The organism is Variovorax sp. YR216, assembly GCF_900107745.1.
Taxonomy (GTDB): domain Bacteria; phylum Pseudomonadota; class Gammaproteobacteria; order Burkholderiales; family Burkholderiaceae_C; genus Variovorax.
On the sequence record NZ_FNRO01000020.1, the window covers coordinates 1 to 57,671 of the forward strand.

Genomic DNA, 57,671 nt, shown 5'->3' on the forward strand with positions numbered 1-57,671 from the left:
GTCGAACTGGGCGCCGCGATGATGGTCGCGTCCACGATGGTGCCCGCGCGCATCAGAAGCCCTTGCTCGGCAAGATGGGCGTTGATCTCCTCGAACAGGGCCTTGGTGAGATCGTTGGCCAGCAGCAGGCGCCTGAACTTCAGCAGCGTAGTGGCGTCGGGCACCGACTCCCGCGACAGGTCGCTGCCCACGAAATCGCGCAGCGCCTGACTGTCGTACAGCGCGTCCTCCAGCGCCTCGTCGGCCAGGCCGTACCACTGCTGGAGGCAGTACATGCGCAGCATCCGGGGAACGCCGATCGGCTGTCGGCCGACGCGCCCGCGAGTGGGGTACAGCGGCTCGATCACGGCAATCAGACGAGACCACGGCACGACGCGCTCCATGTCAGCCAAGAAATTCTCGCGCCGCGTGCGCTTCTTCTTCATCGCGTACTCGGCGCTGGCAAAGCTGCGTTGGTTCATCTCGGTGGTGCTGTGACTTGCGATGTCTTCACGCATGCACGGGCCGTGCCCGCGGCGACCTATTGATCAGCATCTCCCTAGGCCTGCGCCGGGTAGCCCATTCGACTCGCGATCGGACTACTTGCGCGAGTCCATGCTTTCCGAGCTAATTTACGCACTCGTCAAGCACGGCGAAGTCGAAGCGGCACAACGCTTAAATGCCGCGGCAGTCGCGACCCATTTGCGACATCGCCACGGTTTCGCTCCTCTATCAGACCTTGGCGAATCTTGAAGAATGCGCCGCCTTTGAATATGGGCAGCACCCGGCATCCGAGCCGGCGGGAAACCCCGCAAGGCACGCGTCAGGGCAACTTCATGCTCGGCAGACCGGCGGTGATCTCGGTTTGCCATTTTGACTGGACGGCCCCAATGCAGCCATGGTTGGACTCGCCGTCGTACAGCGCCTGGGCCGCGTTCAGAGTGGTCACGATCGTCGCATCGATCGCGGCAAAGTCGCCGCCACGCCACAGCAGCGCGTTCGCCTTCTTTGCGAGCGTGCAGCTGAGGTTGAAATGGAACTGCTCGTGGTTGAGCAACCGCGCAGATTCGGCGACTGCTTGTGCGGTGTTGTCGGCAACAATCGTCGTATCGCACTCGGCCTTCTTGGTCGCCGGCGTGCCTGCCGGCCGCGGGCTGGCCGGGCAGGTCGGATCAACTGCAGTTCTGAGGGCCCAGGTCACCCCGACCTGCCCTTTCGCAGCGGCGGCGTCGAAATCGTTGCGGCACTGGTGGGCCAATGTGTTGCTGCCGTTCTTGGCCGGGTCTGTGGCGTTCTTGTGCTTCGCTTTGACCCAGCTCTTGCCCGGGTCAAACACTCCCTGAAAGATTCGCTTGGGGCCGGTCGGGCGGCCAAGCACCTCGTCGATGCATTGCTGCGACGGCACGTCCTTCTTCTTGATCGTCGAGGAGGTGACCGCGCCGAAGGGGCTCGACGCGACGGGCGTCGCGGTGAAGTCGGCCCAGGTCAGCGGGGCGGTCGGCGAACATTCGTTCGGATCCGGCCCCTTGCCCTTCAGACACTCGCCGATCTTCTCGAGCTTCAGCCCTTCGTCCTTGCCGCTCAGGTCGGCTTTGGGTCCGGCTTCGTCAAGCCCGACGATTGCCGGTACACGTTGCAGCCGCAGCATCGGCTGGTCCTCGTCGGACTGCGCCTGCCTCGTCCCGGGCGGCTTCGGCTCCTCTTCGCCGCGCAGGCTGCCCGTCACCGGCGGGTCGATCGATGCGCGCCGCAACACGGCGCCCTGCTGCTGTACAACGTGGGTCAGTTCGTGCGCAAGCAGCTTGCGGCCGGCAGCATCGGCGGGTGCATATCGGCCGGTGCCGAACACGATGTGTTCGCCGACCGTGTAGGCATGCGCATCCACCGCGCGCGCCGAGTCCGCGGCGGCCGAATCGTGATGCACACGCACACGGGAAAAGTCATGGCCGAAGCGCGGCTCGAAGTAGGCCCGTGTCTCAGCACCTAGAGGCTGGCCGGAACCTGCCAAGACTGAATGGACACTGGCCGGCACCCCACCCGCACGATCTCCCGCGTGGGCGTCGCTACGCTGCACCAGCGGACGGATCGGCCCTACCACCGCGTGCCCGCCAGCAGGTGCGTGCAGCACTGCATCGGCGACACGATCGGCCTCCCGCTCGTAGGCATCGTCGATTGGGCCAACGGTCAGACTCGGCTGCAGCTGCTTGCCGGCGCATTCTTCGCAGGTGCCAGTCAACGTTGATTGGCTTGCGCCACATTTGCACTGGCGTTGCAGGCGCAGGTACTCGCCGCCCGCAGGCGACTTCTTTAACCGGAGCAATGGGGCGTGATTCATTGCGACGCCTGCGGAGAACAAAGAGCGTGCTCCTGTGCGGACACTCCTGCAACTCATCCGTTTGGACGATGGGCGCGCGGTACGGAACGTGCTTGCCGCGACTGAGCGTATCGCGCGGCCGGCACGCATTGCGTTCGTTTCGAGGAGCCACAGTGATGGTGCGGGCGAACAGCACTGATCTGCCTAATGCGTTCAGTCTGCAGGCATTTGGCATTCAGCCCCGACGGAAAGCAGATTGCGCTGGGCCGTAAGGACGGTTTGACTATCGTGCAGGACATCGCCGATGGACGGGCCGCGGCCACGTTCGAACCGCGGGAAGCGGGGGTCGATCCGGAGGTCGATCAAAAGGTTGATCGAAAGGTTGATCGAGATCGTGAGCTCGATCGGGAAGCCGATTCGGAGCCTTGGGAGGTCGCTCGGGAGGTCGATCGGTTGGTGTTCATCGAGGGCGGCGATGCGCTGGTCAGCGGGAGGGCGAAGGGTGGACGCGAAGTGTGGGATCTGCGGAAACGGTGGCAGCTCGCCCGATTGAGCGATCTGGGCGGGCGGGTGAAAAGCGTGGACATCAGCCCGACAGGTCGACGAGTCGCGATCCTGCAGTTCGACGCGTCGGTGTCGATCCGGAGCTGGGACCAGCAGACAATGCTGGAGGACGCTTGTCGCGTCGCTGGACGCAACCTGACCTGTGGCGAACGGAGGCAATTCCTGCGCGATGCCAAGTACCACGCAACCTGCAAGGCATTTTCATCGCCAGAGGATCCCTGCCCTTAGGTTGGGCGCGCAGGGGGCACGAGATAGAGCAGACTTGGCTGGGAGCGGTTCAACTGGTGGGGTGTGCGGTCACAAACCTTCGGATGAGAATCATGATTGCGGATCCGCGGGGCATCTCGGTGGCTGAGAACGAATTCTTGAATGCCCTCGCGATGCAGATCAAAGTCTGCAAGTCAAGTGGGCCGCGCACTTGCCCTATGCGCAGGCGGTGGCGCTGCTGAGTGAGGTCTTGCCCATTGCCGACGTCATCTCCGTCAGTGGGCTGAAGCGCCGCGTTCGCGCCGTCGGCGCGGCATTGGATATCGGGCAGGCTCCATCAGCCATGGTCGACGCGGGGAGCTAGCTCGCTGTGCGAGGTTACGCGGCGCCGACGTCGGTCGCAGTGGATTCGGCATGGCTCAAGCACTGCGATCCGCCACGCCGCCAAGCTCGCCACGTCAATCTCGTGCGGGCCGGGTGTGCTTTGAAGATGGCCGATCCCGCGTCTACGCCTACGTGCATAACCAGGTTCCCTCGGCGGCAGCGCGCCTGGGCCGCTTCCTGTCCTCGAGCGGCATTGGCGCGCACGAACGCGTCACCATCCTCTGCGATGCTGCTGGCGAATTCGAGAAAGCTGTCCAGCGCACGGGGCGGCCGTTGTGCCGCATCGTGGACTGGTTCCATATCGCCATGAAGTTTCGTGCGATCGAGCAGACAGCACTGAAGTACCCGGGTCTACTGGCGCCGAATGGCGAGACCATCATGAAGGAAATCACGTCAGCCAAGTGGCTGGTCTGGCACGGAAAGGCGCCAAAGGCGGTGACGCTCCTCAGGAGTCTTCACGATGCATTCGGAGTGGAGGCCGAGGAACGTTACTCGACACTACAGTGGAACTTGCGCAAGGTCTGGTGGTACCTCAGGTCCAACGACAGCTACCTCGTGAACTACGGCCGACGCTATCGCAAAGGACTGCCGATCAGCAGTGCAACCGCAGAGTCCGCGGTCAATCAGGTTGTCAGCAGTCGCATGGCCAAGCATCGGCAAATGCGCTGGTCCGACGAAGGCGCTCACCTGCTGGCGCAGGTCAGGGTGCACGTAATCAACGACGAACTCAAGCCGCGGGCAATGCCAATTCCGCTCCGCGCGCCGAAGCCTGGTCGAAACTCTCAATGGGACGAAGAACTGTTCAGAAGGGCAGCGTAGCCCCCACTTTGGCCCACTCTCTGCTCGTGCATCGTTGCGAAGTGGTCGCTACCGAGGCCTGACGAGTGCGACGCCCGCCAGAGCGTGGAAAGCAATGTCAGAGGTATCGAGCCCGAGGCAACTATCCACGGGAGCAGAGCAGGCGCGGAACTGGCTGGTCCAATTCATGCCGCTGACGCATCGAATCATTCAGGCCGACGGCCTGACGATCTTCCATATCCGCTATTGGCATCCGATCTTTGCTGCCTGGCGAGTGGACCGAAAGCGAGTGTTGGTCCGCTACCGATCGTGGCGCCCTCCTCGAGCGGCTCGCATCCCCAAGTCGATGGAGCGATAGTGGTCCGCCGACTTGTTCGGACGAAACACGCAACGGACAATGATCAGACCTCTGCGACCCCGACCGAGGACCGATCGATGGAGCCAAGCCAGCGTTCGAAGGCGTTCCTGCCGAAATTCGAACACGACATCTTTCTGAGTTACCGGCATATCCGTAAGCCGGACGAGTGGCTCGAGAAGCTGCACGAGTGCCTGCGCACGGAACTGGTCGCTCGCCTCAATAACGTGGACATCTGGCGTGACAGGCTTGACCTGCGCGCCGGCGACGAATGGCGCGAAGAGATCGAAAAGGCGCTGTCGTCGGCGGCCATCTTCCTGGCCGTGGTCACGGAAACGTACTTTGATTCGCCGGTATGCGCCCATGAGTTCGACCTTTATGTCGGTCGCCGCATGGGTGCCGCCGCCGGGGCGACGCGCGGAGTCGTCATCCCCGTGCTGCGCCACAGGTTCGACGTGCCGCCTGACGATTTCGAACCCTTCCAGGCCGTCAATTTCTGCGACCCCGTGACGGGGCGCGAGTACCACGAAAGCCTGGCTGAAGACCCGCGCGGCGGGTTCTACGCCGCAGTCGGCGAACTGGCACTGATCCTGCGCGAAAGGCTGCGCGACCTGGCAGGCGCCATCAGCGCGCAAATGCCAGCGATCTTCCTGGCCGAAACCGGCTTCCCCGAACACGAACGGCGCCAGATCGTGCGCCGCGAACTGCTGCAGCGTGATGACTTGGTCGTGCTGCCGGCCAGGCCCTACCGCTGGAATCTGCCCAGCCTGGAAGCGAACATCAACACCGACCTCGATCGCGCCGAGCTGTGCGTGCACGTCGTGCCCCCGGGCCTGGACGCCGAGGACGAGCGCAAGGTGCGGCGGCAACTCGAGATGGCCGTGAGCATGATGCAGACCAAGGCGCGGCCGATGCCACTGGTGTGGATCCCGTCTGCTCCGCCGGGACAGCCTGACCCGGACGGTCTGACTGCGTGGGTCACCAATGAACTGCCAAATCTCGGCCTACAGTTCATCCAGGGCGACAGCTACAAGAGGTTCAAGGAAGACCTCGACGAGCTACTGGCCGAATGCGGGCTGGCGTCTGACCTCGCCCGACATGCCAGCGAAAGCAAGCCGTGAATGGTGACGACGGGCTGCGCGCCGCGAACCCCTTCTCCGGGCTGCGCCCTTTCGACATCGGCGAGGGCGACCGCTTCTTCGGCCGCGGCCGTCAGATCGACGAGTTGGCCGCCCGCTTGACGGAGGTCACGCTGCTTGCCGTCACCGGCGAGTCGGGCTGCGGCAAGTCGTCGCTGGTGCGCGCGGGCCTGATCGACCGCCTCAGCCGCATGCGAGACGAGGCGGGCCACCCGCGCTGGTTGAGCGCTGTCCTGCGGCCGGGGGACCGGCCGTTGGCTGCGCTAGCCACCGCGCTGAAGGCTGCACTGTACCCCGAGGCCGTCGAGGGCGACATCGAGGCGCGCATGCTGGGGTGGCTGCAACTGGGTGGCCACGGGCTGATCGAATCCGTGCGAATGGCTAGGCTGATGCCGGGGCAAAGGCTGCTGGTCGTGATCGACCAGTTCGAGGAGGTCTTTCGCTTCGAGCTCGACCCTGACGAGGCCAGCGCTTTCGTCGGCCTGCTGCTCAACGCCGCGCAGGATCGCGAGTCACCGGTCAACGTGGTGATCACGATGCGCACCGACGCACTGGGCTCTTGCCCCATCCACCGCGGACTGCCCGAGGCCATCAGTCGCGGTCAGTATCTGGTGCCGCGCATGACCCGCGCCCAGCGCACCGAGGCCATCGTCGGGCCTGTGGAAACTCTGCGCGGGCGCAAGATCGCCGCCCGGCTGGTGCAGCGCCTGCTCAATGATGTGTCGGACCAGTATGATGAACTGCCCGTGCTGCAACACGTGCTGGCGCGCAGCTGGGATCATTGGGCGACCACGCCCGACCGTGCCGAGGCCATCGATCTCGTCGACTACACCGCCGTGGGTACCGCCGCCAATGCGTTGTCGATCCACGGCGCCGAAGCATGCCGCGAGCTCCCCGGGCTGGAAGCGGTGATCGAAAAGGTCTTTCGCGCGCTGACCGTGCGCATCGTCGATAGCGGCGACCCGACGCGCAGTTCGCGTGGCAGCGAACGCCGGCCGCTACCTTTCGAACGGCTTCGCGCGGTCGTGGGCGCGCCGGTAGCGGACGTGGAAAAGGTGGTCGAACGTTTTCGTCGGCGGGACACCAGCTTCCTGATGACCGGTGCGCCGCTGGCCCTCAACCCGACCATCGACATCGCACACGAGAGCCTGATCCGCTTGTGGGATTGCCTGCAAGGCTGGCTCGGCGCCGAAGCCGACGCTGGCAAGCGCATCAACCACCTGTTCGACATGGCGGTGGAGCACCGTGACAAGGGCGGCGCGCTGCTGCAGGAGCGCAGTCTGGATGAGGCGCTGGAATGGCGCGAGACGCAGCAGCCGACCGCGGCCTGGGCCGGCCTATACGTCGGCGCCGCGCAAGGCGAGGCCGCGTGGCAGGCGGTGCAGGACTATCTGGGTCAAAGCCTGGCCGAACGCGAGCACCAGAAGCAACTGCTCGCGGCGGCCCAGATCCAGCGGCGTCGGCGCGTGCAGGTGCGCATGGCGATGGCTGCGGGCGTGACGGTGGTGTCGCTGCTGATCGGGCTGGCTGGCGTCGACCTGGCGCGACGAGCGAGATCGCGGGAGCTGGCCAGCCAGTCACTGGTCGAGCGTGAGCACTACCCCGTGCGTGCCGCGCATCTGGCGTTGGCTGCATGGCAGCTCGATGGCAACAACGAAAACGCGCATTCGGTGCTGCGCGACACGCTTGCGGGGCTCGACATCGCGCACATCGAGCGCGGGCTGCCCGATACGACACGCATCACCGATGTCATGCTCAGCCCCGACCGCAGCCGGCTGCTGCTGATTGCCGGAATGTCGGTCAGCGTCGTCGACAGCACGACGCTCGCGCCGCTCGCCAAGCCCTTCGAGCGTTCGCATCAAATCCTCGAGGCCCGTTTGACGGGAGACAACAGGACGCTACTGACCTTGACCGACGACTCCCAGGTGCAGGCGCAGGCGGTGGACGGCGGTGCGGTGCAGGTGCAGACCTGCTCCGGTGAGGGCAACTCCGTCTTCAAGCTGGGTGTCTCGCCAGTCGGCGCCCAATGGGCGCTCGGGTGCTACAAGGGCGAGGTGCTGGTCTCCCAGGCCGACTCCACTGGCGTCCATCAGAGCCACGCCTTCAGCCACCGCGGCGGATCCGCGGTCAGCATCACTGCGCTGCGGTTTTCCTGGGACGGCCGCTTTCTGGCCAGTGGGGACGCCGATGGCTTCGTGAACCTATGGCGGCTAGAGGCCGCGGTTGACCCTGGCGGTCGCGCTTGGCTGGGACAAAGCGGCAACGGCAAGCACGATTCTCCGCTGCAGCATCATGCCGGCATCACTGCGCTCGATTTTCATCCCAAAAGCAGCAAGTTGCTGGTGAGCGCCAGCGAAGACGGGACAGCCAGGGTGTGGATGCTCGATACCGAGCCAGCCGACCATCCGCCGCATCGTTTCGAAAAAAATGCTGCTCGCGGCGCCGCCAAGCCCGGTGGCAAGAGGGACGACAAACAGGCGCTTCAAACCTGGTTGCTGCCGGCGCGACGCAGTGTGTCGGCGGCGCGCATTCTTTCGCCGATTGGCGGCAGCCCCTATGTGCTTACCTACGACGGAAAGGAGGCGATGCTGTGGACAAGCGAGACGCCTCGGATCCTGAAGGGCCACGAGGACTTCATCACCGACGCCGATGCCGCCGTTGGCGCGCCGGTGGTTGTCACTGCCAGCAGGGATGGCACGGCGCGCTTGTGGGTCACGCGCACGGGCCTGCCGTTCGCGGTGCTCAGCGGCCAGAGCGATGCCGTGGCGCGCGCGCTGTTCCTCTCGCCCGATGGCAGCCGCGTGCTGACACTGACCAGCGGCGGCCAGGTCTCGATCTGGCGCGTGGCCGTGCCGCGGCTGTTGATGGCAGGCGACGATTGGCTACTGGGGGCCAACTTCTCGCCCGACGGCAGGCAGGTCGTGGTGGTCGGGGAAAAGGGCGCGATGCTCATCCCGGTGCCGCGGGCGTCGACTACCGAGTCCAAGGCCCTGCCACTGGCGCCGCTCGAATGCGGGTCGAACGATTGCATCCGTGACAGCACGAGTTGGAGCCACGATGGGCGCTGGATTGCCGGACGCCTTTCTTCGCAGCGATCGGAGATTCCAATCCGGGCCGTGATCTGGGACGCGAGCAGCGGCAAGACTGTTGCGCCCGCATGGCTCAAGCCGATGACATTCGCGTCGTTCTGCGCCGGTTGCGACGAGTTGCTGGCGGTAGATGAGCACGGCGAGATCACGTTGTGGCCCAGCGCCGCGCTGCGCGACGACGACGCCACGCCGCTGGCCCGTTTTGGTTCGCCCGACCTCCAGCGCATGTTTGCGCAGATCAGCCCGGACGGGCGGTGGGTGGTGGCCATCAACAACGACAGGCTTGAGGTGTGGTCGCGCGCGAAATCCGGTAATAAGCCGCTCCACGTCTGGGCCGGGCCAAATGGCCACAAGGGTCCGATCCGCACAATCGCTTTCAGCAGGGACAGCACCTGGGTGGTCAGCGCCGGCGCCGATCGAACGGCGCGCGTGTGGTCGCTGGCCGCGCCCGAGTCGGATCCGATCGTGCTGGCCGGGTCCACGTCATCGCTGTACTCGGCCGCGTTCGATCCGGGAGGCGAACGCATCGCCACCGGCCGTGGCGATGGTCGCATCGACATCTGGAAATTCGATCCGCGAGGCCGCAGCGCCGAGCGCTGGGTGTCGATGCGACGCCATCAGGAGGGCATCAACTCCGTGGAATTCAGCCCCGACGGTGAGCAACTGCTGAGCGCCAGCGACGACGGCACGGTGCGCCTCGAACGCTGCGCGTTGTGCGAGGGCGGCCCTGCGCAGTGGAGTGACAGGGTCACCAGCCTGGCGCCGATGTCGAAGGAGGAAATGGACGACATTGACAAAGCACGACAAATCGGCTGGCGGGACCTGTGGGGCGGTGCGGCAACTGTCGGACTCTGGCGCGCACGCTGATTTCGGCCGCTGCATAGCGCGCGCGTTGCGCGTCGATCCGTCCTTGACGAATTGCGTAGGCTGGTGCTGTCGCCTCCTCGATGCCTGTCGACGGGGCCCTTGAAGGCTTCAGCCGGCGATTGAGCTTGCTCCTGGGCGAACAACGCGGTGTCTAGAGCAGCGCAATGGGCTTATCGAAAATCCCGACTCCGCCGCTTGACGGCTCGCAGTGATGAAGCAAGGTTGGACCTGCGCCGGGTGTGCCTGAGAGAGCATCGGAGACGGCGACCACCGTCCTCGAAAATGGAATGAGGCCCCCGCGCGCGTCTTTCATCAGGGTACGGGGTCGATTTGATTTCGGTGTCAAAACTGACGGTTCGCATCTCCAGCAACGGCGCGGGGTCGGTTTGCTAAGTCGTTGATTTCGCGAGCATTGCTGTTCACTTCTTTGCGGCGTATCGTCTGCGGCCCCCTGAACAGCGAAGGAGCGCGGCGATGCAAAGCTGGCAGACGTCCTACCTGGGGCTGCGCGACATGCCGGGCGAGCTCAGCGAGTTCGAGCTGCAGACGTTCTTCAGCTTCAGCCGCACAGAGCTCGACTTGATCGGGCGAAGGCGCAGCGACAGCCTCAAGCTGGGCTTGGCGCTGCACATCGGCTTCGCCCGCATGACCGGTCGGCCGCTGAACAGCGTGCGGATCGTGCCCCCTGCACTTCTTCACCACCTTAGCCGGGAGCTGGACATCGCCGCCCCGGATCTGGTGTCTCTGCGCGCGCTGTACGCCCGCGGACGCACCCTGTTCGATCACCAGCACCAAGCCTGCGAATGCCTGGGCTTCAAGTGGATGACCGAGCACCAGCGCCGAGCATTGGTACGGGTCCTGCGGGACGAAGTCGCACATTGCTCGGACCGCGAGCGGCTCCTGGTCCTTGCCAAGCAGTGGCTCCGCGAGCATCGCCTGCTCATCGTGCACGACCGAGTCATCCGCGCCATGGTGGCGGCCGCCCTGGTTGAACTCGAAGCATCGACTGGCCAGTCCATCATGACAACGGTGCTTGCCGAGACTCGCAGGCGCTGGATATCGGCACTGAACACGCCGCGTGCAGACGGCGAGCACTGCCAGAGTTGGCTGTGGAGCGCACCGGCAAGGCACTCGGCGCGCCAGATCACCGAGGTCCTGGAAAGGATCGCGTTCCTGACTGACCTCGGCATCGATCGACATCTCTGGGGGATCTCAACGATGTGCTGGTGCGCCGCTACGCCCGGCGCATGGCCGGGCGGCCCCCATCGGTCAGTGCCAGGATCAAGGAGCCGGCCCGCACGCTGGAGCTCAGCTGCTTCCTGCGCTACTGCCTGCTCACGGCGACCGACCAGATCATCTTCATGTTCCAGCGTCGCGTGGCCGACCTGTGGCGCCACTGTGCCGACGGTGTCGCGTCCGTGGATTGGGCTCGGCAGTACCAGGAGCTGCTGCTGGAGCTCTCCGAGCTCGCAGGCCATGACGCCGTGCCAGATACCGAACTGCGCTCACGCCTTCGCGAAATCGTCGCTGCCAAGTGCGCTCAGCGCCCGCCGAGTCGGGCGTCGGTCATCCGACAACGCCTGATCGATGCCATCGCGCCAGTGCGTTCGCTGCTGGCCGGCGTGAGCCGACTGCCATGGCAGGCCACCGGCGAGCACCCGGCACTCGATGCGCTGAACAAGCTCCGAGCCGGGTACGCCGCTGGCATCAAGCGGCTTCCCAGCGAAGTCACGGCCCCACGACTGGGAGCCGCCTGGCGTGCAGCCATCGCCGACGCCGACCGCGAACGCGCCTTCAGGGCGCTGGAGGTCGCCACCCTGCTCGCTCTGCGCCGGGCGGTGCGCAATGGTTCGGTGTGGATAGCTCACTCACTGAGCTTCCGAGGTCGCGAGCGGCTGTTCCTGCCCGAGGAGCGTTGGCAAGTCGAAGCGCCGAGGCACTACGCCAGGTTGCAGCTGCCGGCTAAAGCCAGCGAGTTCCTCGTACCGCTCCTTGCTCGCATGCTCATTGGCATCGACGCGGTCGCGGCCGCCGCGCGTTCTGGCGATCTGCGCGTCGATGACGAACTGCATCTGGCGTCGTTGCCGGCGGACGAAGATGACCCCCAAGTCACGAGGTTGCGCAGCCAGCTCGACCAGCGCATCGGTGAAGCGCAGTTGCCCGAGGTCATCCTGGCCGTGGACGCCCAGGTGCGATTCAGCTGGATCATGCTCGGGCGCGAGCCGAGAACGGGGCAGGAACTGCTGATGACCTATGCCGGCATCCTCGCGCACGGCACCAGCCTCACGGCGGCCGAGTGCGCGCGCATGATCCCGCAGTTGTCGGCCACCAGCATCCGCCAGGCCATGCGCTGGGCCGGCGACGAGCGTCGACTGGCACGGGCCTGCCAGGCGGTCCTGGAGTTCATGCAGGGCCACCCCATCGCGGCGACCTGGGGCCGAACCGACCTGGCATCCTCGGACATGATGAGCCTGGAGACCAGTCGGCGCGTGTGGCAGGCACGCCAGGATCCGCGGCGCCAGGTGGCTTCCATCGGCGTGTACAGCCACGTGCAGGACCGATGGGGAATCTTCCACGCGCAGCCGATCGTGCTCAATGAGCGGCAGGCGGGCGCCGCCATCGAAGGGGTCATTCGACAGGAACGGATCGAGACGTCTCAGCTCGCTGTCGACACGCACGGCTTCACCGACTTCGCGATGGCTCTGTCCCGACTTCTGGGCTTCGACCTGTGTCCAAGGCTCAGGGAACTCAAGCAACGGCATCTCTTCGTCCCGCGGGGCACGAAGGTTCCGCGCGAGATTGCCGCCGTGTGTCAGGCCAGTGTGGACACCACGCTCATTGAAGCTCATTGGGACAGTCTGGTTCACTTGGCCGCCTCGGTGATGCTGGGCCATGCCAGCGCAGTGACCGCGTTGGCAAGATTCGGCTCGGCAGCGCGAGGAGACCCGATCTATGACGCCGGCGTGCAACTGGGCAAGCTGCTCAGGACGGTGTTTCTGGCCGACTACTTTGTCAACGCCGCCTTCCGGCGCGAGTTGCGTCGGGTGCTCAACCGAGGCGAGTCGGTCAACGCGCTCAAGCGCGCGATCTATGTCGGCCGCGTCACGCCGGCGCAGGCCCGGCGCACTGACGAGATGCAGGCCGTAGCGGACGCGTTGAGCCTGCTGGCCAACATCGCGATGGCGTGGAATACGGCACAGATGCAGGCGGTGGTAGACCGCTGGGCCAACCGGCGCCAGATTGTGCCGCCGGAATTGATGGGGCGCATCGCGCCCACGCGCCTTGAGGGCATCAATCTGAGAGGCGTGTTCAGCTTCCCCGTCGAGCGCTACGCCGCGCAGCTACCACCGTCACAAAGTGCAGGCAAAACAAGGGCCAGTGGCTGAAATCGACCTCAGAATGGCGCCACTCGGTAGTGGCGAGCGAGGGGTAGCAGAAACTCTCGCAATGACAAGCACTTGCGAGCGCCAGCAGCTCGAAACCCGAACCAATGCTCGTCGGTCGAAGCGTCACTTCTTGCACTGAAATCAAATCGACCCCTAATCCTGCCGCGACCAGAGTTCGGCCTCGGCCGCACGACGCGACCCCCAGAGGCCGGCCGTAGGCGTCGACCCGAGGCCCCGTCCCCGCAGAAGCTCGGGCACGATCCCATAGTTCCCGGCGTTGAGTTCGGTCACCATCTGCGGGCTCAGGCCGCGGTTGCCCACGTTGAACAGGTACGACGCGAGGGCATCGCGCTGATTGGGCGTGAGCGGTACGCTGATGCGCGAAGCGATGAAGCGATAGACGCGCTGCAGGTCGGCTGTGAGCAGCACGCGGGCCTGGTCCTCACCGATCGGCTGTGTGAGCTGGATCACGGCATTGCCGACCCGGATCTCGCCCGCCTTCCGCTCCGCGTCCGTCACGTTGTGCGAGTAGCCGATGATCGAAAAGGGGCCGAGTTCGAGCAGGGTCGGGGTGAAGCCTTCGTAGTGCGCGATCAGGTCGAGGCCCTGATCAGTCGGGTTGACGACGGCGAATTCGACTGGCGCGGGCGCCGCGGCGACGACTTCACGCGGCGGGGCGGGCACCGGAGCGGCCGGTGTGGATGCCGGTGATGGTGGCTCGGCACCGAGATCCCCGGCAGGCGGCGCGGGTTCAACGGCGGGCGCGATCATTGCCCGGGTTGGCGCCGGTGCGCCGCCGAGTTCGTTGCGAATCAGGTCGGCTTCGGCGCTGCGGCGCCGCTTGATCGCTTGCTGTATGACGGCGTCATTGAAGCTCGGGATGCGGAAGTTCTCGATCCGGTCCGCGACGCGGCGCCAGTCACGCGCCGCGATGGCTTCGGCCACCGGCTGCCAGCGCGAACCTCCCGGGCCGACGTTGAACGCCAGCGATAGCACCGCCGTGTGCACCGAAGCCGGCGTCGTGGGCTCGTTCAGCGTCGGGTAGCGCTTCAGCAGGGTTTGCCACCACGGCTCGGTGGCTTCGGGCACAAGACGCGCGACTTCGGCCGGCTCGAGGCGGATGCGGTCGAGCACGGCACGCCGCGCCTCGAACGCGCTGCGCGCCTCGTCGCCGCGCTTGCCGGCCAACGAGGCGACCGCGTCCATCTCGGTCGGCGTTAGCAGGAACTCGTAGCGCTGCCGCAGCGTTGCCGCGTCGGTCGTCATCAGGCTCGTCTGCGGGTCAATCGTGACGTCGCCGCCGATCAACTTGACGCCTCCCGTCGACCCTTCCCAGCGCGCGATCCACGCGAGGTCGCCGCGAAAGCCCATCTTCTCGGCAAGCCGCGCTTGAAGGCGCCGCGTCGTGTCCGCCAGGCGCGCCTGCAGCTGCTCGTGCTCGCGCTCGAGCTCGCCGACGTTCGCGCCGCGCGCGCCGGCCTTCGCGATCAGGTCCTCGACTCGCTTCACCATCGCTCTCAGCTCGGCACCCTGGGCGCGCAGCAGCTCGCGCTCGGTGGCTGCCAGCGCGTCTTCGGCGCGCCGGCGCTGTTTGACCGCGATGCCGGTCTGCACTTCCGCCTCGTGCTGCCTCTCCGTCGCGATGCCCCGCTGCTCGTCGGCCTCGGCCTGCGCTTGCAGCGCGTGGTCGCGCTCGACGGTCGCCGCCTGCTCGCCCTCTTCGGCCCGCACGCGCTGCGTCTGTGCGTCGTCGCGTTCGTGCTCGGCGATGGTCCGCTGCTCGCGCGCGACGAACGCCTGCCACGCCGCAATCGCGGCCGCCAGCGTGATCGACGCGACGCCGGACCGCACGTACAAGCGATTGCGCCGCAACTGGCGCAGGTCGGCCCCGTCGAGCTCGTCGCGTCGCATTCCGCGCAGCGGCGCCGCGATGGCCACGAGCGCGTCGCGGAAGGCGGCCTGCTCGGGCCCGAGCGACTCCGCCTGTCGCGCCCACCGCAAGTCGACGAAGAGCGGCTCGTCGGCGAAGCAACCCGTGAGCGCGGGCGCGAGGGCGGTCGTGCGGGCCCAGTCGAAGTCGCCGCGTTCGATGTCCCAGACGATCTCGCCGCCGGTGAGCACGACCAGCAGGCGTTCGGTCGTCCGGTTATCGAGCCACCATTGCACCTCGCGCGTGCACCAGCGCGACGCCGCGGACTCGGGGCAGGCGAATAGCAAGAACCACTCGGACACCGATAGGTGGGCGACGATGCCCGGCCACAGCGCCGGGCTGGCGGTGAGGCTCGTCTGGTCGCGGAAGATGTTGAGCGCGCGCAGGCGCAACAGCGGCTTCGCGAGGCGCTCAATGCCGCGCTGGAATGCCGGTGCCAGCCGCGCGTCGGCTGCGTGGCTGTAGGAGATGAACGCGTGGTGCTGGATCGCCATAGACGGGCGCGAGGCGTCGCTGAGAGATCAGCTTGGACCGTCTTCGGCGGCGTTTCGATAGTTCCCGAGCGATCGGGCGGTCTCGGCTTCCTTGGCCGAATAGCTGCCCGGTTCGAAGTATCGCGGCGACTGGATGCCCCAGACGCAGCGGGCAGAACGGAGCGCGTCCAGCAGGGCGTCATCGAGCGGCGCATCCGGCACTTGCTCCCGGCGCTCAGTTAGGCGCCGAGGCAGGCTCCAATGATCCCAGAACAGGACTCGGCCTTGAGCGAGCAGCTTCGAGACGAATGCGAATGCCAGTTGCGTGCCATCAACTTGCCGGTAGGACACGAAGTCTGCGCCGCTCGCCTCGACTCGGCCGGCCCACGCGTGCAGAGGGCCGCCGTCGACAAGCTTGCGCACCCCTTGGAAGTGCCGCCCAATCGCCTCCCCGGGCTCAGCTGCCAGCTTCGTTGGGCACCCTCGTTTCGGACGGCTGAAGAGCTCAAAGAGAACGACCGTGAAGTCAGCCAGGTGGAGCCAGCAGGAGCCACGGCCCGGTGCGATCACAAGGCCTTCGGCTCCCGGCTGCGGCGGCGCACCGACGATGATCTTGGCATCCACCGAAACGGGCAACCACTGCGTACCGCCCGTCGAGGTCATGGACAGCTGCGAGATCATCCAAACCGTGTCACCTGACGTGATTGTTTCCGAAACCGAATCCTTCGGGATGACATGACGGTCCGGGACGAAGAAACTTTGCCGAGACGGCGTCTCATCGCGAAGGCGTGCGCTCGCGAGATCTGCCCGCCCGGGTAAAAGGACTTTGCGATGCAGATAGTGAACAAAGTCCGTCATATCCTGGTCCCGTGTACTCCGGGTCGAGCGAATTCGCCCTTTCGTCTGCAATGCATCCTCACTATGTGAACTGTCCGGATCCCGTGGACGGTGCACATCCACAAGCGCGAGGATGACTTGACGGTATCGATGCGATATAGACGACATGGAGACGGCCCGGTAAGCCCCGGCCGAGGTGGCCGAAGATCGACTTCGGCGCCGGACCCGGAAGACCGCTCGACGGCTCAACGTCTTGCCGCGCAACCTCTTGCGGCACACCGCTGAGTTGCTGGGCATCTCCGCGCCGTCGATTGCGACGCTGCGCTCGATCTACAAACGCAGCCGGACACTTTTCAAGCATCAGCTTTGGATCAAGACATACCTCGGTCGTCGAGATCTTGAGCGTGGTGATGAAATCCAACTGGTCGATGCGCTTTGCATTCAAGAGCCGCAAGTTCTTCTGCGTCGATGCTTCATCGCGGGCCCCAGTGGCGTTCGAGTCGCTTAGGAGCGCCGCGGCCCATGCCGTCGGCCATCGACGAAATCCCGCGGCTCATCAAGGGGAGGAGTGACATGCAAGCAGCAAAATGCCCTGGCGGATTGGCATTGATCGTCAAGGGTCCGCTGTTGCAACGATCAGAAGTTGACCGGCGCGCCGCTCGAACATCCTTTGGCTCGCCCCCCGTCCGGGGGTTGGTTCGCCGGACCCTGATCGGATGGCGCCGATGAAGATAGAGACGATCCGAAGCATCCTCGCTCGGGGGGGTGCGCTCAAAACCTCATTGCCCGGTCGATGCCCACCGCATCAATGCTTGACGTGCATCCTGTCATGACTGAATATTCCGCCGCGCCATTCAAAGAGGTCTGACGGCGAGCGAGCATATGAACTCACCGGGGTCGCCAATTATAAGAGTGCGCAATCTCGTGGTCTATGCCGATGGTAATAGCAGCACGTCACTACCGACATGAAGAACATAAGTGACTTCCAGCTCTATGGCTTTCTGCGCATGCGCGCAGACCCATGGTCCCCACGAACGTAGCCATCTAGTGTAGTGCGCCACTCAGATATGTACTTATCGTTTGGCCCGTGCGAGTGCTGCCTTTGCTCGCGTGACCTTGGCCAGGATGTCGCTGGCGCGGGCGGTCCAGATGAAGGGTTCGGGATTGGCATTGTGATGCTCGACATAGAGATCGATCGCCAACTCCAGTTCGGGCACGCTGGTGAAGCTGTCGCGCCGGATGCGGTTCTCCGAGATGTCGCGGAAGAAGCGCTCGACCATGTTCAGCCAGGACGCGCTCGTGGGCGTGAAGTGCATGACGAAGCGCGGGTGCTTGGCCAGCCAGGCTTGAACCTCCGGGTGCGTGTGGGTGCCGTAGTTGTCCACGATCAGGTGCAACTGCAGGTGCTTGGGCGTCTTGCGCTGGATCAGGCGCAGGAACTGCAGCCACTCCGCGTGGCGGTGTTGCGGCTGGCACATCGAGATCACGGTGCCGTCCAGGGTGTTCAAGGCGGCAAACAGCGTGGTCGTGCCGTGGCGCTTGTAGTCGTGGGTGACGGTGCCGGCGCGGCCTTGCTTCATCGGCAGGCCCGGCTGGGTGCGGTTGAGCGCCTGGATCTGACTCTTTTCGTCACAGCTCAGAACCAGGGCGCGCTCGGGCGGGTTCAAATACAGCCCCACGACGTCCAGCAGCTTGTCCTCGAAGCGCGGGTCGCGCGAGAGCTTGAACGTCGTCTGCCGGTGCGGCTTCAGGCCATTGCGCTTCCATACGCGGCGAATGGTTGTCGGCCCGACCCCGAGCTGCGCGGCCAGCGTGCGCGTGCTCCAGTGCGTGGCGGCGATGGGCTTTTCGTGAAGCGTCTTGTCCACGATGCTCGATTCAAACTCGGCGGTGGTCACGCTGGGGGTACGCCCGGGGCGGGGCGCATCATGCATCAGGGCCTGCACCCCGCCTTCGATGAAGCGCTGGCGCCACATGGCCACCTGGCGCCGATCCAGATCGACCTCCACGGCGATCTCCTTGTTCTGCCAGCCCTGAGCGGCCAGCAACACGATCTTGGCCCTTTGCTGCACACGGGCCTCGACGCGGCCTCGCCGCGCCAAGGCTGTCAACTCACGGTGAGCAACGGCATCCAGTTCGATCCTTGGGGCAATGCGCATGACGACCTCCGTCGAGGTCGGAGTGTGCCGCATCTATTAAGTTCCACTATTTTGAGCGCACTGCACTAGTCTGCGGCACGTGCAACATGGAATGCAGTCTATACATGTGAGGAACTCGGTTATGTCGCGCGTATACATCTCATCAACGTTCGCTGACCTCGAGAGCTACCGAAGAGAAGTCGGTGAGTCGATCCATCGTCTGGGGCATGAGGATGTGGCGATGGAGTACTACGTCGCCGAGGACACGCGCCCTCTGGAGCGTTGCCTCCAGGACGTTGGCGGCTGTGATGTTTACGTGGGCATATTTGCATTTCGATACGGCTTCATCCCCGAGGAGAACAACGACTCACGTTTGTCCATTACGGAGCTCGAGTACTCCAAAGCATGCGAGGTGGGCGTACCCTGCTTGATTTTCCTGCTGTCTGAGGAGGCACCCTGGCCGAGGAACAAGCAGGACAAAGGCTCGGCGGCCGAATCAATCGAGGCGTTTCGCGAGCGGCTACAGAGGCGCCACACCGTCAACTTCTTCACCACCGAGGACGAACTAACGCGCAAGGTGAATGAAGGCTTAGTGAAGTGGCAGAAAGGCGATGCCGGTGGCTCCCTTCGGTCGCAGGCCGACTGGGAGACCTACCGCCGGACTGTTGCAGATGTCCACCAATGGGTCCGCATGCAGGTGATCGCCGGCATTAGCAAGGACCGCGGTCCGATACGAATTCCGCTGATTGACATCTTCGAACCCCAATTGGTGGCTGCCGGAGCATCCGGCACCGACGTTCCTGATGATGTGCGAAGGTATCAAGAGGCAATCTATGGAGACCGGTCTGAATCGGCCAACGACGCTCCATCCGATCTAGCGATCGAAGCTACTGATGATGTCACTGTCTCGGGCGAGGAAAATGTTCTGCTCGCCTCAAACCCGGAATATATCGTCGATATCGTCGGCCGCGAGCCCGCGCAGGTCATACTCGGCGGCCCCGGCAGTGGAAAGAGTAGCATCCTGCACTATGTCATGCTGCGAGTCTGCCAAGCGGCTGGGGAGTCGAGCCGACTTCCGATGCATCTGAGCGATAACCAGATCCCCTTTCTGATCGACCTGCGCAACTTCACGCTTCAAAAGCAATCGGACTTTCTCACATACATCGCGCACAACCTCGCAACCACATACGATACACCTGTCGACGTCAACGGGGTGAGCGCGATCCTCGAGGAACCGGAACGCAGCCTGGTCTTCTTCGATGGGCTCGACGAGGTTTTCGACCCGATCGATCGCAAGCGAGTGATCACGCAATTCCAAACGTTCGCTCGACGGTATCCTCAGGCTCGTATCGTCGTCACCTCCCGCATTGCTGGCTATGAGCCGACGGCACTCGGGACGGCCGGCTTCCAGCACTACACCTTGCTGCCGCTGACGCTCTCCCAGATCCGCCGCTTCGCAGTCAACTGGTATCGACACTACACCCTGGCTGGTACTGATCGCACCGCGCAGGGGCTCGTTCAGCGCATCGTCGAAAGCCCGCGAATGCTCGACCTCGCGGGGAACCCTCTGTTGCTGACCATGATGGCGGTCGTTTACAAGGATCGCGACTTACCCCACGAGCGCTGGCGGCTATACCAACGGTGCGCTGAAACGATGCTCGAGGATTGGGAGCTCGGCAAGGGAATTGCGATCGAGGATTTCAAGCTCACCGTGCTAATCCGGACCGCACAGAAATCGGAGATCCTCCAGCGCGTGTCAATGTTCATGCTAAAGAACGCACAGCCTGACAAACAGATCAACGCCATCGCCTACACGTCGCTGCTTCAGCTGGTTGCCAGCTATCTTGAGGACAAGTACAAACGCTCGCCGGGTGAGGCCGAAGCCATCGCAGTTGAGATTCTCAAACACCTGATGGAGCACACATACGTGCTCGCTGGAATCGGCGAGCGGGTCTTCGGGTTCGTCCACCGCACGTTTATGGAGTACTTCGCCGCATGCCACTGTCAATCACAGTTCAATGCCCGTAAGTCGGACTTCAAATGGATCACGAAGGAAGTTTTCGGAGCGCACTGGCGCGATAGCAAGTGGGAGGAGGTACTTCTGCTCCTGATCGCGATGCTTCAGGATCAGGGCACACCCATTTATGAAATCATTGATTCAGTTCGGCGAGGAAATTCGGCCGTCCCGTTCAGACTTGCGTTCGCGGCTCGCTGCCTTGGCGAGGTGGGAAGCATTCAAGACTCGGCGTACGCGCAGCAGCTTCTAGGCGACTTGGCCAGCGCCATAGCCGACCATGTGCTGGCATCGAGGAAGACGTTTACGAACATCGGCTTGCTCGGCTTTGCGGCGTTGGCGCCGGCAGTTGGCCCGACTGTGGCGGTCAACGCGGCGATCGAGCGCCTCGCCACCAAGAGCCTGTCAGCGCGAGTAGTTGCGTGGCAGATGGGATTCGCTCTGCGCTCGCGAAAGGAGAGGTACGCGTATGCGCTCAACGCCCTGACCGACAAGACGGACACGGTGCGGCGCGGCGCGATTGCCGCTTTGGAACGCGAATGGCCTGGAAGAGGTGAAATTGGCAAGCACCTTGTCGACGTCGTGCGCTCCGATCGTCAGGCGGAGGTCCGGCACGCGTCGCTCGCCGCACTTCAACGAACCTGGCGCGCGGAGCCTGCAATCCTTGACGTCTTGGCTGACCGTGCGTGGCGGGATCGCAATCGACGGCATGTCGTCCGATACATCCGTTTCCTAGCGTCGACGTGGGCTGCTCACCCGAGGGCCCGCGAATTGCTGCTTGAGATGGCAAGCGAGAGCGAGCGGGATCGCGACTCGGCAAGCGCCGAGGCGCTCATTGCCGCAGGCGACGCGCTCGCGAGCGGTTGGAAAGGAGACCCCGAGGCGTTTGAGTTCGTTATCAGCCAAGCCAAACGTTCACGAGAAGTGCAGGTACGCAGCGCCCTTGCCAAGTCCGTCGCAGCTGGCTGGAACGAACGCGCCGACGCCCTCTCGTACCTGCAAGACGTTGCGGTCAACGATGCAGATGAGCAGGTGCGTTCCGACGCCCTAATGGCCATTGCCAGCGGCTGGCGAGGGAGTACCGTCGCCTTGCCCTTCGTTATCTCTCGGACAACTGCTGAGCAGAACGACACTGCGCGTCGTGGGGCGTTCTCTGCTCTGGTCACAGGATGGCGTGACTATCCCGAGACGCTACCAATGCTCCGAGAGGTTGCGACGACTGCGTCGATCGTCGACCTCCGCGTTGCTGCATTACGCGCAATAGCTGTGACTTGGCACGATGATCCGGCAGTTATGGAGTTCGTCAGGGAGCGCGCAATTGCCGACCCGTCAGCGGAATGTCGCTCCGCCGTGCTGTGGCTTCTCACGCTGCAGTGGCCGTTCATGGACGAGGACTCATTATTCTTTATCTATGACCGGTCGTTGAAAGAGGCAGACCCTGATGCACGGGCGGCGGCGCAGGAAGCGCTCGAGAGGATGCTCAACTCGTCTTGGCATCTGGCGAGCATTGACTTCTTCCTTCGTTCACGACTGCGAAGTGAGAGCGTGGCCGTTCGTCGAGGTGCCATCGGCATTTTGCAAATGTTGGTCGACCGCGACTTCGAGACCCTCCTACGGTACACACACCGCGAAGGACTCGTCGCTCTTCTTGACCAGATTGTGCACGACGACGCGGACGCTGCGATTCGGCGAAGTGCAAGCGAACTGATGGACCGCTTGCGCAGCTAGTACGAGATCCCCTAAATAGATTGTCTATTCAGCAGTCAGGAACGGTGCCAGCAGCGTCGCGACGGAATCGGCCGCTTGCGCGAGGTCGCCGTTGATAGGCAAGGGCTCCCAGCGCCCCGTATGACTACGGAACGCAGCGGTGTATCGATTGCGAGCGAGCTCCGTCAGGCGAGCCACCGTGTCGACATCGTCGCCGCGGTGCATTTGGATCAGCAGGTGCTTGCCGTAGGGGCGCACCCGCGCCTGCTCATGTCCGGTGAGTCGAGCCAGGTGACGCTGGAGTTCGTCGGCGCGGGCTTGGGCCAGTAGTGTGGGCATCGGGAGGGAACCTTTTGGGTTGGCCAGTTTGCGACTCAAAGCCGGCAAACGTCCACTTGGGGGTCCACTCGTTTTCAGTGCAATGAGTGACGGTTCGCAAGGCCAGCAATGGCGCGGGGGTGGAGCCGTAAGCCATTGATTTTCTTGAGGTTGCTGTTCACTTCTCAGCGGCGTATCGTCCCCTGCCCCACGGACGGAGGCGCGCGATGCAAGGCTGGCAGACAACATACCTGGGCATGCGCGAACTCCCGCGCGACATCAGCGGCTTCGAACTGCAGGTGTTCTTCAGTTTCAGCCGCGCGGAACGCGAACTGATCGCTACGCGCCGCGGCGAATCTCACAAGCTCGGCCTGGCGCTGCACATCGGATTCCTGCGCATGACCGGCCGCGTGCTCGATGCCTTTCGGATCGTTCCCCCAGCGCTGTGGCGCCACCTGGGCAATGAGCTGGGTGTCGATGCGCCCGACATCGCGTCGCTGCGCGCCCTATACGGACGTGGCCGCACTTTGTTCGACCACCAGCGGGTAGCCTGTGAGGCCTTGGGATTTCGGTGGATGACCGAGCATCAGCGCCGCGCGCTGGTGCGATTGATGAGTGACGAGGTCGCGCGGTGCGCGGACCGAGAACAACTGCTGGTCTTTGCGCGGCGCTGGTTGTACGAGCATCGACTGTCGATCGTCCACGACCGGGCCATCCGCGGCTTGATTGCCACCGCCCTCGCCCGTTTCGAAGCCGAGACGGCGGCATCCATTCGTAGCGAGGTGCCACCTGACGCGCTGGAGCAATGGAGCCGGAAGATCGCCCAGCCACATGCCACCGGCGTGACCCATCAAAGCTGGCTGTGGGCGGCGCCGACTCGGCATTCGACGCGCCAGATCAGCGAGGTGCTCGAACGGATCAATTGGCTTCAGACACTCGACGTGCACAAGTACTTGGGCGCCCTGCCTGATCTCATCGCGCGGCGCTACGCGCGTCGCTTGGCATCCCGGCCTCTTTCGGCCGGCGCCAAGATCAAGGATCCAGCGCGCACCGTAGAGGTCGCCTGCTTCCTGCGCTACTGTCTGCTGACCGCCACCGACCAACTTATTCTGATGGTTCAGCGTCGCGTGGCTGACCTGTGGCGCTAGGCCGCCGGTAGCGTCGGTGACACCGTCAACTGGGCGGACCTTTACCGATCTCTGGTCGACGAACTCACGAACTTGAGTGCCGAGGGTGGCGTGCCAGACTCCGAATTGAGGGCGCGATTGGCGGCTGTGGTTGCCAGCCACCAGCAGCGTCGCCCGCCCGGGCGGGCATCACTCGTGCGGGAGTGCCTGATCGAGGCCATTCGCCCGGTGCGGTCCATGCTGGTAGCGATCGCCAAGCTGCCATGGCAGGCGACCGGCAACCATCCGGCCATCGAATCACTGGCCAAGCTGCGCGATCTGTATGCGAGAAGCGCAAGGAGTCTGCCAGACATCGTTTCACCCCAACTCGGATCGGTCTGGCGCGACGCCATCTCGGGCTACGACCGGGAGCGCGCCTTTCGGGCGCTGGAGGTGGCCACGCTGTTTGCCCTGCGTCGAACCGTGCGCAACGGCTCGGTGTGGATCGAACACAGCCTGACGTTTCGTGGACGCGAGCGACTGTTCCTACCCGCCGAGCGCTCGCATGCCGAGGCCAAGCGGCACTACGCGCGGCTGGCGCTGCCGGCCAACCCGGAGGAGTTCCTTGTTCCGCTCCTGATGCGCGTGCATGCTGGCGTCCAAGCGGTGGCCGTCGCCGCCCGTTCCGGCGCGCTACACATTGACGATGAATTGCACCTCTCGGCGCTCCCGGCGGACGATGGGGATCCTCAGGTTGACAAGCTGCGCGCCAGACTCGACCAGCGCATCGGCGAGGTGCAATTGCCCGAGGTGATCCTGGCCGTTGATGCGCAGGTTCGTTTCAGCTGGATCATGTTGGGGCGCGAGCTGCGCTCGGCCGAGGAACTGCTGATGACCTACGCCAGCATTCTCGCCCATGGCACCAGCCTCACGGCGGCCGATTGTGCGCGCATGATGCCCCAGTTGTCGGCCACGAGCATCCGCCAGGCCATGCGCTGGGCCAGCGACGAACGCCGACTCGGGAAGGCTTGCCAGGCAGTGCTGGAGTTCATGCAAGGCCATCCCATTGCAACGACTTGGGGACGTTCCGATCTGGCCTCCTCGGACATGATGAGCATGGAGACCACCAAGCGTGTGTGGCAGGCCCGTTTGGATCCGCGGCGCAACACGCCCTCGATCGGCATCTACTCCCATGTGGGCGATCGCTGGGGCATCTTTCACGCGCAACCCTTTGTGCTGAACGAGCGGCAAGCCGGCGTGGCGATCGAGGGCGTCGTGCGACAGGAGCAGATCGAGACTTCTCAACTGGCCGTCGATTCCCACGGTTACACCGACTTCGCGATGGGGTTGTCTCGCCTGTTGGGTTTCGATCTATGTCCGCGGCTCAAGGATCTGAAGCAGCGGCAGCTCTATGTCCCCAGAGGCATGCCGATACCCGCTGATGTGGCATCCGTGTGCGTAGCCAACGTCAACGCTTCGCTCATTGTGTCGCACTGGGACGCTCTCGTTCGCCTCACGGCGGCCGTGATGTCCGGGCACGCCCGCGCGGTGGCCGTGATGGCGCGCTTCGGATCGGCAGCCAGGTCTGACCCGATCTATGAGGCCGGCGTGCACCTTGGCAGGCTAATGCGCACGGCTTTCTTGGCGGACTACTTCGTCAACGCGGCGTTCCGCCGCGAACTGCATCGGGTGCTCAATCGCGGCGAGGCGGTGAACGCCTTGAAGCGCGCCATCTACACCGGGCGGGTCAGTCCGGTGCAGGCCAGGCGCGTGGACGAGATGCAGGCCGTGGCGGACGCGTTGAGCTTGCTCGCCAACATCGTGATGGCATAGAACACCGCGCAGATGCAGGCGGTGCTCGATCGCTGGGCCCATCGACGTCAGGTTGTGCCGCCCGAACTCATTGGACGGATCGCGCCCACGCGGCTGGAAGGCATCAACCTGCGCGGCATCTTTCGTTTCCCTATCGAACGGTATGCCGCTCAGCTCCTACCGTCACAAACTGCAGCGAAAATGAGCGCCAATGGCTAAAACTGACCGAGCGCCGGTGCGGCCTGCACCGCGATTGAAGGGGGACAGAAAGTCCATGCACGACAAGGACTTGCGAGCGACGAGGCCTTGGAAGCAGCGTGCTTGGCTGCGCCCTTGCCGTCACTTAGTGCACTGAAAACGAGTAGACCCCGACTACGAGCGCCACGGCACGACGACGCTGTTCGCGGCGCTGGACATCGCCACCGGAGCTGTCATCGGCGAGGTGCATCGCCGCCACCGCAGCGCTGAGTGGACAACTACGGCACGCACAAGACGCCCTCCATCAAGAACTGGCTTGCAAGGCATCCGCGTTTTCATGTGCACTTCACGCCCACCTCGGCATCGTGGCTGAACCAGGTGGAGCGCTGGTTCGCCACGCTGACGCAGCGCTGCATCCGCCGCGGCACGCATCGCTCGACGCGACAACTCGAGCAGGCCATCAGGCAGTACCTTGACGTCCACAACGCGAAACCGAAGCCCTTCGTCTGGTCCAAAACCGCCGAGGACATCCTCGCCAGCATCGAGAGGTTTTGTTTGCGAACTTCTAACTCACGACACTAGGCGAGCTTTCGACGTTTTTCATCAGCGGCGGAGAAACGCCGCCCAGCCTAGGACGCGCTCCGGCTTGTTGGTGGCTTTTTTCGGACGAGCCCCTGAAGGCGGTGATCCACCGGATTGGGCGAACACCGATCGCGAGCGGCGCCTCAGGAATTTTCTCGACGGCAAACTGTGACCGCAGCCCAATGTAGTCTGCCGTTCAAAGCAGTAGCGTCCACAGGCGATCAACCAAGTTCAAGTCGTGCAGTGCGTCCTCACTGCGGAAACCCGCGTCGCGCGAGCACCCACATTCATGGAAGCCGTGGCCGCCTATTCGAAGCAACCGCCTCCCTGGCCAATTCCAACAGCCGGGGGTCGTCGCCAAAGACATCACAATAGACGCCGCGCAGGTCGCGACCTGTGTCATCGACCACCCACATCCACGGTTCTTGCGGGTCGCGCAACAGTCGTCGCGTCGGACGCACCTGCGGCACGACGATGCGCTCGTCGGCAACCGAATCGGGGCCTACTGAATCCGGCGACCAGAACCAGCCGCGCAACACGTTGTCCACCCCGATCGTGACCAGGCCTCGCCCGTCGAGCGTGAACTCGGCTTGGGTGACACCTTTATGCGGAACTTCAATGCGGGTACCGTCCTGAAGGGGCCAAAGCCACGCTGATTCTTGCCCATCAGCCACAAACAGCCATCGCTCATCGTCGCTAATGCGGGCGCAGGTGACGCCCCCTATGATGTCGCCGTCGCGCCACGACGACCGAATGTCGGCGTGCTTCCAAGTCGAGGTATCAATGATCGCGTAGACAAGCATGTCGCCCGCGGAGCGCCGCTGCCAGCGCCACGGCCCCCATCGTGGCCTACAGCCGACGCTTAGCAGGTAACGTCCGCCATGGGAGAAGCGGATAAACTCACCCGACGCGATCGGCAGCCGCTGTACGCGAGGCAGCACTCCAGCTCGAAAGCCGTGGCCCCAGCGAACGGGGCGGCGGTTTGCGAAGTCGTAGACCCGCACCATGCCGTCGGCGTGAGCCATCGCCAACCAGCGGCCGTCGGGCGAGAAGTCCAGGTTCAGTATCCCCTGGGGTGCGACGTCGAATAGCAAGTTCAGCGGCCCCACGCACAGCATTTCCACCAGGTCGCGACGCAGCCGGTCCGATGGAAGGAATCGTTCGAATGTCAAGGGCTCGGAGAACGGAATCTCTTGCCGGGACCTGTCGTCGGGGGCAGGTCGGCATATAGGACGAAACACAAGAACGTTCTCATGCTTTGCAGCCACGCAGATCGCACCGCCATTCGGTTCGATGGCAAGGTCGACCAGTTCCATGGGCGCTCTGCCCGATGCTTTCCCGGGCGCCCCGAGCGGACCGTCAAAGTGCACGCACGAGACACTGTGCGTGCCTGAGAGCCAAGCCCATAGCGAACGGTCGCGCTTAATTGCAGTGCGGGTAGCGCCGGTCCGAACCCTATCCGACGGGCTGCGCCACTGGGTAAGCGCTTGGGTCAGCATCGGGCGCAGAGTCGAATCGAGTCCTTGGGATGCCAAGCTGAGCAATGTCGCTAACGCGGCTTTTGGGTCGCCTTGCTGCAAGTGTTGGTGAACTTGCCCGATCCCATCACCGCGCCGCAAGCGGCGGGTCTCGGTGGTGCTGTGCTGCTCGAACACTCGGCTGCGATCAACATATTTGGCTAGAGATTCTGGCCATTCACTTCGGGCCGTATCAGCCAGTTCTTCCAGGCGTCTCCGGGTCAGCAGCAGGTCGTCAGGGCGACCGGCTTGGCGCCACTGGCGCTCCGCCGCGCTGAGTGACTTGAGCGTACGCTGGAGCTTGGCATCGAGCCGTAGCGCGGCAAGCAGGCGCTCGAGAACAGAGCTTGCCGTTTGGTCGAAGGCCGACACGCCGGCCAAACCGTCAATAGCTGCCGGCAGTGGCGCCCTGGGGGTTTCGAGCCAGATCGGGACGATCGTGCTACCGGACGCCACGGCGGTGTCCAGCTCGAGCAGGCAGAATGTGGATGCCGCAGATTCACCGCTATAGAAGAAAACAAAGGCCTCAAGATCAGCGATCGCGGGCTGGATCTCGTCCATGAAGCGTGACGCGGGATGGATCTGCTCGGTGTCGACCCACACCCGATGGCCGGCCGCTGCCAGCCCGTCGGCAACGGGCCGCACGCGCGCGACATCGGCCCACGCGTAGGAGACAAACACCCCGAGAGGCGCTGATTCCGCGCCATCACGATTTGCCATGGTGCTCGGAATTTTCTGCAACGCGCCCCAGACCTGTGTAAGATGAATCTTGATCGTCGGTGTTCATCGGTCCCTTCGCCCTAGCCTGGATGATCGTCCCGCCGTGCTTGCCAGGTCAATCGCGTCAATCAACTGGGCAAGAAATCGCGCGGGACGAAAGTGATCAGGGTGCAGCTGTCTTCAGGGGTGGGGCTCCTGTCGCGACGATCTCGGAAGGGCCGCCGCTGTGCACCAAGCGAGGATCCTGGAGGTTCGTGACCACGCTTGCGTTGGCCAGCGCGTCGAGCACCTGAGAGACGTCTTGCCGGGTCAGCCGCAAGGCAAAGAAATGCTGGCTGACGAGAACGTTGTTCGTCTGCGTAATGCACCCCAGGGTGTTCCCGCCCGGCCCCCGCGGAAAGTTGGCGCTACCCGATCCCGGCCAGGACGGCGTCGTCACCAGCAGCACGAGGCCTTCGCCGGCCTGGCTTCACTCAGTCGAGGGGCGAGCTTTAGGGCTTCCGATGCGTGCGAAGGACCGTTGCGGCCGCTTGGCTCATCGGGAAAGGGTACTGAAGGGCGCGAACCTCGTATTAGGTGCGGTCGAAATGCCGCGCACCTCCCCCTCCTTGAGGACAACGCTTCGCAACCACGGCCATACGCTCGCGCGTGGGACTCTCGTGACCGCGAGCATCCACCAGGAAAGATAGGAGGTCGAAGATGGCCGCCGATTTCAACAGAACTTCTGCCCGAGTTGCAGGACAAGGCCCCAACGCGATGCCGATGCCGGAGCGGGACCGCGCAACTGCAAGCAGTTTGATCATCATGAACTCGCTGCGTCGCACAGTTGTTGCAGCTTCGGTCGCCATGCTTGCATGCCTGCTGCGCCACGAGCCGGCCGACATGTACCTTCGGTGGCGAACCCACTTCCCAAAAGTTCAGCCAGCAATTCGTCTATGCCAGCAGTGACAATTCACAACTCAAGCAGGGGGATGGCTGCGTAGGCGATACCGGCACGGATCCCGTGGGCGCGACTTTCGGAGAGGTCTACCGCGGCGGCTTCTTCTACGTCGTGTGGAACGACCAGTTCTATCAAGATCCGGATATTGCTGGCTGCGGAGACTCCTGCGGTGCCCCGTGGGGTCACTCCAAAGGCATGCTGGTGTGGAACACCGCCGAGTTCGCCGCCGGTGCTTCCTGCGCTTCCTCAAGGGCCTGGATCACGCCACGCAGCCGCTCGCACTCGCGCTCCAGCGAGGCCACCCAGGTGCGCGCGTGCTGGGCTTCATTAAAAGTCTGCGCGTCCAGGGCGGCCCTGCCCCAGCGGCTCTCGAACCAGAGGGTCAGATAGACCGCGCGGGGTGCGTTGCCGCGGGCCTGGTAGCGCTGCAGGGTGCGCAGGCTCACGCCGAGGTGGCGGGCGATCTTCTGGCGCGGTTCTCGTTGGTCGGCCAACAAAAGGTCCAATGGCGGCAGTCGTGCAAACGTGGGCGCAAGGAATGGCATGGCCAGGCTCCAGCGAGGTGCGACGTACGCGAAGGTCGGCGGCGCCGACCCTGCAATGGCATGTCAGTTTGTCGCGGTGCGGTGGCGCCCTCTTCTCCGCTGCCCTGCTGGCTTTCTGGGCGGGGCGAGAGTGAATAGACATAACGGGGATTGCCCAGACTCGGGACCTCGACGCGGCGGCGGGCTTTAATTGCGCGCGCACTGGCTGGCCGCGCGGGCCGCGTCCGACTGCGACGAGAGATCACCGGACGTTTGCGGCCAAATGAGCAACGGCGCATGCGTTGAACCAAGCACTGCCCACCGGCCTTCGATGTTCAGGTGGCGAGCGTAGTTGCCCGGGTCCCGTCCGTGATGTGTACCCCCCGGAAATGACGGGGCCACGGGTAACACGGTGCGCCATTTGCCACCCGCCGGCGCCGGATGCATTATCCAGTCATTTGTTGACAAATGACTAATTATCGCAACATACTGCAGCCATGGTGCTGCGCTCGGACTCCACGCTGGAACAGGCCGCTCTGGAGCTCGCCAAGCGGCAGCCGCTGCTGCGCGCACGCGAGCTGGCTGAGCAAGGCCTGCCGACAGTGGTCCTCAGCCGACTGGTCTCGGCTGGCAAGCTCGAACGCGTCGCCCGCGGTATCTACAGCCTGCCGGGACGAGCGCTCAGCGAACACCGCTCTCTGGCCGAGGTAGCCCTGCGCGTACCGCGTGGCGTGGTTTGCCTGCTGTCGGCGCTGCGCGTCCACGGCATTGGCACCCAGGCACCGTTTGAAGTCTGGATGGCGATCCCCCATCACTCGCCCACGCCCCGCCTCGACCAGCCAGCACTGCGCGTGGTGCGCATGTCGGGCGCGGCCCTGACCGAAGGCATTGAGCTGGTCGAGACGGATGGCGTGCAAGTGCCGGTGTTCAACGCGGCGAAGACGGTGGCCGACTGCTTCAAGTACCGCAACAAGATCGGCCTGGACGTTGCACTGGAAGCGCTGCGTGATGGCTGGTCTCAGCGCAAGCTCACGATGGACGCGCTCTGGCACTACGCCACGGTGGATCGCGTGGCCAATGTGATGCGGCCTTACTTGGAAAGCGTCACCGCATGAGCCGCAACCTGGCGGCCTCAGTCCGCACCCGCTTGAAGCAGCACGCCGATGCCACGAAGCAGGACTTCAACCTGACGCTCACCCACTATGGGCTGGAGCGGCTGTTGTATCGGCTGTCAGTCTCGCCACATGCCGCCAATTACCTGCTCAAGGGCGCGCTGCTATTTTCATTGTGGTACGACCAGCCGCATCGGCCGACGCGCGATGCAGACCTGCTTGGGTTTGGACCAGACGACGTCGACTCGGCGGTTTCGGCTTTCCGTGAGGTCTGTCAGGTCGTGGTGGATGATGGCATCGCGTTTGATCCAGCCTCGGTCAAGGGCTCAGTGATTCGCAAAGAGGCGGGCTATGGGGGTGTGCGGATCGACCTGCAGGCGAAGTTGGACGGTGCACGCATTGCGCTGCAAGTGGACATCGGCTTTGGCGATGCCGTGACGCCGGCACCGGAATTGGTGAGCTATCCGGTGCTGATCGAGGACCTGCCCGCTCCGCAACTGCGCACCTATCCGAAATACACGGTGGCGGCCGAGAAATTTCATGCGGTGTGTCTGCTGGGCATGGCCAACACCCGCATGAAGGACTACTTCGATCTCTGGGTGTTGCTCACCGAGGGTGCCTTGGAATCTGCAAACCTGCGTCGCGCGGTCGAGGCCACGTTCACACGGCGGCAACTGGCGGTGCCTGACACCATCCCTTCAGGGTTGAGCGAAGCATTCGCACAGGATCCGACGAAACAAAGGCAGTGGGCTGCTTTCCTGAAAAAGAATCGGCTGGAGGCCCTGGACCTCGCCGACGTTGTCGCTCTGTTACGCAGCGAGTTTCTGCAACTGAGGTTATGACGATCTCTACGCTCTGGAGCGGCGCGAGATCCGCGCCCTGAGGATCCACCGGCATGGAATGCTGGCCGACGACTAGCCGGCTACGGTTGGGCTGGTATCGGCGGCAAGATCGAAACCGCTTTGCTTCGGCTCTATTGCCCCCGGGTAAAATGCCCCTATGTCCGCCACCCAGTTCTCCGAGGATGGCCTGCGCTACGTCAAGAAGTCGCCGGGATCCATCATCTCCACCCCTCGCGCCGAATCGATGATGTCGTGCTTCAAGTGCGGCAAGTTCGCACTGCGGACGAACATGACTTCGAAACGGTTCCTCGGCAAGAACCACCTCATCTGCGCGCCGAGGTGTTCGTGAGCGAGACCCTCGACCTATTCGCTGGCCACAACACCGACCGGAATCCAGCGGTTCTTCTTTACCCGTCATGGCTGGGCCGAGAGGTCCAGGAGCAAATCTCGCGTTCGAGCCGGGCGACTACAAGATCACGCCGGGCGATCGCTGGACTGTCATAGCCCTGAAGACTGGAGAGAAGGTCTATTCAGGCATTGGCCCCGTAGAAATCGTCCGCGTCAAGGCATAGGGCGATAGCGGCGCGGCTCACGCTTCGCGCCACTCGGGCCCGCGATCGAGCCCATTCGATGGCTGCTCACCTTCGGACGCAAAGTAATTGTGACCAGCGGCGGGGCGTCCGGCGCACGTACGCAGCGCGGTCGCATGATGGCCTAGCATGGCTGAGTCGCGGGAGTGCAGTGGTAGCACCTTCCATGTGGGCCGGCAAGGAGGGCCTCAACCCTCCCTATGCGGCCTACAATGCTGCACCGCAGCACAGCGTCCATGACGACATCGGCGACCAGCCCTGACCTCGCCAGCAAGTCGAAGCCTTTTGATGACGGCTGGGCTCCGGGCGCGCCTCCGCGGCTGGCTGACCTTGGAGCAATCAATGAACCACCCACAAGCCCCCTCTTCCGACGACAACGTCAAACCCTCGCTGCTGCGCCGCATTCCATTGGCGTTCGGCGCCTTGTTCGGATTGTTGGCGGATGCCGATCTGGCTGCACGGTATGCGGCGCTGCGCAATGGCGCTGCACCGGCGTCAGTTCCGACTCAGACAACGGCCACACCCGTGCCGGCTCCGCCGGTGCTCAAGGAAGCAAGTTCCGACGCTGCGCTGCAACTACTCTCGTTGTTGCAGCGTGACGCGCGCCTCATCGATTTCGTCGGCGAGGATCTCGCTGGCTATGCCGACGCGCAGATCGGCGCGGCGGCACGCGTGGTGCACGAAGGCTGTGCCAAGGTGCTGCGCGAGCACTTCAGCATCGTGCCGGTGCGCAACGAGGCCGAAGGCGCACGAGTCACGCTGCAGGCGGGCTTCGACGCCGCCGCAGTGCGCCTGACCGGCAACGTGGTGGGACAGCCGCCCTTTTCTGGCAGCCTGACGCACCGTGGCTGGCGCGTCACCGAAGTGCGGCTGCCCAAGTTGGCCGAACGTCACGACACGCACGTTGTGGCGCCGGCGGAGGTTGAACTATGAGCGGCCCACGCTTTGCCATCGGCATCGACCTCGGAACCACGCACAGTGCACTGACGTACGTCGACATCGCAGGCAGCGACGGCGAAGCCACCGTTCACCACCTGTTGCCGATTCCGCAGCTGACCGCCCCGGGCGCGGTCGAGGCATCTGCCCTGCTGCCCTCGTTCCTGTACCTGCCGCACGCAGACGAAATGGCCGCCGGCGATCTGGCGTTGCCCTGGTTGGCCGACGTCCCCCATGTCGTCGGCGAACTGGCGCGCAGCCGCGGTGCGTCGACCCCGATTCGGCTGGTATCCAGCGCAAAGAGCTGGCTTTGCCACCCCGGCGTTGACCGACGTGCCAAGATCCTGCCGACCGATGCGCCGCTCGAGGTGGCGCGCATCTCTCCACTCGACGCGTCGATTCGCTACCTCGAACACCTTCGCAACGCCTGGGACCATGCGCACCCCGAAGCGCCGTTCGACGAGCAGGATGTGACGGTGACGATGCCCGCATCGTTCGACCCTGCCGCGCGCGAGCTGACGGTCGAAGCCGCCAAGGCCGCCGGCTGCAGTTCGCTGACGCTGCTCGAGGAGCCGCAGGCGGCGCTGTACGGCTGGATCGAGTCCAGCGGTCCAGGCTGGCGCAAACAGGTCAAGCCCGGCGACATCATCCTGGTGGTCGACGTCGGCGGCGGCACCAGCGACTTCTCGCTGATCGCGGTCCTTGAGCGCGACGGCAACCTCGAACTGCACCGAGTCGCGGTCGGCGACCATATCCTGCTCGGCGGCGACAACATGGACTTGGCGCTCGCGCATGTCGTCGCGCGCAAGCTGGCCACGGCCGGCACCACGCTGGACGCATGGCAACTTCGCGCGCTGACTTACGCCTGCCGCAGCGCCAAGGAAAGACTGCTCGGCGAGGCTGCTGCGCCCGCACAACCCATCGTCGTGCCCAGCCGAGGCAGCAAGCTGATCGGCGGCTCGCTGCGCACCGAGCTGACGGGCGATGAGGTCGCCGCGACCATCGTCAACGGCTTCTTTCCGGAGGTCGAAGCCTCGGCGCGACCCGTTAGCCGGGTGCGCGCCGGTTTGTCGCAGTTGGGCCTGCCCTATGCGCAGGACGCGGCCGTCACCCGCCACCTGGCTGCCTTCCTCGGCCGGCAGCTCGGCGCGGTGGCCGAACTGAGAGGCTTCTTCGGCGACCATGTCGGCTTGGAAGGCGCCAGCTTCCTGCACCCGACCGCGGTGCTGTTCAACGGCGGCGTCTTCAAGTCGGCGCTGCTGGCCGACCGCACGCTGGCAACGATCAATGGCTGGCTCGCCGCCGAAGGCGCCGCACCGGCAAGGCTGCTGAGTGGCGCCGACCTCGACCTCGCAGTGGCCCGCGGCGCCGCCTATTACGGCTATGTGCGGCACGGCCACGGCGTGCGCATCCGCGGCGGCACCGCGTTCGCCTACTACGTCGGGGTCGAATCGTCGATGCCAGCCGTGCCCGGCATCGAGCCGCCGGTGCAGGCGCTGTGCGTCGCGCCGTTCGGCATGGAAGAAGGCACCGAAGCCGAACTGCCGGCGCTCGAACTCGGGCTGGTGGTCGGCGAGCCCGTGCAGTTCCGTTTCTTCGCGTCGTCGGTGCGACGCCAGGACGTCGTCGGCACGTTGCTCGAGGCCTGGGCGCCCGACGAGTTGCGGGAGCTCGACCCGATCTCCGCAGCGCTGCCGCCCGAGGGACGCAATGCTGGCGAGGTGGTGCCGGTGCGCCTGCACGCCCGTGTCACCGAGGCCGGCACGCTCGAACTCGAAGCCGTGCCACGCAGTGGCGGAGAGCGGTGGAAGATCGAATTCGACGTGCGCGGCGAGCGACAGCAGGACGTCGAAGGGGTTTAAGCCGGCTTCTGGCACCAGCATGACTGCGGCCTACACGGTTGGCATCGACCTTGGCACCACGCACACCGTTGTCGCGTACGCGGCCGCGCAGGGGCCCATCGCGGACGACGACATCCGGCTGTTCAACGTCGAGCAACTGGTTGCCCCGGGCGAAGTGGCGGCGCGTCCCTTGCTGCCGTCGATGCGCTACCACCCCTTGGCGGGCGAACTGGCGCCGGGTGACCTGGCGCTGCCATGGGCGCCGGGCGGCACTCTTGACGCGGAGGTGATCGGCACCCTGGCGCGCCAACTCGGCGCCCAGGTGCCTGGGCGGCTGGTGTCGAGCGCGAAAAGCTGGCTGTCGCACGCCGCAGTGGATCGGCTTGCGCCCATCCTGCCCTGGGGGGCGGCGGCCGACGTGCCGAAAGTCTCTCCGGTGGCTGCGAGCGCGAGCTACCTCGCGCACTTGCGCTCAGCCTGGAACCACCGCTTTCCGCAGGCCTTGCTCGAACACCAGGAGCTGGTGCTGACGGTGCCGGCATCTTTCGACGACGCGGCGCGTGCACTGACCCTCGAGGCCGCACGCGACGCCGGCCTGCCGGTGCTGCGCTTGCTCGAAGAACCCCAGGCTGCGCTGTACGACTGGCTGTTTCGCCAGCGCAACTCGCTCGCCGAGGCGTTGGCGGGTACGCAGTTGGTGCTGGTCTGCGACGTCGGCGGTGGCACCACTGACTTGAGCCTGGTGCGCGTCGACCAACATGGCACCGAGCCGCGTCTCGAACGCATTGCAGTGGGGCGCCACCTGATGCTCGGCGGCGACAACATGGACCTGGCACTCGCGCACCTGGCCGAATCCAGGCTGAACGCGGCCGCAGTCGACGCCGGCGCTGCGGCGCGCTTGTCGACAGGCCAGCTGTCACAACTGGTCGAACGGTGCCGCGCAGCCAAGGAACGGCTTCTTGCCGCCGATGCGCCGGCCAGCGCGCCGGTGACGCTGCTCGGTGCCGGCGCACGCCTGATCGGCGCTGCACGGTCCGTAGTGCTGGAGCGCGACGAGGTCGAGCGCATCGTGGTCGACGGCTTTTTCCCGCAAGTGGCGGCCGGCGACCTGCCCCGGCGCGAGCGCGCTAGCGGCCTGGTCACATTCGGCCTTCCGTATGCCAGCGACCCGGCGGTGACGCGCCACATCGCCGGCTTTCTTCGGCAGCACGCCGCGGCCGGCTGGCCCGATGCGCTGCTGCTTAACGGCGGCGTGTTCCGCGCCGAGGCGATCGCCGCGCGCCTGCATGCGACGCTCGGTGCGTGGCGTGGCGCTCCGCTGCGGATACTGCACAACGCCGATCCGGACGTTGCGGTTGCGCGCGGTGCGGTGGCCTATGCGCTGGCACGGCGCGGCTTGGCGCCCAAGATCGGTGGCGGCTCGGCACGCAGCTATTTCCTCCCGCTCGGTGACGGCAAGGGACGCGCAGTCTGTGTGCTCCCGAACGGTAGCGAAGAAGGCCGCGAGATTCGCCTCGAAGGCCGCAGCTTCGAGCTGCGCGTTGGCGAACCGGTACGTTTCCACCTCGTGTCGACCACGGGCGATATCGCAGCCAAGCCCGCGCCACTGGCCGGTGAACTGGTCGATCTGGACGAACGCGAGGTCCAGGTGCTGCCGCCGGTGGCCACCGTGGTACGGGCCGGCGGTAGCGCGCGACGCAACATCCCCGTGCAGTTGGCGGCGATGCTGACCGAAGTCGGTACGCTCGAAGTGCACTGCATTTCCGCCAACGACCCCGCGCAGCGCTGGAAGCTTGAGTTCCAGTTGCGTGCCGATTCAACCGCCCCAGTATCGCCTGGGGCCGGGTTGCCACCGCGCTTTGGAGAGGCGATCGAGTGCATCGAACGTGTCTTCGGCGCGCGCGACCGTGATGTGGGACCTAAGGCCGTCAAGCAGTTGCGCGCGCAACTCGAAGCGCTGCTCGGCACCCGCGAGCGGTGGTCGACCGCGCTTCTTCGCCCGTTGTTCGATGCGCTATGGCAGCGCGCGCGTGGTCGCCATCGCTCGGCAGACCACGAGCGCCTATGGCTGAGCCTGGCCGGCTGGTGCCTGCGACCAGGCTTCGGCGACGCGCTCGACGCCTGGCGCATCGAGCAGCTGTGGCCGCTCTTCGAACTGGGGGTGCAGCACGGCCATGAGCGCCAAGTCGACGCGGAATGGTGGACGCTGTGGCGCCGCGTCGCAGGCGGCTTGGACGAGGCAGCCCAGTTGCGGCTCCTCGACGATTTCGCGATCAACCTCCAGGGTGAAGAGGCTGGCATCGAACGACCGCCGCGGCTCGTCAAGGGAGGCTGGGATGACATGGTGCGCATGGGTGCTTCGCTCGAACGCATTCCGGTCGAACATAAGGTCGAGATCGGCGACTGGCTGGTCGAGCGCCTTCAGCGACCGGGCGCGGCACGCGATCCGCAGGCACGCGACACCTGGACGCTGTGGGCCATCGGCCGCATCGGTGCGCGCGCGCCCCTTTACGGCAGCGCGCATGGCGTGGTCCCAGTCGACCACGCCACCGCCTGGCTCGACGCCCTGCTCGCACTGGACTGGAAGCGCGTCGAAGGGGCCGCTGCCGCCGCCGCGAACCTCTCCCGTCTCAGCGGCGATCGCGCTCGCGACCTGCCGCTTGAAGCGCGCCAACGTGTCATCTCACTGCTGGAGGCCCATCGGGCACCATCGGCATGGATCGCCCGAGTCTGCGAAGTCGTACCCCTGGACGAAGCCGGAGAACGCGGCGTGTTCGGTGAGGCCTTGCCGCCGGGCCTGAAGCTGATCGGCTGATATGGCTTGAACCTGTCAAGAGCGCGAGCTGATTGCGCCGACGCGCTCTCAGTACTCGACGCAAAGGCGCCTTCGTCGCTCCTCGTCGCTGGGCAGTTGCGGGTTGGAGGCGAGCGATGTGCGGTGCGAGCTGATGCGCGACTGGCTGACGTCACGCGGGCTGCGGTGTCGCGCCTCACAGCAGGTCCCGATGCACTAGGATGAAGCTGGATCATGAGTGATGGATGCGAGGCGCAAATGACAGAACCCACTCTCGGCTTCGTGGCCTGTGCCGATCCCGATGGCGGTCACCGCATGGCCTACTGGCAATGGGGCAAGGCGAATGCGTCGCACGTCGTACTGTGCGTGCATGGGCTGGCCCGGCAAGGCCGCGACTTTGACGAGCTGGCGCGCGCTCTCGTCGAGCGCGCCAATGGCAACATCCGCGTCGTGTGTCCAGACGTGGTCGGGCGTGGCCGGAGCGACTGGCTTCGCAACCCAGATGGATACCAATTGCCCACCTACGCGGCCGACATGCTGGCGCTGCTCGCGAATCTGCATGCAGGGAGCGCCATCACCGAGCTCGACTACGTCGGCACCAGCATGGGCGGTCTGGTCGGCATTGCATTGGCTGGCAGCCCGAAGCTGCCAATCCCTTCGCCAGTTCGCAGACTTGTTCTCAACGACGTCGGTCCAGAGATTACCCAGGCCTCGGTCGAGCGCATAGGCGCCTACATTGGTAAGGGCGGGAAGTTTGCCAGTCTGGAGGCCGCTGCAGACGCCCTCCTGCTGATCTCCGCCGGGTTCGGCGTTCACACGCGCGAGCAGTGGCTCGAGCTGTCTCGTCACATGGTGGTTCCGGCCGCTTCTCGCAGCGAGGACGGCAGCACCAAGGTCGTGTCGGCGGAAGCTGAAGGTCCGGTGGTCCTGCACTACGACCCTGCCATCGGCGTGCCGATCCGTGCTGTCACGTCCGAAGCGAGGGCTCAAGGCGAAGCGATCATGTGGCACCTGTACGACGCGGTCACCGCTCGGACGTTGCTGCTGCGAGGCGCGCAGTCCGACCTGCTCACACCAGAGACCGCGCATGCGATGACGCAGCGCGGGGCCCGCGCGCGGCTGATCGAATTCGAGGGCGTCGGCCATGCGCCGACGCTGGTCTCGCCGGCGCAGCACACTCGGGTGGTTGACTTCCTGATTGCCTGACGGCGCGAACATCGAGGCTCGCAGGCTGGCGAGCCAAGCTCGAAGTGCTGCCTGTCTGTGTGATGCTCGAGAAATGGTTCGCGACGCTTGCCGGAATGCTGGCCTCAATGCGCAGACCGTGCACCAACCGTCGCCGAAGTCGGCGTCGCCAGGGGCACGAAGTCAGGGGCCGGCAGCGGCCGTGCAATGTTCAACCGAGGTTGAGAGCCCTTTGTTGACGAAGATTGCGTTCGATCTTGGAGAACAACAAATACATCGAGGCCGACGACGCACTCGGAGCCCGTCTATCGCAAGAGCGGTGTCCTGCACTACTGCGTCACGAACATGCCCGGCGCCGTGGCGCGCACGCCCACGCTCGCTCTCACACAGGCCACGCTCCCGTTCGTGTGCGTACTCGCGGACCTAGGCTGGCGAGATGCGCTCGCGCGCGATTCGCACCTTCGCAACGGGCTGAACATCTGCGATGGCAATGTGGCTTGCGCTCCGGTGGCCGCTGCCCTTGGCCTGCCCTGGCGACCTTCAGACGGTCTTCAACCTTCTCCTGGGGCCCGAACTTGACGCAGCGCAATGCCCGTCCCGTGTCGGGATCGCACCATCATTTGCATGACAGACATTGTTCTCGATGCCCTACTCAGCGAGGCCATTGAAGCTGGAAACCAGGCACTCCTGACTTCCTGGCACGTGAGCGAAGGTGACCACGTTCGGATGGGCCAACCGTTGGCGCAGGTGTGTTTACTCGGAGCAAGCATCGACATTCCGGCACCGCATGCAGGCATGGTCGAGGAGATCGTCATACCCGCGGGGGAGAAGTTTGCCGCCGGCGACACGCTCGCCCGCTTGGTCGAGTTCTGACAGGCATCCCTGGCCAGCGTTCACGGGCGCTTTGGAGGAATGTTTTGCGTCAGATCAAGTCCCGCGCGCCACGCTGGAGTAGCTTCGTTTCCCGGCGCTGTGCAGCGCTGTCTTGGAGATGGGAGCGTGGTCATGGCAACGAACGTCAAGTCTTCCGATGAAACATTGCGTCAGAACATACTGGCTGCGCTGCGTAGCGAAGGCGGCGCGCTGGAAACACATCTCAGGGTGGATGTCTGCAATCGCGTCGCAACGCTTACGGGCCAGGTGGACGATTGGGCGGAAAGGCTGGCGCTTGAGCGCGCCGTTCTCAACGTCAAGGGCGTGCGTGCGCTTGTGCTCGCCCTTGAGGATCGTGCTGGGACGGCGCACCGCGAGTCAGATCGGGAGATCGCGTTGGCCGCAGGGCGGAGGCTCAAGCTGAATGGCGCCATACCGGAAGACGCTCTGCTGCTCGAAGTCGAAGACGGCCTCATCACCCTGAGAGGAGAAGTCGAACGGGACTCACATCGATCGCTCGCGGAAGACATAGTCCTCAGGATAAGCGGCGTCCGCGGCGTCCGAAACAAGGTCAACCTGAGCCGGCATGGCACGGTTGTCAACGTAGCCCGACTTGTCCAGCGAGCAGGCCTGTGGACGCGCGGATTTCGTCTCTGAAGGACGCGCACCCCTCGCTGGCAGCGCTGGCGGAGGACAGTTGCCGACGCTTCGGCGACAAACCGGCATTCACGTCCATGGGCGTGACCATCAGTTTTGGCAGGTTCGAACAACTGACCGCGGACTTCGCCGGCTACCTGCAGAACGTGCTGCGGCTCAACAAGGGCGATCGCGTCGCGGTGATGCTGCCCAACATCCTGCAGTCGCCGGTGGCCATCCTGGGCGCGCTGCGGGCAGGCATGACGGTGGTCAACGTCAGCCCGCTGTACACCGCCTCTGAGCTGGAATTCCAGCTGGCCGATTCGGGCGCGGAGACCATCGTCGTGCTGGAAAACTTCATGCACACGCTGCTGCAGGCCCTCCCCCGAACACCGGTGCGCAACGTGATCGTGACCCAGGTCGGCGACCTGTTCCCACACCCGCGCAAGGAGTTGGTGAACTTTGCCGTGCGGCGCCTCGGGCGCAAGGTGCCGGCATGGGATCTGCCCAGCGCTAGGCGCTTCGAGCAGGCGCTCGAGGAAGGGGCGCTGCATCCGCCGACGAGCGCAGCGCCGCAAGGCCCGGATCTCGCGTTCATCCAGTACACCGGCGGCACTACCGGGCGTCCCAAGGGGGCCATGCTGACCCACGCCAACATGGTGGCCAACGTTCTGCAGACTGTCGCCTGGATCGGCAGCCGGCTCACGGAGGGCGACGAGACCGTGGTCACCGCCCTGCCTCTAGATCATTTGTTCGCACTGACGGCCAACCTGCTGACCTTCCTCAAGCTTGGAGGCAACAACTTGCTCATCATCGACCCGCGCGACATGGCCAGCCTCATCTCGCAACTGCGCAGGCACCGCTTTACCGCGATCACCGGCGTCAACACGCTGTTCCGGGCGATGCTGGACGCGCCGGGCTTCGACGCCGTGTGTTCCGCCAACCGGGGCAGGCTGAAGCTGGCCGTGGCCGGCGGCATGGCCATGCAACGTGACGTGGCCGAGCGCTGGCAGGCCGCGACCGGCGTGCCGATCGTCGAAGGCTACGGCTTGACCGAAGCTGCGCCCATCGTCAGCGCCAACCCGGTGGACACCCCCGGGTTCAGCGGCACGCTTGGCTGGCCGCTGCCCCTGACCGAGGTGGCGATCCTGGACGACGCCCAGCGGGCCGTGGCCCCTGGCATCGTCGGCGAGATCTGCGTGCGCGGCCCGCAGGTCATGTCCGGCTACTGGCACGCGCCCGAAGAATCGACCGGCGTGTTCACCGCCGACGGCTGGCTGCGCACTGGCGACCTGGGGCGAATGGACGAGCACGGCGAACTGAGCTTCGTCGACCGCAGAAAGGACATCATCGTGGTCTCCGGCCTGAAGGCTTATCCGGCCGAGATCGAGGAAGTGGTTCGCCGTCATCCCGGAGTCACGGAAGTGGGCGCGGTGGGCGTGCCCGACCCCAAATCCGGCGAAGCGGTTGCCCTGTTCGTCGTGAAGCGGGACCCCAACCTCGACGCCGAGGCACTTCGCCGGCATTGCTGCGAGTACCTGGCCGCCTACATGCGGCCACGTTACATCGAGTTCCGCGACGCGCTGCCAATGTCTCCGGTCGGCAAGGTGCTGCGCCGCGTGCTGCGGGACGAAGCCCGGACCCGGTGAACTCACTTTCACGCAATCCCGAGCTGGCCCGTTCGCTGGTCGAGCTGGGAATCGATTCGATCAGCGTCATGCCCGACACGCTGCTGGAGGTGCTCCGCGAAGTTCTGAACGTCGAGCAGCAGCTCGGGCGACCGCCGCAAGGCGCGCAGGATGGAACGTGAGCTGGGAGCTGCGGGGCTGGCCAGCTCACGGCACTGCGGTTGCCAGCGCGCCATCGGCAACCCTGAGCACAGGCTCCGCGCAGTCCGCCGCGATGGCGTTGCGCGCAGCATCGCGCAGTTGCAGGGCCGCCTGCCAGTCCCGCCCCTGCGGCTTCAACGCCGGGTGGATGACAAGGCTTATTGCCTCGCGGCGCGGCCGCCAGGAGCCTTCCCGCAGCACGTTGCGCGTACCGCGCAAGCTCACCGGCAACACCGGCAGGCCGCTCTCCGCGCTTACGACGAAAGCGCCCATGTGAAAGGGCATCAACCCGGGCTCGCGCCTGAGTGTTCCCTCGGGAAAGAAAACCAGCGATTCGCCACCTTGGGCCGCCTGGACCAGCACCCGCGTATCCTCCACTCCGCGGCGCGGATCGCCACGCGCCACGAAGCGGGTGCCGACGCGCTCGAGCAGCCAGCGCATCGCCCCGTGCCTGGAGAGTTCCTCCTTGGCAACGAAGCGCGCCGAAGCAGGCAGCAGCGCCGTCAGCACCAGCCAGTCCAGATAGCTTGCATGATTGGCGACCACCACCGTTGGACCGCCGGGCACTCGCGAGGCGCCTTCGACGCGCAGGGGTAGGCCCGAGGCCCACAGCATGCCGCGGGCGATGGCGCGCGCGGCCCCTTTGCGCCAGGACAGCGACGGCAGCGCAGCCGTTGCCACGCCGCATAGCGTGCCCAGACCGAACAGCGTCCACCACCAGGCGGCCAGCAGGGCCCGAGCAAACCGGCTGAACGGCGCGTGCAGTCGCCGCGCCGCCGCGCTCAATGAGAGCCGCGCAAGCTGGATGGCGACTGGGCGCGTTGAAGCATCCAGCAGGCCACCTTCATAGAGTTCGCGGCACGCCGCTCGTCTGATTTTGCCGCTGGACGTCTTGGGCACCACATGCGCACCGGCCAGCACGATGTCGTCGGCCGGCACACCCAACAGCGCGATCGCCAGCTCGCCGATGCGCGCGCGCAGGACCGCCTTGCGCGCGGACTCGGTCTCGCGCGTCTCGGCCAGCACGACCACGCGCTCGGAAGCACTGACCGGGTCTGCCGCCGCGAACACCGCGACGCAACCGCGCCGCACGCCCGGCAGCGCACCGATGGCCTCCTCCAATTCGTAGGGATGGAGGTTGTCGCCGCCGCGGATGATCAGGTCCTTGGCTCGGCTGGTGAGGTGGATCTCACCCTGGGCTACATAGCCGACATCGCCGGTGTCCAGCCAGGACCCGTCGAACAGAAGCCGCGTGGCCTCGGGGTTGCGGAAATAGCCACTGGTGGCCGACGGGCCGCGAAACTGGATCCGCCCCTCGACGCGCTCCGGCACTTCTGCGCCACCCTCGTCAACGACGCGGATCTCGTGACCCGGCAGCGGTAGCCCGCAGGCGACCACACGCATCGCCTGCGGCGCATCACCGGGCACCGGCTCGGCGCGGCCAGCGCGGTGCAGTTGATGCCGATCGATGCAGTCGATCCTGGGCGCTTCCCGAAGCGGACGGAACGCCAGGCCCACAGCGCTCTCCGCCAGGCCGTAAACCGGCATCATCGCGCGCTCGTCGAATCCGCAGGCTGCGAAGCGCCGGGCGAAGCGCTGCAGCGTTTGCGCGTGGACCGGCTCGGCACCGTTGATCGCGACACGCCAGCGGCTCAGATCCAATCCCGCCAGCTCGTCGTCCGGCACCTTGGTGGCGAGGATCTCGTAGGCGAAATTCGGCGCTGCCGAAAGCGTACCCCCGTGCTCGTGCAGTGCCCGCAGCCAGCGCGAGGGCCGGGAAAGAAAGTCCTGCGGCGCCATCAAGACCAGCGGGATGTTGTGGTAAAGACTTCCCATCCAAGCCCCAATCAGGCCCATGTCGTGATACAGCGGCAGCCAGCTCACGAACACGTCCTGCGCATCCACTTCGAGCATCGCCCCCATCGCGCGGATGTTGGCCAGCAAATTGGCATGGGTAAGCAGCACGCCCTTGGGTTGGCCGGTGCTGCCCGACGTGTACTGGAGGAGCGCGGTGTCCCTTGGCCCGCGCAGAACAGGCTGCGGCGTACCGACCTCGACCGTCAGGCTTTCCACCGCCAGCACGCGGCGTAGCCCCGGTGCCGCCAGACGCAGCATGCTGGCAGCCAGCCGCGTGCGCTCGTCGCCGATGAGCAGCACGGCTTGCGCGTTGTCCAGAATGCGGGCCTGGCGCTTCAGGTGGTCCTCGATGCCCGAGGCACGAAACGGCGGATAGATCGGCACCGGCACACCGCCCGCGATCAGGATGCCGGTGAAGGTCTCGAAAAACGCCAGGCTGGTCGGCAGCATCAGCGCCACGCTCTGCCCGGGACGCAGGCCCTCGGCCTGCAGCGCGGCGGCAACCGTGCCACCGCGCCGTAGCAACTCGGCGTGCGTGCGTACGACTGGCACGGCACCGCCGATCAACGTGATTTGCGGCCGCTCGGTGGCGCCGCGGGCATTTGCTTCGATCACCTCGATCAGCGTTTGCGCATGCGTCGAGAAGTGAGCCACGCCTGGACATGCGGAGACTGCCCGTGGAGGTGGTGCAGCCAGCGTGGCGCCCTCGCGCGGCGTGGCAGCCGACAGTGCGCGCCACAGGTCGCGTGGTGTGCGGGCCTGCTGCACCGCCTCTTCCGGCATGTGCACGTCGTATGCCTGCTCCAGCCGCAGCATGAGCTCCATGCGCGCCAAGCTGTCGATGCCGAGCGTGCGTTCCAGGTCGTCGTCAAGCTCAACCGGTACCGTCGCTCCAGCGCGCAGTTCACCAAGCATCCTGCCAGTCAGATCCAGCAGGGCCTGTGGGCCGCTCGACAAACGCTGCGCCGCGATCAAGTCTTGCATGCGATGCCCCGACGACGATTGACGCAACTTACCTCCGCATCCTCGCGATAGGTTTGCGCCGCATCAAGAACGTGCAAGCACCGGATCAGGCGGCGGGAAGAAGCTATATCCGTCTGGCTTGATGCAGATCAACAGGCCTTGCACACGCATATCTAGCATTCGCTGACTCACACACGGACGACTCGGAGATGGACCTGCTGCGCGCCGCTCTGTATGGTGGCATGCACCATCCGGCCCGAAATCATCTACATACATTGCCCTCGGCACCAACCGCTCGTGAAGCACGTGCGATGTAGCCGTAGGCAATTGAGCTTTGGGGGCGCGAAATGGAATTCGACGCAATCTATTGTTTCGATCGAGCCAGCGTCTTGTTTCCGATCTACCCTGACGGTCCCAGTGGCCGCCGAGTGATCGCAGAGATTTCCGAAGACGCGCTGCGCAATCTCTTCGGCGCGGCCGGCGGTGGTGACAGTCTCGTACAGGCCTGCAAAGAGCACTTCGATGTGATCGAGCAGATGGCTGTACATCTCCATCGTCGGGATCCGCATCGCCCATTGCTGCTCGCGACGGGGGATTTCTCACTGCCGGTGGAGTTCTCGAACGTCTCCGCAGCTTGACAGCAAAGTCACTCTCGCCGCGCGGCGACACCATGGCTGGCCGCCCACTCCTTCGCCTTGGCGATGGCGACTCGAATGGCCATTCCTTCTTCATGGCCGGAGAGCAATAGCGCGTTGGCGATCTCTATCGCTTTCGCCCGAACGCTCGGAGTCAAGTGGGTCATGGCTGGTGGAAAGCGGTCAAATGTCCACGGCATCTCGGACTCCAGGCGTTTTTCATGCAGGAATTCTGACCATGCGCTCGCACCGGCAGTTCCGCAAGATCGAGCCTGTTGTCGTCTCTCGACTTCATGCGCACCTTCCTGCCCGACGGCCGACGCTGACCGCGGCCACGGCGAGCGAATACTTTGACGGTCGTCAATCCGGTCGCGACGCCGCTTCCTAACATGGATTGATCCATGTTCTGAAGGATAGAGACCATGAACCACGAAACAATTCGGAAGGCCGACGCAAGCGCGACATGCGCCAAGAACAGGTGGAGCCACGTGCTTGGTGATCTCGGCGACCGACTCGGCGATCTGCGACGTACCAATGTCGCGACCAGAGCGCGAGATGCGATGCGTACCGCAGACGACGGCATGCATCAGCACCCCTACACCGCCATGGCCGCGATGGCATTCGCGGGTCTGATCGCCGGAATCTTGATCGCCCGCCGGTGACCGCAGCACGGCGCGGCGCTCCATTCATCCACAGGAGCCATCCATGAAGAACCAATGGGTCGTGGTGGCCAACGCTTCGCTCGCCCGCATCTTTCGGCACGATGGCGCAGATGGTGGGCTGGAACCAGTCGAGGCCATGACACACGCGCAGAGCCGCATGCACGCCAAGGACCTGGCAGAAACCGCCGGTCTTGAACACGGAGTGCGAGACCACCACGACGACCGCTTCGCAGCGCGTTTCGGCCCTCGTCGCTAGGAGCATCAGCTTTTCGCCCGCGCGCTGGCTGATCGATTGGACAGAGGGCTTGGCGACCATGAATTCGACTCGGTGACCCTCCTCGCCGCGAAGCCCTTTCTCGGCGAACTCAGGCACTACCTGGGCGAGAGCGTCAACGAGCGAATCGACGCGGCGCTCAACAACGATCTCACCTCGCTGAGTGCGGCCGAGATCATGCAACGCCTCCAACTTGCCGGCGCGGTAGGTCACTCCAGTGCGGGCGGCGCTGCCTGAGGCCCCCGAAGCTCACCGGCATGGGGTGAACCATGACGGGCTCCGAGTCCAGTCTGCCACCCGGCGTCGTGGCACTGATTCCGATGCGGAACTTCGTACTGTTTCCGCACGCGCTCACTGCGATCAGCGTCGGCCGGGATTCCTCGATCTCCGCGCTTCGGTACGCACTCGAAGGAGAAGTCCCGGTGGGCGTGGTGCTGCAGAAGGTGCGCTTGCGGCGGTCATAGCGCCAGGAGAACGCGGGCTCGATGCCGTTGCTCGTCGCCCATCCCGCGCTCACCAGGTCCGGCGTGCTTCTCGAGCAGCACATCCTCGCTGATAGGCTGAAGCGGCAGACTCTGCTGGCTCATGGTGATCCATCCGCGAGCCGGTTTCCCGAGGCGTTCGAGTTGCGCTCGGTGCGCTGTTCCTGATAGATCAACAATGCGCCGACCGCCACCACCGACGCCGACAGCGCGGCGGCATCGACCACGCTTCCGAGCCGTGCAAAGACTCCGGCGGTGCACAGCAGCAACAGGAACATCGGCTGCGTCAGCGCGCGAAAAGCAATGCGTAGCAGGCCCCTGCGTCCAGCCGATGGAAGCACGTTCGGCCTGTCGGCGCGAAGCCGTGACTTGGCTTCGGCCTCGGTCAGCCCTTCGGATTCAGTGTCGGCAAGCGTGCCAGTTTCCATCATGCACATCAGCGGATGGGCGTTCAGCCCTGACACGCCTCGTTGCGCGAACCTCTTCGCGTATGCGATGCAACAAGTAGGTTCCCGCGCTCAGGTGCCCGAGCGCCAAGAGGACTCCGACCGCGGCAAAGACCGGGTCCTGCTGTATGCCGGCATTTGTATCCAGCAGCGCCAGGCTCAGCGCCAGCAAGATGAAGAGCCACGCGATCGAGGCGACGATGGCGTGCACATAGATCCAAACGGTCTTCATGGCAGTCCTTTCAACTCACGAAGTGAACCATACGAGGCCGCGTCGAAAACAGAGTTGACGACGCGCAAGGCATTGGAAATTGACAGCGCATCGAATGAAGCCCTTCCCGCGGCGCCACGACCGTGCCTTCAGGCCGAGAGAGGGGCCGCGTGGGGCCATCATGGCTTCGATCCGGCCCTATGCGGCGATAGCGGCCGCTTCTTCCTCGTGAGCGACCGGTCCAATTTCCCGCATCGGTGGTTGCGCCGCCAAAGCTGCGAGTTCCGCCTCCTCCAGCGTTTCTCGCCTGATCAGTTCGCGCATGCATCGGTCAAGAATCTCGCGCCTCTCGCTCAGCAGATGCGTCGCCCTTCTCGCGGCGTTCTCGAGCAGATCATGCACCGCCTCGTCGATGCGACGCGCCGTCTGCTCGCTCGCTGCAAGTGGAGCCGGTGAACCATCGTGCGGCGCTCCAATGACGGATACCGGCCGCTCGTCATAGACCACCGCACCGATCACCCCATCCATGCCGAAGCGCATCACCATGTCACGCGCGAGATTGGTCGCCTTGACCAGATCGTCGGCGGCGCCCGTGGAGGGCTCGCCGAAGACGAGGATCTCAGCGGACCGGCCGCCGAGCAGCACAGCGAGCTTGTCCTGGAGCTCTCCATGTCGAAGCAGGTGGCGATCCTCGGAGGGCCGTTGCAGCGTGTAGCCGAGGGCGCCCGCCCCGTGCGGAACGATCGACACTTTGTGTACCTTGTCGCCTCCTGGCAGCGCCATTGCGACCAACGCGTGACCCAGCTCGTGGGTGGCGGCCAACTCGCGCTCGCGCGGGCCCAGGATGCGACTCTTCTTCTCGATACCCGCCACCACGCGTTCAATGGCGCTGGTGAAGTCCGGCAAGGTCACTGACTCGGCTTTGCGCCGCGTGGCCACCAGAGCGGCCTCGTTGACGACGTTTGCCAGGTCCGCGCCTGCGAAGCCGACTGTGATCGCCGCCACCTGATCGAGATCGACATTCGGGTCGATCCGAATCCTGCGAGCATGCACCTTCAGGATCGCAACGCGGCCGGTCCGATCCGGGCGGTCCACCAGAACCTGGCGATCGAACCGCCCGGCACGCAGCAACGCGGGGTCGAGTGTTTCGGGGCGATTCGTCGCCGCGAGCAACACGACACCCACGCTCGGATCGAAGCCATCGATCTCCACCAGCAACTGGTTCAGCGTCTGCTCCCGTTCGTCCTGGCCACCCAACGTGGGGAACGCGGTCCTCGCACGGCCGAGGGCATCGAGTTCGTCGATGAAGATGATCGCCGGCGCGCTCGCGCGTGCCTGATCGAAGAGATCGCGCACGCGCGCGGCGCCCACGCCCACGAACATCTCGATGAACTCGGATCCACTGATGGAGAAGAACGCGACGCCGGCTTCGCCCGCCACGGCGCGCGCAAGGAGCGTCTTGCCCGTACCGGTGGGCCCCATCAGCAAGACCCCTCGCGGCATGCGAGCGCCGAGCCGACCATGCTCCTTGGGGTTTTTCAGGAAGTCGACGATCTCCTGGAGCTCGGCCTTGGCCTCGTCGACACCCGCGACATCGTCGAAACGCACGCCCGTGCTCTTCTGCATGTAGATCTTCGCCCTGCTCTTGCCGGCCCCGAGCAGCCCAGGACCCATGCGCCTGGCTGCCAGGCTCCACATCCCGATGATCAGAACGCCTGGAAGAAGCCACGACAGCAGTACCTGCCACCAACTGGATTCGCGCACGCGTTCGTACGGAACGCCAAACCTGCCCAGACGCTCTGCGACTTGCGGTTCCATCATCGTCGCCATCAGGGTGTCCTTGCCGTTGCCCTGCGGCGTCGCGAGCCGGCCGGTGATGACCGAGTCCCCGACAGTGACTTCGGCGACCCGGCCCTCCCTCAACTGCTCCTCGAAGACGCTATAGGGCACCCACTCGATATTGCGGCGCTGCGCCCAGTAGTCCCAGGTGAGCAAAGCCAGGATGGCCGCTGCCATCGATACCACTAGAAGCAGATGGGCCTGGCGTTTCATGATGACGTCAACGCCCTTTCCCGCTCGCGGGTGTGCGAACAACCGGAGGTGCGCCCGGCGACTTGAACCCGTAGTAGCTCTCATTGAGGTACTGCGTCACCGCGGTGATGTCTTCGTCGCTCCAGCCGAGGGACCCGACAGCCTGCCAGCGCGCGACCTGCGCCTGGAGGCTATCCCAATCCTTCGCCATCCGGCGGTCGCGCCAATGGATTTGCGTCGTGTGACAGGCCACGCAGCTGGATGTATACAGGAGTTCTCCGCGCGACTGTGCGGCGACTGGGGCCGCGCACAGGACGGCCCCAAGCAGGACACAGGTGGCAAGCGGCAAGAATGTCATGTCGCGCTCCTCGAAGAGGACACAGCTTGGCGCAGGAGCGCTCTCGTTCGTTTGATGTAGCGCAATGCCCGGTACGAAGTCGATCAAGCCGCGGGCGAGGACTGGCTTCCTATGGCTCGTTCACATAGGCGCCTGGTGCGGAAGCGATCCTCCCGTCGATCCCGACGTCGGGAACCCGTCTCGCCGCCACCGTTCCGCTGGAATGCTCCCGCAGCCACCGGGACCAGGCAGGCCACCACGAGCCACGGCTTCGCTGCGCGCCAGCGAACCAGTCACCCGGCTCCGCGGGCACCTTGCGGCTCTTGTTGCCGGCCCGGCGATACGAACCGACCGCATGCGCATCCGGCCCCTCGGGCGGGTTCACGATGCCCACGTTGTGACCGCCGGATGACAGCACGAAGTCGATGTCGGAGGCGACAAGCTGGTGAATCCTGTAAACCGACGCCCAAGGCGACACATGATCCCTCTCCGTCGCGACCACGAACATCGGCAGAGTGATCCGCGAAAGATTCACCGGGTCACGGGATGTGCAGCAGTAGCGCCCTTCCGCCAGATCGTTGCGCAGGTACAGGTGGCGCAGATATTCCGCGTGCATGCGCGCGGGCATCCGCGTGGCATCGGCATTCCACGCCCGCAGTGCCGTCATGGGTGTCGTGGCGCCCATGAGGTATTCATGAACCAGCTTGGACCACACCAGATCTTTTGAATTGATCAGCTGGAAGACACCCGCCATGCGCCTGCCATCGAGATATCCGGTTTCCGTCATCAGGTCTTCGAGAAAGGCAACCTGGCTCTCGTCCATGAAAAGCCCCAGTTCGCCGGGCTCGGAGAAATCGGTCTGGGCGGCCAGCAGGGTGAGTGTGCGGACCACGCCGGGACATTCGGGCAGCGCTGCGGCGATGGCGAGCAGCGTGCCCCCAAGGCAATAGCCGGCGGCGTGCGTCAGGGCCACCCCGCGCCCCGGCGCAAAGTCCTCGACGCCACGAGGCCTGCCACCGCCCGCGACCGCCACCGCATCGCGCGCCCAGTTGAGGTATCCGTTCAGGAGATTGGCGCCGCCGGTCATCAATGTCTGCCTCAACACCTGCGGATTGGTGGCGATGAAGTTGGATGGCGACACCATGTCGAGCCACTGGCGCGCAACGAAGGCAACCTGGTCCTCGTGGTGCTTCGAGACACCGCGCACCCCATGCGTGGCCTCGTCCCACCACTGCTGGCCGGACATGAAGGCCCGGGCGATCGCGTCGAAGGGGGGCTGCTTCCACTCTTCTCGCGCGAACCGCTTGTCCTGGGCGGCCATGGCTGCGTCAGCCTTTGCATCGTCCGCGCGGGAGACGACAGTCAGCCACCACGTGAGCGACTTGCGCAATGCACTCGCCGCCAGTTCCGTCTGTTTCGCGGGCGATACCAGGAAATGGGCCAGCCAATCCGATTGTGCCTGCGCGAGCGACGCGGGCGAGATGCCATTGGCGAGTCGCCGCGGCGAATCTTGTCGCGGGCCTCTTCACGAAACAGCAGCTTCTTGGCAGACATTGCTGATGACCTCCTGTCGACGTTCCAAGCCCATATTCCGGGCCCGCATGTGCTATGGCGCACGGGTCAGACCCGCCGCTTGATCCTGAACAAACGCGGCAAGGCTGACGCTGCATTGACGCAACGCAAGTCGATTCCGTTTGAGGCTACCTAGAGTGCGGTTGAAGCGCATTGCACTATTCGAGCGATCGCCCCGTTGCCACTGTTGAACGAAAGGAACTTCCATGCGATCCGATGCACAACTCAGGAGCGATGTTCAGGCCGAACTGGATTGGGATGCCGCGATCAAGTCGACCCAGATCGGCGTGGTCGCGGCGGACGGTGTTGTCACGCTGACGGGCCATGTCGCCAGTCACGCGGAAAAATACGCCGCCGAAGCCGCGGCCCGGCGCGTCAAAGGCGTCAAGGCACTTGCGGTCGAGATCACCGTTAAATTGCCCTCCTCCGACACCCGCGCCGACGCCGATATCGCCATGGCGGCAGAACGTGGCCTCGAATGGTCATCGCTTGTGCCGGCTGGGAAGATCAAGCCGATGGTCGAGAACGGCTGGATCACCCTGCACGGCGAGGTCGAGTGGGAATACGAGCGCAGGGCGGCCGAACGCGCGGTGCGCACCCTGATGGGCGTCACCGGTGTCACGAACGAGATCCGGATCATCCCGAAGGTGAAGGCGGTCGACATCGAGAAGCGGCTTCACGACGCCCTGTCGCGACAGGCCGACCGCGAGGCCGGGCACATCCAGGTCACCGTGAACGGCGACGAGGTTCGTCTGAAGGGGAAGGTCCACTCCTGGGCCGAGTTCGACGCTGTGAACGGTGCGGCGTGGTCCGCCCCCGGCGTGAGCGTCGTGCTCAACGACCTCACGATCGAGTGAATGCGCGGTGAGCGGGCTGACGCGCGAGCGCCGGCCCGTTCAAGCAGGCAAGACACGACGGCCTGGGTCATGCCGACATCGATTCGCTCACCGGGCGCGGACGCCTCAACTATTTCCACGCACGCGCGATGATCGGTGTGGAAGTGGCCTGGCCCGACGTCCGCGCGTGCTCGCTGCCTCACTGATTCCGTTGAGCGCCCCGCGTCAAGGGCTCGCCTCGACGTGGACGACGGGGAGTTGCGTCCGCATGAAATTGAGCGCGTATTGCAGCGCGCCCATGCTCGCTTATTGCGTCGCACTGGGACGCGCTTTTTCATCTCACGGCGTCCGTGATGTCCGGGCACGCCAGCGCCGTGGCGGTGCTAGCGCGCTTCGGATCGGCCACTAGGAGCCTGGGCGGCAGAAGCCGGCTTCGTGTCCTGGCCCGAAGGGCGATGCGCGTTCATGAGCGATGGCCGCGAACTACTTGCCCTACGACCCGCAGCAGATGCTGCTGCTGCCCGAAGCGATGCAGGACTGGCTGCCCGAAGGGCATCTGGCGCATTTCATTAGCGACACGGTCGATACGCTGGAGTTGGGCGCGTTCCATGCGCGCTACGACAAGGACGGCCCGCGCAACCAGCCGTTTCATCCGGCCATGATGGTCAAGGTGCTGATCTACGGCTACGCCACGGGGGTATCTAGCTCGCGCAAGATCGCCCGCAAGTTGCATGAGGATGTGGCCTTCCAGGTGCTGGCGGCAGGCAACTTCCCCGCACACCGCACGATCCGCGACTTCCGGGCCTTGCACCTGGAGGGTGAGCGTCCAGCGCGACCATCTTGACCGACCAATCGTTGGTCCTCAGGGCGGATTGATCTCGTCGGTGGGCTCGTCGGTCTCGTAGTACCTGCCGATCGCCCGTTCCAAGCGCTTGAGCAGAGCGTTGATCGTTCGCCCTCGCGCCGGACGAGGATGGCCAGCGTGTTGTGGCTGTCAGCTGCAGTCGCCGCGCATTCGATGTTTCCGACGGTGATGTCGCCGCCATCTTCGATCAGGGTGTCCGTCATCAGTTTGGAGCAGAAATTCTGACCGTCTTGCGCCTTGCATACCACTTGCGCGCTTCCTCCAGCAGGATCATCGCAAGCGCGAAAGGCATGATGCACAGCCACACCGACGCTGGCGGCGCAGCAGTCCCGAAGACCGCGTTACCCCACGGCGTGTAGACAATCAGCAGCAGCAGCGAGACCTCCAGCGCAACGCCCCAGACGATCAATTGGTTGCCGAACAAACCCGTCGAGCGCAGCGACCGCACAGAACTGCGACACAGAAATACGTTGACGACCTGCATCACGATGATCGCGCTGAGCGCCGCCGTCGTTGCCATGAGGTAGTTTCGGTCATTCGTCGCCGGGATGTGACCAAAGGTCCACCCGCCACCGCGCAGCACGAAGAAGAAGGCCACCATCGCCGCGGTGGCCTCGATGGGGCCGAGGAACAAGCCGCCTCTCAACGCCAGCCGCACGTTGAGCAGCCGTTCGGTGCGAGCACGGGGTGGCCGCTGCATCGTTTGCGCATCGGGCTTCTCGGCGCCCAGCCCGAGTGCCGTCAACGAGTCGGTTCCCATGTCGATCGCCAGGGCCTGGATTGGCGTCAACGCCAGTGGCACGGGAAGCAGCACGAACGCAAGGTAAGGCACCAGTTCTGCAACGTTGTGCGCGAGCACATAGGTCAGGAACTTGCGGATATTCTGGAATGTCGCACGACCTTCTTCAACGGCACTGACGATGCTTGTGAAGTTGTCGTCGAGCAGGACCATGTCTGCTGCCTCCTTGGCCACATCGGTGCCTGACAGGCCCATGGCGATGCCGATGTGCGCGGCCTTCAGCGCTGGCGCATCGTTCACGCCGTCGCCGGTGACCGCCACGATCTGCTGCTTGCTGCGCAGCGCGTCCACGATGCGCATCTTCTGGTCGGCCGCGGCACGCGCGAAGATTACTTCGGGCGCGCTCAGCGCGAGTTGAAGTTGCGTGGACGACAAGCGCAGCAGTTGCTCGCCCGTGAGTACCACTGGATCGGGCGACTGAACCATGCCTATCTCGCGCGCGATCGCCACGGCGGTGCGCGGATGGTCTCCCGTCACCATGATCACCCGGATGCCGGCGCCGCGGCACTTCCGGATCGCTTCAGGCACCTCGGCTCGCGGCGGGTCCTCCAGGCCCACCAACCCGCAGAAGACCAGATCGTGCTCGGCCGTCGGGTCATCCTTGCCCTCTACCAACTGCCTGAAGGCGAACGCGATTACGCGCAATCCCTTGTCGGCCATCTGCTCCTGTGCACGACAGATGTCCGCGCGGGCCGCATCGTCCATCGGGCGCGTCGTGCCAGCTTCCGCGATCTGCTCGCACAGTGGAAGGACCGACTCCGGGGCACCCTTACAGTACATCGTGCGCCCCGAATCCGTTTCGATCACGACGGACTGGCGCATCCGATCGGCGTCGAAGGGGCACTCGTCAACGCGACGCCCGCTCTGATGCTCTGGCATGAACTGGCGTGCCATGTCGACCAAAGCGAGTTCCATCGGGTCCCCGAGCAGCACCGTGCGCCCGTCGCTGGTGGACTCCACCAGGGCGTGGCATGCCTGGGCCGCCGCGAACAGAGCGCGGTGCTGCGCGACCAGGGCCGAGTCCAGCTCCAATCCAGCAGCCAACTGCCGGCTCAGCCCGAGCAGGAGCGTGTGAACCCGCATCCGGTTTTCGGTCAGGGTTCCCGTCTTGTCCGTACAGATCACCGTCACCGAACCCAGTGTTTCGACGGAGGGCAGGTGTCGAATCAGGACGTTGCGCTTGGCCATCCTCTGGGAAGCCAGCACGAGGGCGAGCGTGAGGGTCGGCAGCAGACCCTCGGGGACCATCGCAACGATGATGCCGATTGAGAAGATCAGCGCGCGCCAGAACGGAATGTCCAGTGCATGGCCTGCGGCGAGGAACAGTGCGCCGACGAGCACGGCGAACAGCGCGATGCGGCGGCTCAGGTAGGCCAGCTCCAGGCGCAGCGGCGATACGACGTCGCCGGCCGTCTGGGTCAGCACCGCGATCCTGCCGAGTTCGGTGTGCGCCCCGGTCGCGAAGACGACCGCCGTGCCGCGTCCGGCGACAAGCGACGTGCCGGCCAGCAGGATATTGCGGCTGTCGATCCACCGCTCATCGGTCGAGGCCAGTGCGTCGCGTCGCCGGGGCACCGACTCGCCGGTGATCGTTGCGGTATTGACCCGGACGTCGCGAGACTCGATGAGGCGAGCGTCCGCAGGAATGCTCTGCCCCGGTTCGACCAGGAAGATGTCGCCTGGCACCAGCTGATCGACCGGCAGCAGAACCACCGTGCGATCACGCATGGCCTGAATCCGATGCGGCAGCAGATCATGAAGGGCCGCTAGCGCCCGTTCGATGCGGCGTTCTTGCCAGAACGAGAACGTGCCGCTGATGAGGATGACGGCGACGATCGCGTAACCGACCCGGTTCATGCCCTGTCCCTGATCGCGCCATTCGGCGAAGAATGCCAGGCCGGCTGCGACCCACAGGATCAGAGAGAAGAAGTGCAGGTACTCCCTGGCCAGACGCACGACAAATCGTTCCTGCGGGGCCGGCGGCATGACATTGGCGCCGTGCTCTGCCAGGCGGCGCTGCGCTTCGGCAGAAGTCAGACCGTCGACGCCCACATGCATGCTGGCAAGCGCTTCGGCCACCGACATCTGATGAATCTTCATTACGTGCGCCTTTTGTCTGTCAATTCCCCTATCGGGTCAGGTGCGTAGCGCAACGCTCAAATACGCGACCGCCCAGTTTCGATGGGTTGATTCTGTCGCCTTCTCAATACAGGCCGCTCGTCCAGATAGTGGACTTACCATGGGCGTCCCAAAGTCTTTCGCCGAGGAGCAACTGCTGCGGCGACGATGGCAATCAGCGCTCGCGCGGATCGGAATGCCCTAAAGCCGAGCTTCGGCCGCACGATGCGTTTGGAACGCAGTAGAAAATCGATGGTGTGCGCAGCGCCTCGATCATGTTTCGTCCATCTTCAGTCTCGCCCAGGTTAGCAGCGCCGGCTCTTGTTCCGACAGAACCCGCCGCCTCGTCCACCCCCTTGGCGCCGCGCAAGAGGACCGGTCGCGCTCACCGTAGTTGGGTCCAGCCTGCGCCGGCCGTTCCGGGCCCGATGCCGGCGGTGCCCGTCGCAATCTCCGTCGTGCGTTCGGCTGGCAGACGGAAGGACTCGGCCGCGGGCTCGCACGCCGCCGACAGCGCAGCGAAGAGCCAGCGGCGCCACCGAGGCCAGCCACGCAAGGCGCCCTTGGGGAGGGCGCGATCGTCGATCACATAGTAGCGTTCGGTCGCGGGGTCCAGCGCGAGGCCATCGACCCGACCGAGCGCACGCGGCACATCCGTGTCATCCGAAAAGCCGAAGCGAAGATCCACGACCAGCAGCCCAGCCGCCAGCGGTGTGATCACCGCCGCTTCGGCGGCTGCGACATGCGGCACGCCCTCGACGCGCGGCCGCACCAGCAGAACGCGCTCGGGCAGTCCTTGGGAAAGAGACAGAAAGCAAGCGAAAGCGTAGTTGTCGATGTACCCCAGTGGGCACACGATCACCGCCGTTCCCGCCTTGCGGCTGATGCGCTCGAGATCGAAGGGCTGCAGGAAGTCGAGCGAAGCGGCGATGCGCAGGGTCGATGCGGCCGCGACACGTCGAAATTGTGTGGCCCACCCATGAAGCACAGCGGCGATATCGATCACGTACATCGAGACGCCCCCCCCGCTCGCGCTAGGCCGTTGCG

At 64.9% G+C, this 57,671-nt stretch carries 43 protein-coding genes and 9 pseudogenes (1 of these 52 running past the window's edge); 32 read left to right on the plus strand and 20 right to left on the minus strand.

From position 1 onward, the window contains the following. Both BLW05_RS30290 and BLW05_RS30295 read right to left on the minus strand, forming a co-directional pair. The coding region (locus tag BLW05_RS30290; protein WP_143044977.1) for an IS5 family transposase at positions 1-461 on the minus strand (461 nt) is incomplete at its 3' end. 341 nt (positions 462-802) lie between these two features. Then, the gene (locus BLW05_RS30295; protein WP_093167680.1) at positions 803-2,314 is read right to left on the minus strand and encodes an eCIS core domain-containing protein; all 1,512 of its coding nucleotides are present in this window, start codon (positions 2,312-2,314) and stop codon (positions 803-805) included. A 207-nt stretch (positions 2,315-2,521) separates the two neighbouring features. Here BLW05_RS30295 and BLW05_RS30300 point away from each other — a divergent pair, with 207 nt between their 5' ends. The 6 genes and pseudogenes from BLW05_RS30300 (at position 2,522) to BLW05_RS30325 (ending at position 13,082) form a co-directional block, all read left to right on the plus strand. Then, entirely contained in the window at positions 2,522-3,085 is a 564-nt protein-coding gene (locus BLW05_RS30300) for a WD40 repeat domain-containing protein (protein ID WP_143044964.1), read from the plus strand. 918 nt (positions 3,086-4,003) lie between these two features. Then, positions 4,004-4,177 (plus strand): annotated as a pseudogene (locus BLW05_RS36895) (ISKra4 family transposase); the annotation flags it as partial. A 256-nt stretch (positions 4,178-4,433) separates the two neighbouring features. Beyond that, positions 4,434-4,604, plus strand: a complete 171-nt coding sequence (locus tag BLW05_RS36900; protein ID WP_177142867.1) for a Mu transposase C-terminal domain-containing protein — start codon at positions 4,434-4,436, stop codon at positions 4,602-4,604. A 77-nt stretch (positions 4,605-4,681) separates the two neighbouring features. Beyond that, positions 4,682-5,722: a toll/interleukin-1 receptor domain-containing protein gene (locus tag BLW05_RS30315; RefSeq protein WP_093167688.1), complete on the plus strand. Its 1,041-nt coding sequence runs from the start codon at positions 4,682-4,684 to the stop codon at positions 5,720-5,722. Next, positions 5,719-9,696 carry an NACHT and WD repeat domain-containing protein gene (locus tag BLW05_RS30320; RefSeq protein WP_093167690.1) on the plus strand — a complete coding sequence of 1,326 codons (3,978 nt, stop codon included), beginning with the start codon at positions 5,719-5,721 and terminating at the stop codon, positions 9,694-9,696. Before BLW05_RS30315 ends, BLW05_RS30320 begins: the two co-directional genes overlap by 4 nt. A 474-nt stretch (positions 9,697-10,170) precedes the next feature. Next, a pseudogene (locus BLW05_RS30325) lies at positions 10,171-13,082 on the plus strand (Tn3 family transposase). 153 nt (positions 13,083-13,235) lie between these two features. Here BLW05_RS30325 and BLW05_RS30330 read toward each other — a convergent pair. Then, on the minus strand, positions 13,236-15,506 hold the full coding sequence (locus BLW05_RS30330; RefSeq protein WP_093167692.1) for a glycoside hydrolase family protein: 2,271 nt from the start codon (positions 15,504-15,506) through the stop codon (positions 13,236-13,238). 27 nt (positions 15,507-15,533) lie between these two features. Next, positions 15,534-16,343 carry a hypothetical protein gene (locus BLW05_RS30335; protein ID WP_093167694.1) on the minus strand — a complete coding sequence of 270 codons (810 nt, stop codon included), beginning with the start codon at positions 16,341-16,343 and terminating at the stop codon, positions 15,534-15,536. Between the two features lie 232 nt (positions 16,344-16,575). On the opposite strand from BLW05_RS30335, the gene BLW05_RS35650 reads away from it, so the two are divergent. Then, complete coding sequence (locus BLW05_RS35650; RefSeq protein WP_143044966.1) at positions 16,576-16,830, plus strand: DUF4158 domain-containing protein; 255 nt, start codon at positions 16,576-16,578, stop codon at positions 16,828-16,830. 565 nt (positions 16,831-17,395) lie between these two features. Here BLW05_RS35650 and BLW05_RS30340 read toward each other — a convergent pair. Continuing rightward, on the minus strand, positions 17,396-18,481 hold the full coding sequence (locus BLW05_RS30340) for an IS630 family transposase (RefSeq protein WP_093167856.1): 1,086 nt from the start codon (positions 18,479-18,481) through the stop codon (positions 17,396-17,398). Positions 18,482-18,602: 121 nt separating this feature from the next. On the opposite strand from BLW05_RS30340, the gene BLW05_RS30345 reads away from it, so the two are divergent. Further along, entirely contained in the window at positions 18,603-22,202 is a 3,600-nt protein-coding gene (locus tag BLW05_RS30345) for a DUF4062 domain-containing protein (protein ID WP_177142868.1), read from the plus strand. 24 nt (positions 22,203-22,226) lie between these two features. Here BLW05_RS30345 and BLW05_RS30350 read toward each other — a convergent pair whose 3' ends face one another. Next, complete coding sequence (locus tag BLW05_RS30350; RefSeq protein ID WP_093167698.1) at positions 22,227-22,520, minus strand: hypothetical protein; 294 nt, start codon at positions 22,518-22,520, stop codon at positions 22,227-22,229. Between the two features lie 206 nt (positions 22,521-22,726). On the opposite strand from BLW05_RS30350, the pseudogene BLW05_RS36905 reads away from it, so the two are divergent. The 4 genes and pseudogenes from BLW05_RS36905 to BLW05_RS30360 all read left to right on the plus strand — a co-directional run. Then, a pseudogene (locus tag BLW05_RS36905) lies at positions 22,727-23,267 on the plus strand (DUF4158 domain-containing protein); the annotation flags it as partial. Between the two features lie 470 nt (positions 23,268-23,737). Then, complete coding sequence (locus tag BLW05_RS36910) at positions 23,738-25,438, plus strand: Tn3 family transposase (protein ID WP_371126988.1); 1,701 nt, start codon at positions 23,738-23,740, stop codon at positions 25,436-25,438. A 12-nt stretch (positions 25,439-25,450) separates the two neighbouring features. Next, a complete protein-coding gene (locus tag BLW05_RS36915) occupies positions 25,451-25,636 on the plus strand; it encodes a hypothetical protein (RefSeq protein ID WP_371126989.1) in 186 nt (61 codons plus the stop codon). 154 nt (positions 25,637-25,790) lie between these two features. Beyond that, positions 25,791-26,197, plus strand: a pseudogene (locus tag BLW05_RS30360) (transposase); the annotation flags it as partial. A gap of 287 nt (positions 26,198-26,484) precedes the next feature. On the opposite strand, the gene BLW05_RS30365 reads toward BLW05_RS30360, so the two are convergent. Both BLW05_RS30365 and BLW05_RS30370 read right to left on the minus strand, forming a co-directional pair. Beyond that, positions 26,485-28,434, minus strand: coding sequence for a toll/interleukin-1 receptor domain-containing protein (locus BLW05_RS30365; protein WP_093167700.1), 1,950 nt, complete (start codon positions 28,432-28,434; stop codon positions 26,485-26,487). Positions 28,435-28,597: 163 nt separating this feature from the next. Next, complete coding sequence (locus BLW05_RS30370) at positions 28,598-28,882, minus strand: hypothetical protein (RefSeq protein WP_093167702.1); 285 nt, start codon at positions 28,880-28,882, stop codon at positions 28,598-28,600. Positions 28,883-29,133: 251 nt separating this feature from the next. On the opposite strand from BLW05_RS30370, the gene BLW05_RS36160 reads away from it, so the two are divergent. Both BLW05_RS36160 and BLW05_RS36920 read left to right on the plus strand, forming a co-directional pair. Continuing rightward, on the plus strand, positions 29,134-29,382 hold the full coding sequence (locus BLW05_RS36160; protein ID WP_177142865.1) for a hypothetical protein: 249 nt from the start codon (positions 29,134-29,136) through the stop codon (positions 29,380-29,382). Next, positions 29,285-29,527: pseudogene (locus BLW05_RS36920) on the plus strand (hypothetical protein); the annotation flags it as partial. The gene BLW05_RS36160 and the pseudogene BLW05_RS36920, both read left to right, overlap by 98 nt. A 29-nt stretch (positions 29,528-29,556) precedes the next feature. Here the strand turns inward: BLW05_RS36920 and BLW05_RS36610 are convergent. Further along, positions 29,557-29,868 (minus strand): hypothetical protein, encoded by a 312-nt coding sequence (locus BLW05_RS36610; protein WP_256330560.1) that lies wholly within the window; start codon positions 29,866-29,868, stop codon positions 29,557-29,559. 527 nt (positions 29,869-30,395) lie between these two features. Between BLW05_RS36610 and BLW05_RS30380 the strand changes: the two genes are divergently transcribed. From BLW05_RS30380 to BLW05_RS36165, 12 genes and pseudogenes are all read left to right on the plus strand, one after another. Beyond that, positions 30,396-31,013: a type IV toxin-antitoxin system AbiEi family antitoxin domain-containing protein gene (locus BLW05_RS30380; protein WP_093167705.1), complete on the plus strand. Its 618-nt coding sequence runs from the start codon at positions 30,396-30,398 to the stop codon at positions 31,011-31,013. Next, positions 31,010-31,852, plus strand: a complete 843-nt coding sequence (locus BLW05_RS30385; protein ID WP_093167706.1) for a nucleotidyl transferase AbiEii/AbiGii toxin family protein — start codon at positions 31,010-31,012, stop codon at positions 31,850-31,852. Before BLW05_RS30380 ends, BLW05_RS30385 begins: the two co-directional genes overlap by 4 nt. A gap of 157 nt (positions 31,853-32,009) precedes the next feature. Continuing rightward, positions 32,010-32,201 (plus strand): hypothetical protein, encoded by a 192-nt coding sequence (locus tag BLW05_RS30390; protein WP_093167708.1) that lies wholly within the window; start codon positions 32,010-32,012, stop codon positions 32,199-32,201. 583 nt (positions 32,202-32,784) lie between these two features. Then, positions 32,785-33,375, plus strand: a complete 591-nt coding sequence (locus tag BLW05_RS30400; RefSeq protein WP_093167710.1) for a DUF2760 domain-containing protein — start codon at positions 32,785-32,787, stop codon at positions 33,373-33,375. Continuing rightward, complete coding sequence (locus BLW05_RS30405) at positions 33,372-35,240, plus strand: Hsp70 family protein (protein WP_093167712.1); 1,869 nt, start codon at positions 33,372-33,374, stop codon at positions 35,238-35,240. The genes BLW05_RS30400 and BLW05_RS30405 overlap by 4 nt, the downstream gene beginning before the upstream one ends. Positions 35,241-35,259: 19 nt before the next feature. Continuing rightward, a complete protein-coding gene (locus BLW05_RS30410; RefSeq protein ID WP_093167714.1) occupies positions 35,260-38,034 on the plus strand; it encodes an Hsp70 family protein in 2,775 nt (924 codons plus the stop codon). Between the two features lie 237 nt (positions 38,035-38,271). Beyond that, entirely contained in the window at positions 38,272-39,219 is a 948-nt protein-coding gene (locus tag BLW05_RS30415; RefSeq protein WP_093167716.1) for an alpha/beta fold hydrolase, read from the plus strand. Between the two features lie 261 nt (positions 39,220-39,480). Beyond that, a pseudogene (locus tag BLW05_RS30420) lies at positions 39,481-39,777 on the plus strand (alanine dehydrogenase); the annotation flags it as partial. A 45-nt stretch (positions 39,778-39,822) separates the two neighbouring features. Then, positions 39,823-40,071, plus strand: a complete 249-nt coding sequence (locus tag BLW05_RS30425) for a lipoyl domain-containing protein (protein ID WP_093167858.1) — start codon at positions 39,823-39,825, stop codon at positions 40,069-40,071. Positions 40,072-40,203: 132 nt separating this feature from the next. After that, positions 40,204-40,728 (plus strand): BON domain-containing protein, encoded by a 525-nt coding sequence (locus BLW05_RS30430; RefSeq protein ID WP_177142870.1) that lies wholly within the window; start codon positions 40,204-40,206, stop codon positions 40,726-40,728. Continuing rightward, positions 40,704-42,356, plus strand: a complete 1,653-nt coding sequence (locus BLW05_RS30435) for an AMP-binding protein (protein ID WP_093167720.1) — start codon at positions 40,704-40,706, stop codon at positions 42,354-42,356. The genes BLW05_RS30430 and BLW05_RS30435 overlap by 25 nt, the downstream gene beginning before the upstream one ends. Further along, positions 42,353-42,517 carry a hypothetical protein gene (locus tag BLW05_RS36165; protein WP_177142871.1) on the plus strand — a complete coding sequence of 55 codons (165 nt, stop codon included), beginning with the start codon at positions 42,353-42,355 and terminating at the stop codon, positions 42,515-42,517. The genes BLW05_RS30435 and BLW05_RS36165 overlap by 4 nt, the downstream gene beginning before the upstream one ends. A 25-nt stretch (positions 42,518-42,542) precedes the next feature. On the opposite strand, the gene BLW05_RS30440 is transcribed toward BLW05_RS36165, so the two are convergent. Next, entirely contained in the window at positions 42,543-45,377 is a 2,835-nt protein-coding gene (locus BLW05_RS30440; protein ID WP_093167722.1) for an AMP-binding protein, read from the minus strand. Between the two features lie 326 nt (positions 45,378-45,703). Between BLW05_RS30440 and BLW05_RS30445 the strand changes: the two genes are divergently transcribed. Continuing rightward, positions 45,704-45,994: a DUF1488 family protein gene (locus BLW05_RS30445; RefSeq protein WP_177142872.1), complete on the plus strand. Its 291-nt coding sequence runs from the start codon at positions 45,704-45,706 to the stop codon at positions 45,992-45,994. An 8-nt stretch (positions 45,995-46,002) separates the two neighbouring features. On the opposite strand, the gene BLW05_RS30450 is transcribed toward BLW05_RS30445, so the two are convergent. Then, a complete protein-coding gene (locus BLW05_RS30450; protein ID WP_093167724.1) occupies positions 46,003-46,191 on the minus strand; it encodes a DUF2188 domain-containing protein in 189 nt (62 codons plus the stop codon). 222 nt (positions 46,192-46,413) lie between these two features. On the opposite strand from BLW05_RS30450, the gene BLW05_RS30455 reads away from it, so the two are divergent. From BLW05_RS30455 to BLW05_RS30470, 3 genes and pseudogenes are all read left to right on the plus strand, one after another. Continuing rightward, on the plus strand, positions 46,414-46,653 hold the full coding sequence (locus BLW05_RS30455) for a DUF883 family protein (protein WP_093167726.1): 240 nt from the start codon (positions 46,414-46,416) through the stop codon (positions 46,651-46,653). 43 nt (positions 46,654-46,696) lie between these two features. Further along, a pseudogene (locus tag BLW05_RS36615) lies at positions 46,697-47,164 on the plus strand (host attachment protein). A gap of 32 nt (positions 47,165-47,196) precedes the next feature. Next, positions 47,197-47,391 (plus strand): LON peptidase substrate-binding domain-containing protein, encoded by a 195-nt coding sequence (locus BLW05_RS30470; RefSeq protein ID WP_093167732.1) that lies wholly within the window; start codon positions 47,197-47,199, stop codon positions 47,389-47,391. 119 nt (positions 47,392-47,510) lie between these two features. Here the strand turns inward: BLW05_RS30470 and BLW05_RS30475 are convergent, their stop codons facing one another. The 6 genes and pseudogenes from BLW05_RS30475 to BLW05_RS36620 form a co-directional block, all read right to left on the minus strand. Next, complete coding sequence (locus BLW05_RS30475; protein WP_093167734.1) at positions 47,511-47,837, minus strand: cation-transporting P-type ATPase; 327 nt, start codon at positions 47,835-47,837, stop codon at positions 47,511-47,513. Further along, the gene (locus BLW05_RS30480) at positions 47,809-48,087 is read right to left on the minus strand and encodes a hypothetical protein (protein WP_093167736.1); all 279 of its coding nucleotides are present in this window, start codon (positions 48,085-48,087) and stop codon (positions 47,809-47,811) included. The genes BLW05_RS30475 and BLW05_RS30480 overlap by 29 nt, the downstream gene beginning before the upstream one ends. A 177-nt stretch (positions 48,088-48,264) precedes the next feature. Continuing rightward, positions 48,265-50,118 carry an ATP-dependent zinc metalloprotease FtsH gene (gene ftsH, locus BLW05_RS30485; protein ID WP_093167738.1) on the minus strand — a complete coding sequence of 618 codons (1,854 nt, stop codon included), beginning with the start codon at positions 50,116-50,118 and terminating at the stop codon, positions 48,265-48,267. 7 nt (positions 50,119-50,125) lie between these two features. Beyond that, positions 50,126-50,455, minus strand: coding sequence for a cytochrome C (locus BLW05_RS30490; protein WP_143044969.1), 330 nt, complete (start codon positions 50,453-50,455; stop codon positions 50,126-50,128). A 109-nt stretch (positions 50,456-50,564) separates the two neighbouring features. Beyond that, complete coding sequence (locus BLW05_RS30495; RefSeq protein WP_256330566.1) at positions 50,565-51,755, minus strand: PHA/PHB synthase family protein; 1,191 nt, start codon at positions 51,753-51,755, stop codon at positions 50,565-50,567. Positions 51,756-51,860: 105 nt separating this feature from the next. Continuing rightward, positions 51,861-51,920: pseudogene (locus BLW05_RS36620) on the minus strand (poly-beta-hydroxybutyrate polymerase N-terminal domain-containing protein); the annotation flags it as partial. Between the two features lie 292 nt (positions 51,921-52,212). On the opposite strand from BLW05_RS36620, the gene BLW05_RS30500 reads away from it, so the two are divergent. Then, positions 52,213-52,863, plus strand: coding sequence for a BON domain-containing protein (locus BLW05_RS30500; RefSeq protein WP_093167744.1), 651 nt, complete (start codon positions 52,213-52,215; stop codon positions 52,861-52,863). A gap of 451 nt (positions 52,864-53,314) precedes the next feature. Continuing rightward, positions 53,315-53,656 (plus strand): annotated as a pseudogene (locus BLW05_RS30505) (transposase); the annotation flags it as partial. A gap of 253 nt (positions 53,657-53,909) precedes the next feature. Here BLW05_RS30505 and BLW05_RS30510 read toward each other — a convergent pair. From BLW05_RS30510 to BLW05_RS30520, 3 genes are all read right to left on the minus strand, one after another. Next, positions 53,910-56,606: a cation-translocating P-type ATPase gene (locus tag BLW05_RS30510; protein WP_093167746.1), complete on the minus strand. Its 2,697-nt coding sequence runs from the start codon at positions 56,604-56,606 to the stop codon at positions 53,910-53,912. A 403-nt stretch (positions 56,607-57,009) separates the two neighbouring features. Further along, entirely contained in the window at positions 57,010-57,636 is a 627-nt protein-coding gene (locus BLW05_RS30515; RefSeq protein ID WP_093167748.1) for a KUP/HAK/KT family potassium transporter, read from the minus strand. 22 nt (positions 57,637-57,658) lie between these two features. Beyond that, positions 57,659-57,671 carry the final stretch of a CBS domain-containing protein gene (locus BLW05_RS30520; RefSeq protein WP_093167750.1) on the minus strand. The gene runs 449 nt beyond the window's last position, so the window shows 13 of its 462 coding nt (coding positions 450-462); the start codon falls outside the window, past its right edge — the gene reads right to left on this strand; it ends in the stop codon at positions 57,659-57,661.

What these genes read in the sequence shown, in the direction of transcription:
- BLW05_RS30315 (WP_093167688.1), top strand. Translation starts at nt 4,682, where the DNA reads ATGGAGCCAAGCCAGCGTTCGAAGGCGTTCCTGCCGAAATTCGAACAC.
- BLW05_RS30490 (WP_143044969.1), bottom strand. Translation starts at nt 50,455, where the DNA reads ATGACATTCTTGCCGCTTGCCACCTGTGTCCTGCTTGGGGCCGTCCTG.
- BLW05_RS30400 (WP_093167710.1), top strand. Translation starts at nt 32,785, where the DNA reads ATGAACCACCCACAAGCCCCCTCTTCCGACGACAACGTCAAACCCTCG.
- BLW05_RS30365 (WP_093167700.1), bottom strand. Translation starts at nt 28,434, where the DNA reads ATGGCAAATCGTGATGGCGCGGAATCAGCGCCTCTCGGGGTGTTTGTC.
- BLW05_RS30510 (WP_093167746.1), bottom strand. Translation starts at nt 56,606, where the DNA reads ATGAAGATTCATCAGATGTCGGTGGCCGAAGCGCTTGCCAGCATGCAT.
- BLW05_RS30450 (WP_093167724.1), bottom strand. Translation starts at nt 46,191, where the DNA reads ATGCCGTGGACATTTGACCGCTTTCCACCAGCCATGACCCACTTGACT.
- BLW05_RS36915 (WP_371126989.1), top strand. Translation starts at nt 25,451, where the DNA reads ATGCAGGCGGTGCTCGATCGCTGGGCCCATCGACGTCAGGTTGTGCCG.
- BLW05_RS30405 (WP_093167712.1), top strand. Translation starts at nt 33,372, where the DNA reads ATGAGCGGCCCACGCTTTGCCATCGGCATCGACCTCGGAACCACGCAC.
- ftsH (WP_093167738.1), bottom strand. Translation starts at nt 50,118, where the DNA reads ATGAAACGCCAGGCCCATCTGCTTCTAGTGGTATCGATGGCAGCGGCC.
- BLW05_RS30295 (WP_093167680.1), bottom strand. Translation starts at nt 2,314, where the DNA reads ATGAATCACGCCCCATTGCTCCGGTTAAAGAAGTCGCCTGCGGGCGGC.
- BLW05_RS30425 (WP_093167858.1), top strand. Translation starts at nt 39,823, where the DNA reads ATGACAGACATTGTTCTCGATGCCCTACTCAGCGAGGCCATTGAAGCT.
- BLW05_RS30350 (WP_093167698.1), bottom strand. Translation starts at nt 22,520, where the DNA reads ATGCCCACACTACTGGCCCAAGCCCGCGCCGACGAACTCCAGCGTCAC.
- BLW05_RS30330 (WP_093167692.1), bottom strand. Translation starts at nt 15,506, where the DNA reads ATGGCGATCCAGCACCACGCGTTCATCTCCTACAGCCACGCAGCCGAC.
- BLW05_RS30475 (WP_093167734.1), bottom strand. Translation starts at nt 47,837, where the DNA reads ATGGAAACTGGCACGCTTGCCGACACTGAATCCGAAGGGCTGACCGAG.
- BLW05_RS30410 (WP_093167714.1), top strand. Translation starts at nt 35,260, where the DNA reads ATGACTGCGGCCTACACGGTTGGCATCGACCTTGGCACCACGCACACC.
- BLW05_RS30385 (WP_093167706.1), top strand. Translation starts at nt 31,010, where the DNA reads ATGAGCCGCAACCTGGCGGCCTCAGTCCGCACCCGCTTGAAGCAGCAC.
- BLW05_RS30340 (WP_093167856.1), bottom strand. Translation starts at nt 18,481, where the DNA reads ATGCGCATTGCCCCAAGGATCGAACTGGATGCCGTTGCTCACCGTGAG.
- BLW05_RS30515 (WP_093167748.1), bottom strand. Translation starts at nt 57,636, where the DNA reads ATGTACGTGATCGATATCGCCGCTGTGCTTCATGGGTGGGCCACACAA.
- BLW05_RS36900 (WP_177142867.1), top strand. Translation starts at nt 4,434, where the DNA reads ATGCCGCTGACGCATCGAATCATTCAGGCCGACGGCCTGACGATCTTC.
- BLW05_RS30470 (WP_093167732.1), top strand. Translation starts at nt 47,197, where the DNA reads ATGACGGGCTCCGAGTCCAGTCTGCCACCCGGCGTCGTGGCACTGATT.
- BLW05_RS30445 (WP_177142872.1), top strand. Translation starts at nt 45,704, where the DNA reads ATGGAATTCGACGCAATCTATTGTTTCGATCGAGCCAGCGTCTTGTTT.
- BLW05_RS30430 (WP_177142870.1), top strand. Translation starts at nt 40,204, where the DNA reads ATGGCAACGAACGTCAAGTCTTCCGATGAAACATTGCGTCAGAACATA.
- BLW05_RS30390 (WP_093167708.1), top strand. Translation starts at nt 32,010, where the DNA reads ATGTCCGCCACCCAGTTCTCCGAGGATGGCCTGCGCTACGTCAAGAAG.
- BLW05_RS30335 (WP_093167694.1), bottom strand. Translation starts at nt 16,343, where the DNA reads ATGACGGACTTTGTTCACTATCTGCATCGCAAAGTCCTTTTACCCGGG.
- BLW05_RS30455 (WP_093167726.1), top strand. Translation starts at nt 46,414, where the DNA reads ATGAACCACGAAACAATTCGGAAGGCCGACGCAAGCGCGACATGCGCC.
- BLW05_RS30440 (WP_093167722.1), bottom strand. Translation starts at nt 45,377, where the DNA reads ATGCAAGACTTGATCGCGGCGCAGCGTTTGTCGAGCGGCCCACAGGCC.
- BLW05_RS30380 (WP_093167705.1), top strand. Translation starts at nt 30,396, where the DNA reads ATGGTGCTGCGCTCGGACTCCACGCTGGAACAGGCCGCTCTGGAGCTC.
- BLW05_RS36160 (WP_177142865.1), top strand. Translation starts at nt 29,134, where the DNA reads ATGGCCGCCGATTTCAACAGAACTTCTGCCCGAGTTGCAGGACAAGGC.
- BLW05_RS30495 (WP_256330566.1), bottom strand. Translation starts at nt 51,755, where the DNA reads ATGGCCGCCCAGGACAAGCGGTTCGCGCGAGAAGAGTGGAAGCAGCCC.
- BLW05_RS30345 (WP_177142868.1), top strand. Translation starts at nt 18,603, where the DNA reads ATGTCGCGCGTATACATCTCATCAACGTTCGCTGACCTCGAGAGCTAC.
- BLW05_RS30415 (WP_093167716.1), top strand. Translation starts at nt 38,272, where the DNA reads ATGACAGAACCCACTCTCGGCTTCGTGGCCTGTGCCGATCCCGATGGC.
- BLW05_RS30480 (WP_093167736.1), bottom strand. Translation starts at nt 48,087, where the DNA reads ATGAAGACCGTTTGGATCTATGTGCACGCCATCGTCGCCTCGATCGCG.
- BLW05_RS30500 (WP_093167744.1), top strand. Translation starts at nt 52,213, where the DNA reads ATGCGATCCGATGCACAACTCAGGAGCGATGTTCAGGCCGAACTGGAT.